This window comes from Escherichia sp. E2661 (assembly GCF_004745185.1).
Classification (GTDB): Bacteria; Pseudomonadota; Gammaproteobacteria; order Enterobacterales; family Enterobacteriaceae; genus Escherichia.
This window is the reverse complement of record NZ_PDIG01000024.1, coordinates 1-57,671: the sequence shown is the minus strand read 5'-3', so window position 1 is coordinate 57,671 and position 57,671 is coordinate 1. Positions and strand designations below refer to the sequence as shown.

49 protein-coding genes, 2 tRNA genes and 7 pseudogenes (1 of these 58 running past the window's edge) are annotated in these 57,671 nt (G+C 52.2%); 27 read left to right on the top strand and 31 right to left on the bottom strand.

The window, feature by feature from the left end; genetic code table 11:
- The 8 genes and pseudogenes from pnp to CRI63_RS12625 all read right to left on the bottom strand — a co-directional run.
- Nucleotides 1–581: the 5' portion of a polyribonucleotide nucleotidyltransferase gene (pnp, locus tag CRI63_RS12665; protein WP_001298330.1), read on the bottom strand. The gene continues 1,555 nt to the left of window position 1, outside the view; only the first 581 of its 2,136 coding nucleotides appear in the window; it begins with the start codon at nt 579–581; the stop codon falls past the left edge of the window.
- A 244-nt stretch (nt 582–825) separates the two neighbouring features.
- Nucleotides 826–1,095, bottom strand: coding sequence for a 30S ribosomal protein S15 (rpsO, locus tag CRI63_RS12655; RefSeq protein WP_000059470.1), 270 nt, complete (start codon nt 1,093–1,095; stop codon nt 826–828).
- Nucleotides 1,096–1,243: 148 nt separating this feature from the next.
- Nucleotides 1,244–2,188, bottom strand: a complete 945-nt coding sequence (gene truB / locus CRI63_RS12650) for a tRNA pseudouridine(55) synthase TruB (protein WP_000089698.1) — start codon at nt 2,186–2,188, stop codon at nt 1,244–1,246.
- Nucleotides 2,188–2,590: pseudogene (gene rbfA / locus CRI63_RS12645) on the bottom strand (30S ribosome-binding factor RbfA). The gene truB and the pseudogene rbfA overlap by 1 nt, the downstream one beginning before the upstream one ends.
- A 164-nt stretch (nt 2,591–2,754) precedes the next feature.
- A complete protein-coding gene (infB, locus tag CRI63_RS12640; RefSeq protein WP_130204600.1) occupies nt 2,755–5,427 on the bottom strand; it encodes a translation initiation factor IF-2 in 2,673 nt (890 codons plus the stop codon).
- Nucleotides 5,428–5,451: 24 nt separating this feature from the next.
- Complete coding sequence (gene nusA, locus CRI63_RS12635; protein WP_130204598.1) at nt 5,452–6,939, bottom strand: transcription termination factor NusA; 1,488 nt, start codon at nt 6,937–6,939, stop codon at nt 5,452–5,454.
- 27 nt (nt 6,940–6,966) lie between these two features.
- The gene (gene rimP / locus CRI63_RS12630; RefSeq protein WP_001300397.1) at nt 6,967–7,419 is read right to left on the bottom strand and encodes a ribosome maturation factor RimP; all 453 of its coding nucleotides are present in this window, start codon (nt 7,417–7,419) and stop codon (nt 6,967–6,969) included.
- A 206-nt stretch (nt 7,420–7,625) separates the two neighbouring features.
- Nucleotides 7,626–7,702: transfer RNA gene (locus CRI63_RS12625), tRNA-Met, on the bottom strand.
- A gap of 347 nt (nt 7,703–8,049) precedes the next feature.
- Here CRI63_RS12625 and argG point away from each other — a divergent pair.
- Both argG and CRI63_RS12615 read left to right on the top strand, forming a co-directional pair.
- On the top strand, nt 8,050–9,393 hold the full coding sequence (gene argG / locus CRI63_RS12620; RefSeq protein WP_135519691.1) for an argininosuccinate synthase: 1,344 nt from the start codon (nt 8,050–8,052) through the stop codon (nt 9,391–9,393).
- Nucleotides 9,394–9,577: 184 nt separating this feature from the next.
- Nucleotides 9,578–10,531 (top strand): helix-turn-helix transcriptional regulator, encoded by a 954-nt coding sequence (locus CRI63_RS12615; protein ID WP_135519689.1) that lies wholly within the window; start codon nt 9,578–9,580, stop codon nt 10,529–10,531.
- Nucleotides 10,532–10,606: 75 nt separating this feature from the next.
- On the opposite strand, the gene CRI63_RS12610 is transcribed toward CRI63_RS12615, so the two are convergent.
- The 6 genes from CRI63_RS12610 to rlmE form a co-directional block, all read right to left on the bottom strand.
- Nucleotides 10,607–10,693 (bottom strand) — tRNA-Leu (locus CRI63_RS12610).
- Nucleotides 10,694–10,707: 14 nt separating this feature from the next.
- Nucleotides 10,708–11,040, bottom strand: a complete 333-nt coding sequence (secG, locus tag CRI63_RS12605) for a preprotein translocase subunit SecG (protein WP_001295556.1) — start codon at nt 11,038–11,040, stop codon at nt 10,708–10,710.
- A gap of 227 nt (nt 11,041–11,267) precedes the next feature.
- Entirely contained in the window at nt 11,268–12,605 is a 1,338-nt protein-coding gene (glmM, locus tag CRI63_RS12600) for a phosphoglucosamine mutase (RefSeq protein WP_000071134.1), read from the bottom strand.
- On the bottom strand, nt 12,598–13,446 hold the full coding sequence (folP, locus tag CRI63_RS12595; RefSeq protein ID WP_115204343.1) for a dihydropteroate synthase: 849 nt from the start codon (nt 13,444–13,446) through the stop codon (nt 12,598–12,600). The genes glmM and folP overlap by 8 nt, the downstream gene beginning before the upstream one ends.
- An 89-nt stretch (nt 13,447–13,535) precedes the next feature.
- Nucleotides 13,536–15,470, bottom strand: a complete 1,935-nt coding sequence (gene ftsH, locus CRI63_RS12590) for an ATP-dependent zinc metalloprotease FtsH (protein WP_064529531.1) — start codon at nt 15,468–15,470, stop codon at nt 13,536–13,538.
- Nucleotides 15,471–15,569: 99 nt separating this feature from the next.
- Nucleotides 15,570–16,199 carry a 23S rRNA (uridine(2552)-2'-O)-methyltransferase RlmE gene (gene rlmE / locus CRI63_RS12585; protein WP_000145975.1) on the bottom strand — a complete coding sequence of 210 codons (630 nt, stop codon included), beginning with the start codon at nt 16,197–16,199 and terminating at the stop codon, nt 15,570–15,572.
- Nucleotides 16,200–16,325: 126 nt separating this feature from the next.
- Between rlmE and yhbY the strand changes: the two genes are divergently transcribed.
- On the top strand, nt 16,326–16,619 hold the full coding sequence (gene yhbY / locus CRI63_RS12580; protein ID WP_001054420.1) for a ribosome assembly RNA-binding protein YhbY: 294 nt from the start codon (nt 16,326–16,328) through the stop codon (nt 16,617–16,619).
- A 155-nt stretch (nt 16,620–16,774) separates the two neighbouring features.
- Here the strand turns inward: yhbY and greA are convergent, their stop codons facing one another.
- Complete coding sequence (gene greA, locus CRI63_RS12575) at nt 16,775–17,251, bottom strand: transcription elongation factor GreA (protein WP_064529530.1); 477 nt, start codon at nt 17,249–17,251, stop codon at nt 16,775–16,777.
- Nucleotides 17,252–17,498: 247 nt separating this feature from the next.
- Between greA and dacB the strand changes: the two genes are divergently transcribed.
- Nucleotides 17,499–18,932 carry a serine-type D-Ala-D-Ala carboxypeptidase gene (gene dacB, locus CRI63_RS12570; RefSeq protein WP_130219205.1) on the top strand — a complete coding sequence of 478 codons (1,434 nt, stop codon included), beginning with the start codon at nt 17,499–17,501 and terminating at the stop codon, nt 18,930–18,932.
- A 190-nt stretch (nt 18,933–19,122) separates the two neighbouring features.
- Here the strand turns inward: dacB and cgtA are convergent, their stop codons facing one another.
- From cgtA to rplU, 4 genes and pseudogenes are all read right to left on the bottom strand, one after another.
- Nucleotides 19,123–20,295 carry an Obg family GTPase CgtA gene (cgtA, locus tag CRI63_RS12565; RefSeq protein ID WP_000673561.1) on the bottom strand — a complete coding sequence of 391 codons (1,173 nt, stop codon included), beginning with the start codon at nt 20,293–20,295 and terminating at the stop codon, nt 19,123–19,125.
- Nucleotides 20,296–20,310: 15 nt separating this feature from the next.
- Nucleotides 20,311–21,275: pseudogene (locus tag CRI63_RS12560) on the bottom strand (DMT family transporter).
- Nucleotides 21,276–21,400: 125 nt separating this feature from the next.
- The gene (rpmA, locus tag CRI63_RS12555) at nt 21,401–21,658 is read right to left on the bottom strand and encodes a 50S ribosomal protein L27 (protein WP_000940595.1); all 258 of its coding nucleotides are present in this window, start codon (nt 21,656–21,658) and stop codon (nt 21,401–21,403) included.
- Nucleotides 21,659–21,678: 20 nt separating this feature from the next.
- Nucleotides 21,679–21,990, bottom strand: coding sequence for a 50S ribosomal protein L21 (rplU, locus tag CRI63_RS12550; RefSeq protein WP_000271401.1), 312 nt, complete (start codon nt 21,988–21,990; stop codon nt 21,679–21,681).
- Nucleotides 21,991–22,249: 259 nt separating this feature from the next.
- On the opposite strand from rplU, the gene ispB reads away from it, so the two are divergent.
- Nucleotides 22,250–23,221, top strand: a complete 972-nt coding sequence (gene ispB, locus CRI63_RS12545; RefSeq protein ID WP_130204586.1) for an octaprenyl diphosphate synthase — start codon at nt 22,250–22,252, stop codon at nt 23,219–23,221.
- Nucleotides 23,222–23,448: 227 nt separating this feature from the next.
- Nucleotides 23,449–23,727, top strand: a complete 279-nt coding sequence (sfsB, locus tag CRI63_RS12540) for a DNA-binding transcriptional regulator SfsB (RefSeq protein ID WP_064529526.1) — start codon at nt 23,449–23,451, stop codon at nt 23,725–23,727.
- 47 nt (nt 23,728–23,774) lie between these two features.
- Here sfsB and murA read toward each other — a convergent pair whose 3' ends face one another.
- The 7 genes from murA to mlaF form a co-directional block, all read right to left on the bottom strand.
- Entirely contained in the window at nt 23,775–25,034 is a 1,260-nt protein-coding gene (gene murA, locus CRI63_RS12535) for a UDP-N-acetylglucosamine 1-carboxyvinyltransferase (protein WP_130259105.1), read from the bottom strand.
- Nucleotides 25,035–25,088: 54 nt separating this feature from the next.
- Nucleotides 25,089–25,343: a BolA family iron metabolism protein IbaG gene (ibaG, locus tag CRI63_RS12530; protein ID WP_010379217.1), complete on the bottom strand. Its 255-nt coding sequence runs from the start codon at nt 25,341–25,343 to the stop codon at nt 25,089–25,091.
- Between the two features lie 159 nt (nt 25,344–25,502).
- Nucleotides 25,503–25,796 carry a lipid asymmetry maintenance protein MlaB gene (gene mlaB / locus CRI63_RS12525; RefSeq protein ID WP_130204582.1) on the bottom strand — a complete coding sequence of 98 codons (294 nt, stop codon included), beginning with the start codon at nt 25,794–25,796 and terminating at the stop codon, nt 25,503–25,505.
- Nucleotides 25,796–26,431 (bottom strand): phospholipid-binding protein MlaC, encoded by a 636-nt coding sequence (mlaC, locus tag CRI63_RS12520; protein WP_130204580.1) that lies wholly within the window; start codon nt 26,429–26,431, stop codon nt 25,796–25,798. The genes mlaB and mlaC overlap by 1 nt, the downstream gene beginning before the upstream one ends.
- Before the next feature lie 18 nt (nt 26,432–26,449).
- The gene (gene mlaD, locus CRI63_RS12515) at nt 26,450–26,980 is read right to left on the bottom strand and encodes an outer membrane lipid asymmetry maintenance protein MlaD (protein ID WP_135519687.1); all 531 of its coding nucleotides are present in this window, start codon (nt 26,978–26,980) and stop codon (nt 26,450–26,452) included.
- Nucleotides 26,981–27,004: 24 nt separating this feature from the next.
- Nucleotides 27,005–27,787, bottom strand: a complete 783-nt coding sequence (gene mlaE, locus CRI63_RS12510) for a lipid asymmetry maintenance ABC transporter permease subunit MlaE (RefSeq protein WP_000925792.1) — start codon at nt 27,785–27,787, stop codon at nt 27,005–27,007.
- 7 nt (nt 27,788–27,794) lie between these two features.
- Nucleotides 27,795–28,604: a phospholipid ABC transporter ATP-binding protein MlaF gene (gene mlaF, locus CRI63_RS12505; protein WP_000438245.1), complete on the bottom strand. Its 810-nt coding sequence runs from the start codon at nt 28,602–28,604 to the stop codon at nt 27,795–27,797.
- A 209-nt stretch (nt 28,605–28,813) separates the two neighbouring features.
- Here mlaF and CRI63_RS12500 point away from each other — a divergent pair.
- The 12 genes and pseudogenes from CRI63_RS12500 to yrbL all read left to right on the top strand — a co-directional run bounded on the left by CRI63_RS12500 (nt 28,814) and on the right by yrbL (nt 37,635).
- Nucleotides 28,814–29,793, top strand: a pseudogene (locus tag CRI63_RS12500) (calcium/sodium antiporter).
- Between the two features lie 13 nt (nt 29,794–29,806).
- Nucleotides 29,807–30,794: pseudogene (gene kdsD, locus CRI63_RS12495) on the top strand (arabinose-5-phosphate isomerase KdsD).
- A gap of 20 nt (nt 30,795–30,814) precedes the next feature.
- Nucleotides 30,815–31,381 carry a 3-deoxy-manno-octulosonate-8-phosphatase KdsC gene (gene kdsC, locus CRI63_RS12490; protein WP_064529519.1) on the top strand — a complete coding sequence of 189 codons (567 nt, stop codon included), beginning with the start codon at nt 30,815–30,817 and terminating at the stop codon, nt 31,379–31,381.
- Complete coding sequence (gene lptC, locus CRI63_RS12485; protein WP_064529518.1) at nt 31,378–31,953, top strand: LPS export ABC transporter periplasmic protein LptC; 576 nt, start codon at nt 31,378–31,380, stop codon at nt 31,951–31,953. The genes kdsC and lptC overlap by 4 nt, the downstream gene beginning before the upstream one ends.
- The gene (gene lptA / locus CRI63_RS12480) at nt 31,922–32,479 is read left to right on the top strand and encodes a lipopolysaccharide ABC transporter substrate-binding protein LptA (RefSeq protein WP_130219197.1); all 558 of its coding nucleotides are present in this window, start codon (nt 31,922–31,924) and stop codon (nt 32,477–32,479) included. Before lptC ends, lptA begins: the two co-directional genes overlap by 32 nt.
- Nucleotides 32,480–32,485: 6 nt before the next feature.
- On the top strand, nt 32,486–33,211 hold the full coding sequence (gene lptB, locus CRI63_RS12475; protein WP_000224099.1) for an LPS export ABC transporter ATP-binding protein: 726 nt from the start codon (nt 32,486–32,488) through the stop codon (nt 33,209–33,211).
- A 47-nt stretch (nt 33,212–33,258) separates the two neighbouring features.
- The gene (gene rpoN, locus CRI63_RS12470) at nt 33,259–34,692 is read left to right on the top strand and encodes an RNA polymerase factor sigma-54 (RefSeq protein WP_105281056.1); all 1,434 of its coding nucleotides are present in this window, start codon (nt 33,259–33,261) and stop codon (nt 34,690–34,692) included.
- Nucleotides 34,693–34,714: 22 nt separating this feature from the next.
- Nucleotides 34,715–35,002 carry a ribosome hibernation promoting factor gene (gene hpf, locus CRI63_RS12465; protein WP_001176602.1) on the top strand — a complete coding sequence of 96 codons (288 nt, stop codon included), beginning with the start codon at nt 34,715–34,717 and terminating at the stop codon, nt 35,000–35,002.
- A gap of 117 nt (nt 35,003–35,119) precedes the next feature.
- On the top strand, nt 35,120–35,611 hold the full coding sequence (ptsN, locus tag CRI63_RS12460) for a PTS IIA-like nitrogen regulatory protein PtsN (RefSeq protein ID WP_000183677.1): 492 nt from the start codon (nt 35,120–35,122) through the stop codon (nt 35,609–35,611).
- A gap of 45 nt (nt 35,612–35,656) precedes the next feature.
- The gene (gene rapZ, locus CRI63_RS12455; protein ID WP_000243741.1) at nt 35,657–36,511 is read left to right on the top strand and encodes an RNase adapter RapZ; all 855 of its coding nucleotides are present in this window, start codon (nt 35,657–35,659) and stop codon (nt 36,509–36,511) included.
- Complete coding sequence (npr, locus tag CRI63_RS12450; protein WP_000216792.1) at nt 36,508–36,780, top strand: PTS phosphocarrier protein NPr; 273 nt, start codon at nt 36,508–36,510, stop codon at nt 36,778–36,780. Before rapZ ends, npr begins: the two co-directional genes overlap by 4 nt.
- Before the next feature lie 222 nt (nt 36,781–37,002).
- Nucleotides 37,003–37,635, top strand: coding sequence for a PhoP regulatory network protein YrbL (gene yrbL / locus CRI63_RS12445; protein WP_135403600.1), 633 nt, complete (start codon nt 37,003–37,005; stop codon nt 37,633–37,635).
- Here the strand turns inward: yrbL and mtgA are convergent.
- The 4 genes from mtgA to CRI63_RS12425 all read right to left on the bottom strand — a co-directional run bounded on the left by mtgA (nt 37,632) and on the right by CRI63_RS12425 (nt 42,601).
- Nucleotides 37,632–38,360 carry a monofunctional biosynthetic peptidoglycan transglycosylase gene (gene mtgA / locus CRI63_RS12440; RefSeq protein WP_135519685.1) on the bottom strand — a complete coding sequence of 243 codons (729 nt, stop codon included), beginning with the start codon at nt 38,358–38,360 and terminating at the stop codon, nt 37,632–37,634. The genes yrbL and mtgA overlap by 4 nt on opposite strands.
- Nucleotides 38,357–39,010: an isoprenoid biosynthesis glyoxalase ElbB gene (gene elbB, locus CRI63_RS12435; RefSeq protein ID WP_135519682.1), complete on the bottom strand. Its 654-nt coding sequence runs from the start codon at nt 39,008–39,010 to the stop codon at nt 38,357–38,359. The genes mtgA and elbB overlap by 4 nt, the downstream gene beginning before the upstream one ends.
- Before the next feature lie 229 nt (nt 39,011–39,239).
- Nucleotides 39,240–41,576, bottom strand: coding sequence for an aerobic respiration two-component sensor histidine kinase ArcB (arcB, locus tag CRI63_RS12430; protein WP_135519680.1), 2,337 nt, complete (start codon nt 41,574–41,576; stop codon nt 39,240–39,242).
- Nucleotides 41,577–41,671: 95 nt separating this feature from the next.
- Nucleotides 41,672–42,601, bottom strand: a complete 930-nt coding sequence (locus CRI63_RS12425) for a TIGR01212 family radical SAM protein (RefSeq protein WP_064529852.1) — start codon at nt 42,599–42,601, stop codon at nt 41,672–41,674.
- Between the two features lie 674 nt (nt 42,602–43,275).
- Here CRI63_RS12425 and gltB point away from each other — a divergent pair.
- The 9 genes and pseudogenes from gltB to CRI63_RS12385 all read left to right on the top strand — a co-directional run.
- Nucleotides 43,276–47,734: pseudogene (gene gltB / locus CRI63_RS12420) on the top strand (glutamate synthase large subunit).
- Between the two features lie 12 nt (nt 47,735–47,746).
- Entirely contained in the window at nt 47,747–49,165 is a 1,419-nt protein-coding gene (gene gltD, locus CRI63_RS12415; protein WP_135519678.1) for a glutamate synthase subunit GltD, read from the top strand.
- A 233-nt stretch (nt 49,166–49,398) separates the two neighbouring features.
- The gene (locus CRI63_RS12410; protein ID WP_135519676.1) at nt 49,399–50,721 is read left to right on the top strand and encodes an SWIM zinc finger family protein; all 1,323 of its coding nucleotides are present in this window, start codon (nt 49,399–49,401) and stop codon (nt 50,719–50,721) included.
- Nucleotides 50,718–52,322 (top strand): DUF5691 domain-containing protein, encoded by a 1,605-nt coding sequence (locus CRI63_RS12405; protein ID WP_135403605.1) that lies wholly within the window; start codon nt 50,718–50,720, stop codon nt 52,320–52,322. Before CRI63_RS12410 ends, CRI63_RS12405 begins: the two co-directional genes overlap by 4 nt.
- Nucleotides 52,319–53,413: an AAA family ATPase gene (locus CRI63_RS12400; protein ID WP_135403606.1), complete on the top strand. Its 1,095-nt coding sequence runs from the start codon at nt 52,319–52,321 to the stop codon at nt 53,411–53,413. The genes CRI63_RS12405 and CRI63_RS12400 overlap by 4 nt, the downstream gene beginning before the upstream one ends.
- A 17-nt stretch (nt 53,414–53,430) precedes the next feature.
- On the top strand, nt 53,431–55,692 hold the full coding sequence (locus CRI63_RS12395; RefSeq protein WP_135519674.1) for a DUF5682 family protein: 2,262 nt from the start codon (nt 53,431–53,433) through the stop codon (nt 55,690–55,692).
- The gene (locus tag CRI63_RS24395) at nt 55,682–55,885 is read left to right on the top strand and encodes a hypothetical protein (RefSeq protein ID WP_240782750.1); all 204 of its coding nucleotides are present in this window, start codon (nt 55,682–55,684) and stop codon (nt 55,883–55,885) included. Before CRI63_RS12395 ends, CRI63_RS24395 begins: the two co-directional genes overlap by 11 nt.
- Nucleotides 55,839–56,852: a VWA domain-containing protein gene (locus CRI63_RS12390; protein WP_240782749.1), complete on the top strand. Its 1,014-nt coding sequence runs from the start codon at nt 55,839–55,841 to the stop codon at nt 56,850–56,852. Before CRI63_RS24395 ends, CRI63_RS12390 begins: the two co-directional genes overlap by 47 nt.
- Before the next feature lie 194 nt (nt 56,853–57,046).
- A pseudogene (locus CRI63_RS12385) lies at nt 57,047–57,310 on the top strand (DUF1016 N-terminal domain-containing protein); the annotation flags it as partial.
- A gap of 15 nt (nt 57,311–57,325) precedes the next feature.
- Here CRI63_RS12385 and CRI63_RS12380 read toward each other — a convergent pair.
- A pseudogene (locus tag CRI63_RS12380) lies at nt 57,326–57,671 on the bottom strand (IS4 family transposase); the annotation flags it as partial.

Genomic DNA, 57,671 nt, shown 5'->3' with positions numbered 1-57,671 from the left:
TCAGCTTCAGATTCAACCATCAGTACAGCGGCTTCAGTACCCGCAACAACCAGATCCAGTTTGCTCTCTTTCAGCTCGTCCTGAGTCGGGTTCAGTACGTACTGGTCATTGATGTAACCTACGCGGGCAGCACCAATCGGGCCATTGAACGGAATACCAGACAGAGACAGTGCTGCGGAAGCACCAATCATCGCGACGATATCCGGGTTAACCTGCGGGTTAACAGAAACCACGGTGGCGATAACCTGAACTTCGTTGACGAAGCCTTCCGGGAACAGCGGGCGAATCGGGCGGTCAATCAGACGCGCGATCAGGGTTTCGCCTTCGCTTGGGCGGCCTTCACGACGGAAGAAGCTACCCGGGATACGACCAGCAGCGTAGGTACGCTCCTGATAGTTAACGGTCAGAGGGAAGAAGTCCTGACCTGGTTTGGCTTTTTTCTGGCCGACAACGGTAACAAATACCGCGGTGTCATCCATGCTAACCATAACAGCGGCAGTGGCTTGACGCGCCATCATGCCGGTTTCCAGAGTCACGGTGTGTTGGCCGTACTGGAATTTACGAACGATCGGATTAAGCAATGTAATACCCTTTTCTTTCTTAGACAGCACCTTACGGTACTGGTGTTAATACCCGATCTTCTGCGCATCCTCGCGACTAATGACAACCCTAACCCAGCCAAATGTGGGTAAAGCCTCTCATTAGCCGCGCGAACCTCTGCAACGGAAGATCATTCATAGCAACAATACATTAGTTTCCAGTGAATTGCTGCCGTCAGTTTGAAAAAAGGGGCCACTCAGGCCCCTTTTCTGAAACTCGCAAGAATTAGCGACGCAGACCCAGGCGCTCGATGAGCTGGGTGTAACGTGCTACGTCTTTACGTTTCAGGTAGTCGAGCAGTTTACGACGCTGAGAAACCATGCGCAGCAGACCACGACGGCTGTGGTGATCTTTTTTGTGCTCTGCAAAGTGACCCTGCAGGTGGTTGATCTGTGCAGTCAGCAGTGCTACCTGAACTTCGGTAGAACCGGTGTCGTTTTCACCACGACCAAACTCAGAAACGATTTTAGCTGTTGCTTCAGTACTTAGAGACATTTTAAAACTCCAAAGTATATAGAATGAAAGGACGCCGATCTCTAATTCAGCGATCCCAGTGTACGTTACGCAAAGTGTTAAACAATTTACGCGACGTTAAGCGGCAGTATTCTACTCGTAGCGACCTGTTATCGCAAGACGGTTAACATTACGCCGGATATTCAACCACCAGGCGACGAGGCGCAACGCGGCCTTCATCGTCAATTTCACCCATACCGATAAACTTGCCATTCTCACCTTCTGTAACACGAACCAGTCCTTCCAGCGGCGCACCAGATGTACGAACTGGGTTACCATTTTTGAAGTAAACAGAAGACGTTAACGGAAGATTCACCACCGGATAGTCCGAAGCTGGACTGTCCATTGGCATCAGTAATGGATCAAGTAACTCCGCAGCCGGAATATCCTGCTGTTCAGCTTGCTCAACAAGTTCACGCAGGTGCTCCAGGGTCACCATCCGTTCAACCGGATATTTACTTACCGCCAGACGGCGCAGGTAAATAACATGCGCGCCACAGCCGAGTTTTTCACCCAGGTCGTCAATGATAGTGCGGATATAAGTACCTTTTGAGCAGTGAATTTCCAGCTCCAGCTCATTGCCTTCATGGCGAATAAACAGCAATTCATAAACGGTAATCGGACGCGCTTCACGCGGAACTTCAATGCCCTGACGCGCGTATTCGTACAGTTTTTTGCCCTGATATTTCAGTGCTGAATACATCGAAGGGATCTGTTCGATATCGCCACGGAAGGTATCCAGCGCCGCCGCCAGTTGCTCTGCACTAAAGGTTACCGGACGTTCTTCAACGATTTGTCCATCGGCGTCGGAAGTATCGGTACGCTGTCCAAGACGCGCAATCACCCGATAGCGTTTGTCGGAGTCCAGCAGATACTGGGAAAACTTCGTCGCTTCCCCGAGGCAAATCGGCAACATGCCAGTTGCCAGCGGGTCCAGCGCGCCGGTGTGTCCGGCACGGTTGGCGTTATATATACGTTTCACTTTTTGCAGCGCATCGTTGCTGGACATACCCTGCGGTTTATCCAGCAACAAAACGCCGTTAATGTCGCGACCGCGACGACGAGGACGACTCATTAGTCCTCCTTGCTGTCGTCCGGGTTAACACGACGCTCTTCGTCATGTTTGACCACGCTGGTCACCAGGTTTGACATACGCATCCCTTCAACCAGTGAGTTGTCGTAGAAGAAGGTCAGTTCCGGCACGAGTACGCAAGCGCATCGCTTTACCCAGCAGGCTGCGGATGAAACCAGAAGCTTCCTGCAACGCTTTGATGCCCGCTTTAACCGCGTCTTCATCTTTGTCGTTGAGGAACGTCACATATACTTTGGCATACGCCAGGTCACGAGACATTTCGACACCGGAAACGGTGGTCATCATGCCCAGACGAGGATCTTTAATTTCACGCTGCAGGATTAGAGCGATCTCTTTTTGCATTTCCTGCGCTACGCGCTGCGGGCGACCAAATTCTTTCGCCATAATAAATTCTCCTGACAAAAAAGGGGCTGTTAGCCCCTTTTTAAAAATTAATTTCAGGTGGAAGGGCTGTTCACGTTGGCCTGATAAGACGCGCTAGCGTCGTATCAGGCAATCCATGCCGGATGCGGCATAAACGCCTTATCCCGCATGGAACCCTAAAAACCTTAAGCGATGGTTCGTTGGATCTCGATGATTTCGAATACTTCGATCACATCGCCAGTGCGGACGTCGTTGTAGTTCTTAACGCCGATACCACATTCCATACCGTTACGGACTTCGTTAACGTCATCTTTGAAGCGGCGCAGGGACTCCAGCTCACCTTCGTAGATAACCACGTTGTCGCGCAGGACGCGGATCGGGTTGTGACGTTTAACCACACCTTCAGTAACCATACAGCCTGCGATGGCACCAAATTTCGGCGATTTGAACACGTCACGAACTTCCGCCAGACCGATAATCTGCTGTTTCAGTTCTGGAGACAGCATACCGCTCATCGCCGCTTTCACTTCGTCGATCAGGTTATAGATGACGGAGTAGTAACGCAGATCCAGGCTTTCCGCTTCAATCACTTTACGTGCAGAGGCATCAGCACGAACGTTAAAGCCAACCAGGATGGCGTTGGACGCCGCAGCCAGGGTGGCGTCGGTTTCGGTGATACCACCTACACCAGAACCGATGATCTTCACTTTAACTTCGTCAGTAGACAGTTTCAGCAAGGAGTCGGAGATCGCTTCCACAGAACCCTGTACGTCTGCCTTCAGGACGATATTCACTTCGTGAACTTCGCCTTCGGTCATGTTGGCGAACATGTTCTCGAGTTTAGATTTCTGCTGACGAGCCAGTTTAACTTCGCGGAATTTGCCCTGACGGTACAGTGCAACTTCACGTGCTTTCTTCTCGTCACGTACAACGGTAACTTCATCACCCGCAGCCGGAACACCGGACAAGCCGAGGATTTCCACCGGAATGGACGGACCCGCTTCCAGCACTTCCTGACCCAGTTCGTTACGCATCGCACGAACACGACCGTATTCGAAGCCACACAGAACGATATCGCCCTTATGCAGAGTACCTTCGCGGACCAGTACAGTAGCAACCGGACCACGACCTTTATCGAGGAAGGATTCGATAACCGCACCGCTCGCCATCCCGTTACGCACGGCTTTCAGTTCAAGGACTTCAGCCTGCAGCAGGATAGCATCCAGCAGTTCATCAATACCGGTACCCGCTTTTGCAGATACGTGTACGAACTGGCTTTCGCCGCCCCACTCTTCTGGCAGGATGCCGTACTGAGAGAGTTCGTTCTTAACGCGATCCGGATCGGCTTCTGGTTTATCGATTTTGTTCACAGCAACCACCACCGGAACACCCGCCGCTTTCGCGTGCTGGATAGCTTCGATGGTCTGCGGCATTACGCCGTCGTCTGCAGCAACAACCAGGACTACGATGTCCGTTGCCTGCGCACCACGTGCACGCATTGAAGTAAACGCGGCGTGCCCCGGGGTGTCCAGGAAGGTGATCATGCCGTTTTCAGTTTCAACGTGGTATGCACCAATGTGCTGGGTAATGCCGCCCGCTTCGCCAGAGGCCACTTTCGTTGAACGAATGTAGTCCAGCAGAGAGGTTTTACCGTGGTCAACGTGACCCATGATGGTCACAACCGGTGCGCGCGGTTCAGCCGCAGCGCCCGTGTCACGGTCGCTCATTACCGCTTCTTCCAGCTCGTTTTCACGACGCAGGATAACTTTGTGGCCCATCTCTTCGGCTACCAGCTGTGCGGTTTCCTGGTCGATAACCTGGTTGATGGTTGCCATTGCGCCCAGTTTCATCATCGCTTTGATGACCTGAGAGCCTTTAACCGCCATCTTGTTAGCCAGTTCGCCAACGGTGATGGTTTCGCCGATCACAACGTCACGGTTAACGGCCTGAGCTGGCTTCTGGAAGCCCTGCTGCAGCGAAGAACCTTTACGTTTTCCGCCTTTACCGCCACGTACCGCTGCACGCGCTTCTTCGCGATCAGCTTTTGATTCAGCGTGTTTGTTGCCTTTCTTCGGACGCGCTGCTTTCGCGTTACGACCACGGCCACGGCCGCCTTCGACTTCACGATCGCTTTCGTCTTCTGCCTGACGGGCATGTTGAGAGGTAGTGACGTGATAATCGCTGGAATCTTCAGTCGGTTCCGCGTTATCAGTCCATTTGTTTTCTTCCGCCATACGACGTGCTTCTTCAGCAACGCGACGTGCTTCTTCTTCGAGTTTACGACGCGCTTCTTCTTCAGCTTTACGCTTGAGCTCTGCAGCTTCCTGCTCACGGCGGGCTTTTTCAGCCTGGGCGGTTTTAGTCATATCGTCTTGTTGATTGCTCACTTTGTCTTTTTCCGCAGCTTCACGTTTCGCTTGTTCAGCGGCTTCACGTTTAGCTTGTTCTGCGGCCTCACGTTCAGCTTTTTGTTGCGCCTCGCGTTTGGCCGATTCTTCTGCCTCACGACGGGCTTGCTCTTCCGCTTCACGCTGCGCTTGCTCTTCCGCCGCAAGGCGCTCGGCCTCTTGCGGGTCACGTTTCACAAAGGTGCGTTTCTTGCGGACTTCGATTTGTACCGATTTGCTTTTTCCACCGGTACCAGGAATGTTAAGGGTGCTGCGTGTCTTACGCTGCAGCGTTAATTTGTCCGGCCCTGAATTTTTCTGATTCAGGTGGTCAATTAAAGCCTGTTTCTCTTGTGCGGACACAGAGTCGTCAGCAGACTTCCGGATACCTGCATCAGCAAATTGCTGTACCAGGCGTTCCACGGAGGTCTGTCGCTCTGCGGCCAGCGTTTTAATCGTTACATCTGTCATGCTGTTCCTTCCTGCTACAGTTTATTACGCTTCGTCACCGAACCAGCAAATATTACGGGCAGCCATAATCAGTGCTCCGGCTTTTTCGTCGGTCAACCCTTCGATATCAGCCAGATCATCAATGCCCTGTTCGGCGAGATCTTCCAGCGTACAAACGCCACGGGCGGCCAGTTTGAATGCCAAATCACGATCTATCCCTTCAAGGTTCAGCAGATCGTCAGCCGGTTTGTTATCACCGAGGCTTTCTTCCTGGGCCTGTGCAATGGTGGCCAGAGCATTTTTAGCACGCTCACGCAGTGCTTCAACGGTCGGCTCATCAAGGCCTTCGATTTCCAACAGCTCTTTCATCGGCACATAGGCCAGTTCTTCCAGCGTCGAGAAACCTTCTTCTACCAGGACAGTCGCGAAGTCTTCGTCAATGTCGAGATAACGGGTGAAGGTGTCAATCGCTGCATGCGCTTCCGCCTGATGCTTAGCCTGCAGGTCGTCAACGGTCATTACGTTGAGTTCCCAACCGCTGAGCTGCGAAGCCAGACGCACGTTCTGACCGTTACGGCCAATCGCCTGCGCCAGGTTACCGGCTTCAACGGCGATATCCATGGTGTGTTTATCTTCATCCACCACGATAGAAGCAACGTCTGCCGGTGCCATCGCATTAATCACGAACTGCGCCGGGTTATCATCCCACAGGACGATATCGATACGCTCGCCGCCCAGTTCAGTAGAAACCGCCTGAACACGCGCGCCACGCATACCTACGCAAGCACCTACCGGATCGATACGTTTATCGTTGGTTTTCACCGCGATTTTCGCACGAGAACCCGGGTCGCGAGCCGCTGCTTTAATTTCAATCACTTCTTCGCCGATTTCTGGCACTTCAATGCGGAACAGTTCGATCAGCATTTCCGGCTTGGAACGGGTAACGAACAGTTGCGCGCCACGCGCTTCCGGGCGAACGGAATAAAGCACGCCACGAACGCGGTCGCCAGGGCGGAAGTTTTCACGCGGCAGCATATCTTCGCGCAGGATCACGGCTTCAGCGTTGTTGCCCAGATCCAGAGAGATGTTGTCGCGGTTTACTTTTTTCACCACGCCGGTGATGATTTCACCTTCGTGTTCACGGAACTGATCAACCACCATCGCACGTTCGGCTTCACGCACTTTCTGCACGATAACCTGTTTTGCCGTCTGGGTGGTGATACGGTCAAAGGTAACAGACTCAATCTGATCTTCAACGTAATCGCCCAGGTTCAGGCTTTCATCTTCATAACGTGCGGCTTCAAGGGTGATTTCCTTGGTCGGCTGGGTGACTTCATCAACAACTAACCAGCGACGGAAGGTGTCAAAATCACCGCTTTTGCGATCGATCTGTACGCGGACGTCGATCTCTTGTTCATATTTTTTCTTTGTTGCTGTCGCCAGCGCGCTTTCCAATGCTTCGAAAATCTTCTCGCGAGGTAGCGCCTTTTCATTGGATACGGCTTCAACTACAGCCAAAATTTCTTTGTTCATCGCGGGCTTTTCACCTCATCCAGACTATTAAAAGTGGGGAACCAGGTTCGCCTTCTGGATATTACTCAGCGCGAACACTTCATCTTTACCTTCGACGGTAACTGTGATCATTTCACCGTCTACCGCTTTGATAACGCCCTGCCATTTACGACGGTTTTGTACCGCCATACGGAGAACCAGAGTCACCTCTTCTCCGACAAAACGGGCGTAGTGTTCAGCCGTGAACAGTGGGCGATCGAGACCCGGTGAGGAGACTTCCAGGTTATAAGCAACGGTGATGGGATCTTCAACATCCAGCACAGCACTTACCTGGTGGCTCACATCAGCACAATCATCAACATTGATGCCATCTTCACTATCAATATAGATGCGCAGTGTGGATGTGCGACCGCGAATAAACTCGATGCCAACCAGCTCAAAACCCAGGGCCTCAACTGGCGCAGTAATCATCTCTGTTAATTTTTGCTCTAATGTGGACAAGCCCACCCCCAAGACATAAAAAAAGGGCCTAAAGCCCAGTTATTCTGTAGTCAGATAACAAAAAACCCCGATAAATCGGGGCTTTATATAACTGAACCCTATAACCGCAACTGCGGTCTGGAGCACTTTCCAGAAGGATTTTTTCAAATCCCACTACGAAGGCCGAAGTCTTCACAGTATATTTGAAAAAGAACTCTAAGGGAAAGTGGTTGCGGGGGCCGGATTTGAACCGACGACCTTCGGGTTATGAGCCCGACGAGCTACCAGGCTGCTCCACCCCGCGCCTGAAACGTGGCAAATTCTACTCGTTTTGGGTAAAAAATGCAAATACTGCTGGGATTTGGTGTACCGAGACGGGACGTAAAATCTGCGGGCATTATAGTGATCCACGCCACATTTTGTCAACATTTATTGCTAATCACGTGAATGAATACCCTGTTCACTTTCATTTGTTGAATACTTTTGCCTTCTCCTGCTCTCCCTTAAGCGCATTATTTTACAAAAAACACACTAAACTCTTCCTGTCTCCGATAAAAGATGATTAAATGAAAACTCATTTATTTTGCATAAAAATTCAGTTAGAGCGGAAATCCAGGCTCATCATCAGTTAATTAAGCAGGGTGTTATTTTATGACGACGATTCTCAAGCATCTCCCGGTAGGTCAACGTATTGGTATCGCTTTCTCTGGCGGTCTGGACACCAGTGCCGCACTGCTGTGGATGCGAAAAAAGGGAGCGGTTCCTTATGCATATACTGCAAACCTGGGCCAGCCAGACGAAGAGGATTACGATGCGATCCCTCGTCGTGCCATGGAATACGGCGCGGAGAACGCACGTCTGATCGACTGCCGCAAACAACTGGTGGCTGAAGGTATTGCCGCTATTCAATGTGGCGCATTTCATAACACCACCGGCGGCCTGACCTATTTCAACACGACGCCGCTGGGCCGCGCCGTGACCGGCACCATGCTGGTTGCTGCCATGAAAGAAGATGGCGTGAATATCTGGGGTGACGGCAGCACCTATAAAGGAAACGATATCGAACGTTTCTATCGTTACGGTCTACTGACCAATGCGGAACTACAAATTTACAAACCGTGGCTCGATAGCGACTTTATCGATGAACTGGGCGGCCGTCATGAAATGTCTGAATTTATGATTGCCTGCGGTTTCGACTACAAAATGTCTGTCGAAAAAGCCTACTCCACAGACTCCAACATGCTTGGTGCAACGCATGAAGCGAAGGATCTGGAATACCTCAACTCCAGCGTCAAAATCGTCAACCCGATTATGGGCGTGAAGTTCTGGGATGAGAGCGTGAAGATCCCGACAGAAGAAGTCACAGTACGCTTTGAGCAAGGTCATCCAGTGGCGCTGAACGGTAAAACCTTTAGCGACGACGTAGAAATGATGCTGGAAGCTAACCGCATCGGCGGTCGTCACGGCCTGGGCATGAGCGACCAGATTGAAAACCGTATCATCGAAGCGAAAAGCCGGGGTATCTACGAAGCTCCGGGGATGGCACTGCTGCACATTGCGTATGAACGTCTGCTGACCGGTATTCACAACGAAGACACCATTGAGCAGTATCATGCGCATGGTCGTCAGTTGGGGCGTCTTTTGTACCAGGGGCGTTGGTTTGATTCCCAGGCGCTGATGCTGCGTGACTCCCTGCAACGCTGGGTTGCCAGCCAGATCACTGGTGAAGTGACGCTGGAACTGCGTCGCGGGAACGACTACTCGATCCTCAATACCGTCTCTGACAACCTGACCTATAAAGCAGAGCGTTTGACCATGGAGAAAGGCGACTCTATGTTTACGGCTGAAGATCGTATTGGTCAACTGACCATGCGTAACCTGGATATTACCGATACCCGCGAGAAGCTGTTCGGTTATGCCAAAACTGGACTACTCTCCTCCTCTGCCTCTTCGGGCGTGCCGCAGGTGGAGAATCTGGAAAATAAAGTTAAGTAATATCATAGCTTTCGTGCTAAAGGCCGCAAATGCGGCCTTTTTTTTACGGCTAAGAGAATGTGACTGCGTTTAGGGGCCACCGTGTCCGAATTCGGAATTAAAGTAAAATTTAAATGAAATAAAGTAAATTTCAGCGCATTCTATGTTTACTTTATGTTTTTATGCTTAGTAAAAGGAATGACCAATGAATGGTGAATATTTTGTACGCCTCGCATTACATACTCTGAAATGCACTCAAAAAGATTTAGCAAGCCACTTAGGTGTTTCCTCAACACAAATTAGTAAGTGGAAAAAAGGGGAACACATGTCTGCTGATATGGAAAAAAAGTTCAGAAATATTACCCAAATAGGAGATTATTCTCCTCAACTAGTTGAATGGACGGGCTCAGTCGAGAATGCTGAGAAATGGGATCGGCTTATCCATTTTCTTGCTCAACGAGCTATGGAGGATGCTGAAACGAGTTATATAACACGACCTCTTACTGACGAAGATGGCTTTTTGGTTGAAGAAACAATTGATGTATTAAAGCGAATAGGTTTTCCTACACCTCTTTCCTTTCCTGAAGGACTTAATATTGACGACGATAATGCTGATGAAGAAGAGGCTTTTTGGGAGATCTTAGAGAGCAATGCTCATTGTTCTGTAATTAATGATATTTATCATGCTCTGAATGATGTTTATGGTTTCTACATAGCATATGTTGATGAGTTGATTCAGGACGACGATTTAGATGTCTATTCAAGCGAAGCCATCAATATTCAGAGTTCATTGCTATCACTTGCTGCATGCAAAATTGAAATTGATACTCCTGTTGCGTCAAACATTAAAGAATTTCGTTATAGAGTTCAAAAAGACTACGAAAATTGGTTGAATCAACTCAAGATGATGGCATTCAGGGCGGGAATCCCGTTAAGAGCCGAACTTCTGGAAATGGTTTATAACACTGCTGACCAACTTAGCGTTGCAGCAGAAGCCGAAAGTTTCGATTTCAATAAATCTCGCATTCATCCAGATATATACATGAACGAGATCCTCACTGGCATGAGAATAATTCACCAAGTGCTTCCGTTAATAATGCAAAAGTTAGAAATTACAGATTTCAAATTAGATGAAACAGATTTACGCTTGGGTAAATAGTTATCAAATTCAGAATATTTAGCCTGGCTTATAAAACGAAAAAAGACGCTTTTCAGCGTCTTTCTTTCGGAATATTGGTACTGAGGATGGGACTCGAACCCACAAGCCCGTTAGGGCACTACCACCTCAAGGTAGCGTGTCTACCAATTCCACCACCTCAGCACAGATACTACTTTTTAGTTCGGGATATCGCTGGTCGGCTTAGCCGGAGCAGCTGGCTGAGTTTGTTCGGTTTTCGCCGGCGCACTCAGGTTTTCCCATTCGCTACCTTTATTGGTTTTGTTGCTATTGATGTTACCCAACACCAGACTGATGATGAAGAATAACGTTGCCAGCAGCGCCGTCATGCGGGTCATGAAGTTACCAGAACCACTTGAACCAAACAGCGTAGCGGAAGCGCCTGCTCCGAAGGAGGCTCCCATATCAGCGCCTTTACCTTGCTGCAGCATGATCAGACCTACAAGGCCAATTGCTACAATAAGGAAAACTACTAAAAGAGCTTCGTACATAATCAACCTGTTCCTTGCGGAGTTGCCGCGTACCAATGCTTCAACCAATAAAGCGGGAGTTTTTAATCTTTCCCACTGAAGCGGGTGTGAATACTAACCAAAGCGAATGACCTTCGCAAGGGCAATTTTATCGCATTGTATCAACTGCGGAAAAAAACAGCAAAACCGATGTGCTTAAGAAGAACAAAGGCGACAAGCGCCGCCTTTTTAGCCAGTTAGCTATCGAATCAAACTGCCTTTACCGCGTCAGCGATGCGATGCGCAAATTCGGTTACCTGCGCTTCGTCTTCACCTTCTACCATCACGCGAATTAACGGCTCGGTGCCAGATTTACGCAGCAACACGCGTCCACGGTTGCCCAGCGCAGCTTCAACCTCTGCGGTCACGGCTTTAACTGACTCATGCTCAAGCGGATCGCCGCTACCTGCGGTGTAACGCACATTAACCAGAATCTGCGGGAACATTTTCATGCCACTGCAAAGGTCGTGCAGGCTCATATGGTTACGCGCCATCGCCGCCAGCACCTGCAAACCAGCAACGATGCCGTCACCGGTAGTGGTTTTATCCAGCAGGATCACATGACCGGAGTTCTCGGCACCGATGCGCCAGCCTTTCTCCTGCATTTTTTCCAGTACGTAGCGGTCGCCCACTTTCGCACGAGCAAATGGAATACCTAACTGTTTCAGCGCCAGTTCCAGCCCCATATTGCTCATCAATGTACCCACAGCGCCACCACGCAGCTGGCCCTGACGAAGACCTTCACGCGCGATGATATACATGATCTGATCGCCATCGACTTTATTGCCTTCATGGTCAACCATAATCACGCGGTCGCCGTCACCGTCAAAGGCGATACCGAGATCTGCTTTTTCAGCCAGTACGCGCGCCTGTAACGCACGAACATCAGTTGCGCCCACTTCGGCATTGATGTTTACGCCGTTCGGCTCACAACCGATAGCGATAACATTCGCTCCCAGCTCGCGCAGCACGTTCGGCGCAATGTGATAAGTCGCACCGTTTGCACAATCCACCACAATCTTCAGTTCACTGAGGCTAAGTTCGTTCGGGAACGTGGCTTTGCAAAACTCGATATAACGACCCGCGGCATCAACGATACGGCTGGCTTTACCCAGTTCTGCCGAATCAACGCAGCTAATCTCTTTTTCCATTTCAGCTTCAATGGCTTCTTCAACTGCATCCGGCAGCTTGGTGCCGTCAATAGAAAAGAATTTGATCCCGTTATCATAAAATGGGTTATGTGATGCAGAAATTACAATCCCAGCTTCGGCGCGGAAGGTACGCGTCAGATAAGCCACGGCCGGTGTTGGCATCGGGCCAGTGAAGAGTGCGGAAAGACCGGCAGCCGCCAGACCCGCCTCCAGCGCCGACTCCAGCATATAGCCAGAAATACGCGTGTCTTTACCAATAATGATCTTACGGGAGCCGTGGCGCGCCAGCACTTTACCCGCAGCCCACCCCAGCTTAAGCACAAAATCAGGCGTGATCGGCGCATCCCCAACACGACCACGAATCCCATCGGTACCGAAATATTTACGATTACTCATAGCGTTTGTTTTCCTTTGCAGACAGAGTGGCTTCCACCACTCGCATCGCTTCTACGGTTTCTTTGACGTCATGAACACGAATAATGTGCGCGCCTTGCATTGCGGCAATGACCGCACAGGCCAGACTACCGCTCAGGCGCTCGGACGGCCCCACGTTCAGCAGCTGCCCAATCATCGATTTTCGTGACATACCCACCAACAGCGGCAGGTTGAAATGATGAAATTCAGCCAGACGCGCCAGTAATGCATAGTTGTGATGGAGATTTTTACCGAAACCGAATCCGGGGTCGAGCAACAATTTCTCTTTTGCGATACCCGCCTGTTCGCAGCGTGCTATTTGCTCAACAAAGTAGCGATTTACCTCGGCAAAGACATCGTCATACTTTGGTGCTTCCTGCATGGTCTTTGGGTTTCCCTGCATATGCATCAGGCAAACTGGCAAACCAGTTTCAGCGGCAGCTTCCAGGGCGCCGGGTTCGGAAAGGGAGCGGATATCATTAATGATGTGAGCGCCTGCTTTCGCTGACTCACGGATGACTTCTGGTTTGGATGTATCTACCGAGATCCAGACTTCGAAGCGTTGAGCAATTGCCTCAACCACAGGAATAACACGTTGCAACTCTTCTTCAACGCTCACTTCCGCAGCCCCTGGACGTGTGGACTCGCCGCCAACGTCAATGATCGTTGCGCCAGCATTGATCATCAGATTCGCATGTTTCACCGCATCAATCAGCGAATTATGCGTGCCGCCATCGGAGAAAGAATCAGGCGTGACGTTGAGGATCCCCATTACGTGAGGATGGCTAAGGTCCAGTGAAGTGCCCTGGGCAAAGAGTTTCATGGTGTTATCCCTGGTATGAATTGATAAGAAAAAACCCCGGAGCACGCCCCGGGGTTTTCGGTACAAATACAGTCATCTGATGCGGGAACTTACTTGTCGCCTAACTGCTCTGACATGGTGTTACCCGGGTTCGGCGTACGCGGTTCATCAACCGGACGCGGAGCCTTTGGACTACCATTGTCGCCAGAATTGTTAGAAGCGCCTGGTTCTTCCCAGCCCGCTGGCGGACGTACATCGCGACGTGCCATCAGGTCGTCAATCTGCGGTGCATCGATGGTTTCATATTTCATGAGCGCATCTTTCATCGCATGCAGAATATCCAGATTGTCGTTCAACAACTGACGCGCACGATTGTAGTTACGCTCAATCAGTAACTTCACTTCCTGGTCGATGATACGCGCAGTTTCATCGGACATATGTTTCGCTTTCGCCACGCTACGACCGAGGAACACTTCACCTTCTTCTTCCGCGTACAGCAGAGGACCAAGTTTTTCGGAGAAGCCCCACTGAGTCACCATGTTACGTGCCAGGTTGGTCGCAACTTTAATATCGTTGGACGCCCCGGTAGAAACATGTTCCGGCCCGTAGATGATCTCTTCTGCCAGACGACCACCGTACAGCGTAGAAATCTGGCTTTCCAGTTTCTGACGGCTGGCACTGATTGCGTCGCCTTCAGGCAGGAAGAAGGTCACACCCAACGCACGTCCGCGCGGGATAATCGTCACTTTGTGCACCGGATCGTGTTCCGGCACCAGGCGACCAATAATCGCATGGCCTGCTTCGTGGTATGCCGTCGATTCTTTCTGCGCTTCCGTCATCACCATGGAGCGACGTTCCGCCCCCATCATGATTTTGTCTTTCGCTTTCTCGAACTCAACCATCGACACAACGCGTTTGTTGCCACGAGCAGCGAACAGTGCCGCTTCGTTCACCAGGTTCGCCAGATCAGCACCGGAGAAACCAGGAGTACCACGGGCAATGATTGCCGCATCGATATCGGGTGCCAATGGTACGCGACGCATGTGAACTTTCAGGATCTGCTCACGACCGCGAACATCTGGCAGACCAACCACAACCTGACGGTCGAAACGGCCAGGACGCAGCAGTGCCGGGTCCAGAACGTCCGGACGGTTAGTCGCGGCGATAACGATGATACCTTCGTTACCTTCGAAGCCATCCATCTCAACCAGCATCTGGTTCAGAGTCTGTTCACGTTCATCGTGACCACCGCCCAGACCTGCGCCACGTTGGCGGCCGACGGCGTCGATTTCATCGATAAAGATGATACACGGTGCCGCTTTCTTCGCCTGTTCGAACATGTCACGAACACGGGATGCACCCACACCGACGAACATTTCTACGAAGTCAGAACCGGAGATAGTAAAGAACGGAACTTTCGCTTCGCCTGCAATCGCTTTCGCCAGCAGCGTTTTACCGGTACCCGGAGGACCGACCATCAGGACGCCTTTCGGGATCTTACCACCGAGTTTCTGGAAGCGGCTTGGCTCGCGCAGATACTCAACCAGTTCAGCAACTTCTTCTTTTGCTTCGTCGCAGCCCGCAACGTCAGCAAAGGTCGTTTTGATCTGATCTTCCGTCAGCATGCGCGCTTTGCTCTTACCGAACGACATGGCACCTTTGCCACCGCCGCCCTGCATTTGACGCATGAAGAAGATCCAGACACCAATCAGCAACAGCATCGGGAACCAGGAGATGAAGATAGAAGCCAGCAGGCTTGGCTCTTCAGGCGGTTCACCGACAACCTTGACGTTCTTGGTCAGCAGGTTATCCAGTAACTTCGGATCCTGAACCGGAATGTAAGTGGTATAACGGTTACTATCTTTCTTGGTAACGTTGATTTCACGTCCGTTGATACGCGCTTCACGAACCTGGTCGTTATTGACCTCTTGTAGGAAGGTAGAGTAATCCACCTTACGTCCATTAGACTCGCTGGGCCCAAAGCTCTGGAATACTGACATCAGCACAACGGCAATGACCAGCCAGAGTATTAGGTTTTTCGCCATGTCACTCAAGGGATTAACCTCTTATTACAACTGTGTTAAAAACAGCGTCAGGATACTCTATATCCAGCATCTTTCAAACTTTCGTCTGAAATCTCCCGGTTAGGGTTTACGCCCGGTCGCTACAATATACACTTCCCGCGAACGTGCACGAGAAGAGTCCGGCTTACGAACTTTGACCTTCGTAAACAGGGAGCGAATTTCCCTTAGATACTCATCGAAACCTTCGCCCTGGAACACCTTCACTACAAAACTGCCACCTGGCGCTAATACATCACGACACATTTCTAGCGCCAGTTCCACCAGATACATGGCACGGGGGATATCCACCGCCGGTGTTCCGCTCATGTTTGGTGCCATATCGGACATGACAACCTGGACTTTGCTGTCGCCTACGCGCTCCAGCAGTGCTTTCATCACCAGTTCATCACGAAAATCGCCCTGAAGAAAGTCCACACCAACGATAGGATCCATAGGTAAAAGATCGCAAGCGATGATACGGCCTTTGCCGCCAATTTGGGTGACCACATATTGTGACCAACCACCTGGCGCAGCACCAAGGTCGACAACCGTCATTCCCGGTTTAAAGAGTTTGTCACTTTGCTGTATTTCATCAAGTTTAAACCAGGCACGGGAACGTAACCCCTTTTTCTGTGCCTGTTGAACATATTTATCGCTAAAGTGTTCCTGAAGCCAGCGACTGGAGCTGGCAGAACGCTTCTTACCTGTCATTTAACTTTCCCATTGGGATAACTCATCGTAACCAATTGCGTAAATTTTTACGCGCCTATTTGGCGATATATGGGAGATGGCGGTAGAATGACCCGTTTTCAATCCCAACGTAAGCAAAAAAATACGATGAATCTGAGTACTAAACAAAAACAGCACCTGAAAGGTCTGGCACATCCGCTCAAGCCAGTTGTTCTGCTTGGCAGTAATGGTTTGACCGAAGGGGTGCTGGCCGAGATTGAACAAGCGTTAGAGCACCATGAACTCATCAAGGTGAAAATCGCCACTGAAGATCGCGAAACTAAAACCTTGATCGTGGAAGCTATCGTGCGCGAAACCGGCGCCTGTAATGTACAGGTCATCGGTAAAACGCTGGTGCTTTATCGTCCAACTAAAGAACGTAAAATCTCGCTGCCACGCTAAGATTATCCTAAAGTTACACACATTTGCTGTGTAAAACGAGGGATTTTCCGCAAGCAGGAGAGCAAAATGCCACGCTCTGTTCGTTGATAAAAGGCCGCATAGCGGCCTTTTTCCTTTCTTTACAATACATCAACATTTTGAGTATTGGGTAATTCTTACAGGTATTCCACCTTAATTACTTCAAATTCTACATCGCCGCCCGGCGTTTTGATGACCACGACATCATCTTCTTCTTTGCCAATCAGGCCACGAGCAATAGGCGAGTTTACAGAAATCAGGTTTTGTTTAAAGTCAGCTTCGTCATCGCCAACGATGCGATAAGTCTGTTCTTCGTCAGAATCCAGATTCAGCACCGTTACGGTAGCACCAAAAATAACGCGCCCATTGTTGGGCATTTTGGTGACATCAATTACCTGCGCGTTCGACAGCTTGGCTTCGATATCTTTGATACGGCCTTCGCAAAAACCCTGCTGCTCACGCGCAGCGTGGTATTCGGCGTTTTCTTTCAGGTCGCCATGCTCACGCGCTTCCGCGATAGCAGCAATGATTTCAGGACGGCGCACAGATTTCAGAAAATCCAGCTCTTCGCGTAATTTTTCAGCGCCGCGTAAGGTCATCGGAATAGCTTGCATTTGTTATACCTCTTGAATATTCCTGATGGGGAGAGTCTCCACTCGCCCCGGCTGTTCGGCATGCCCGGCACAACTCCTCGTCGGGGCCAGAAGCAAAAAAATACCGACCCGGGAACAGGTCCCAGGCCAGCAATAATTCACATTTTGATAGTCATTTTACCCTGAAGTTCCCGAAGGGTCATCGTTTACTTTATAGGGCGTTGCGCCGTAGTATGACGGCTCGATTCCAGGTTGTTAGCGCGAGATTATGCGATTTTCCAGATTTATCATCGGATTGACCAGCTGTATAGCGTTCAGTGTTCAGGCCGCGAATGTAGATGAGTACATTACTCAACTCCCCGCTGGCGCCAACCTTGCCCTGATGGTGCAAAAAGTCGGCGCGTCTGCCCCCGCTATTGATTACCATAGTCAGCAAATGGCGCTGCCCGCCAGTACGCAGAAGGTGATCACTGCGCTGGCGGCGTTGATTCAACTTGGCCCCGATTTTCGTTTTACCACGACGCTTGAAACCAAAGGCAATGTGGAAAACGGCGTACTCAAGGGTGACTTAGTGGCGCGATTTGGTGCCGATCCGACGCTAAAACGTCAGGATATTCGTAATATGGTGGCGACCCTGAAAAAATCAGGCGTCTCCCAAATCGAGGGCAATGTGTTCATAGACACGTCCATTTTTGCCAGTCACGATAAAGCCCCCGGCTGGCCCTGGAACGACATGACACAATGCTTTAGCGCCCCGCCTGCCGCCGCCATTGTTGACCGCAATTGCTTTTCCGTCTCGCTCTACAGTGCCCAAAAACCCGGTGATATGGCCTTTGTTCGCGTGGCCTCTTATTACCCTGTGACTATGTTCAGCCAGGTACGCACTCTCCCCCGTGGTTCAGCCGAAGCGCAATATTGCGAGCTGGATGTGGTGCCAGGCGACCTTAACCGCTTTACGTTAACCGGATGCCTACCACAACGTTCTGAGCCGCTCCCGTTGGCTTTTGCCGTACAGGATGGCGCCAGCTACGCCGGAGCGATTCTGAAAGATGAGTTAAAACAGGCAGGCATTACTTATTCCGGCACGCTACTGCGACAAACGCAGGTTAACGACCCAGGAACGGTGGTTGCCAGTAAACAGTCGGCCCCTTTGCACGATCTGCTTAAGATTATGCTGAAAAAGTCCGACAACATGATCGCCGATACCGTCTTTCGCATGATTGGTCATGCGCGCTTTAATGTCCCTGGGACATGGCGGGCCGGGTCGGACGCCGTGCGTCAGATCCTGCGTAAGCAGGCGGGTGTGGATATTGGCAACACGATTATTGCAGATGGTTCAGGGCTTTCACGGCATAACCTGATTGCACCAGCCACCATGATGCAGGTGCTGCAATACATTGCCCAACACGACAATGAGCTTAACTTTATCTCAATGCTACCTTTGGCAGGCTACGATGGTTCGTTGCAGTACCGTGCAGGTCTGCATCAAGCGGGAGTAGATGGTAAAGTTTCAGCGAAAACAGGTTCGTTGCAGGGCGTGTATAACCTGGCAGGATTCATCACCACAGCAAGTGGGCAACGAATGGCGTTCGTACAATATCTTTCTGGTTACGCAGTAGAACCCGCGGATCAGCGTAATCGCCGTATTCCGTTGGTACGTTTTGAAAGCCGTTTGTATAAAGATATTTACCAGAACAATTAGTCAAAAAGAAACCCCGGCACATGGCCGGGGTTTCAGATTATTGACAAAGCGCGCTTTGTTTATGCCGGATGCGGCGTGAATGCCTTATCCGGCCTACAAAATCGTGCAAATTCAATATATTGCAATCATCTTGTAGGCCTGACCTGATAAGTGTAGCGCATCAGGCTTATTTGGCGTTTGTCATCAGTGATTAACGCTTGTAAATGAACTCAACGCCTTCTTCGTCGTCTTCGTCCCAGTCGTCATCCCAGTCTTCATCATCCTCTTCAGCAATCTCTTCAAGCTGCTGACGGTGATAATCATCCCACATGAATTCGACTTTCTCAGGCTGTTTCGCTTCTTCTGCCTGCACGACCGGGTTTTCAATGATAAAGGTCATCACATCCCAGCAGAGATCTTTCACGCCCAGTCCGCTCGCCGCAGAGATCAGATAATATTTATCTTCCCAGCCCAGCGCCTCAGCGATCGCTTTCGCTTTCTCTTCAGCTTCTGCTTTATCCAGCAGGTCGATCTTGTTGAAGACTAACCAGCGTGGTTTCGCCGCCAGATCCTGGCTGTATTTTTCCAGCTCGCTGATAATAATACGCGCATTTTCAACCGGATCGGTGCCGTCAATCGGATCGATATCGATGAGGTGCAACAGGACGCGGCAACGTTCCAGGTGTTTCAGGAAGCGAATGCCCAGACCTGCGCCTTCCGCAGCGCCTTCAATCAACCCCGGGATATCAGCAACAACGAAGCTCTTCTCGTTGTCCATACGTACCACACCAAGGCTTGGTACGAGCGTAGTAAACGGATAGTCCGCTACTTTCGGTTTAGCCGCCGAGACAGCGCGGATAAATGTCGATTTACCGGCATTTGGCATCCCCAGCATACCGACATCAGCCAGCAGCATCAGCTCCAGCAGCAGCTCGCGCTTATCGCCCGGCGTACCGTTGGTTTTCTGCCGTGGTGTACGGTTAACGGACGATTTGAAACGGGTATTGCCCAGACCGTGCCAGCCGCCCTTGGCAACCAGCAGACGCTGACCGTGTTTGGTCATATCGCCCATGGTTTCACCGGTACCCTGGTCGATTACACGCGTACCTACCGGCACTTTAATCGTCACGTCTTTACCGCGCTTACCGGTACAATCGCGGCTTGCGCCGTTTTGACCGCGCTCTGCACGGAAAGATTTTTCAAAACGATAATCGATAAGCGTGTTCAGGTTCTCGTCGGCTTCCATCCATACGTCACCACCGTCACCGCCGTCGCCGCCATCCGGGCCGCCTTTCGGAATATATTTTTCGCGGCGGAAGCTCACGCAACCATTACCGCCATCACCTGCAACGACCAGAATCGATGCTTCATCAACAAACTTCATTTTATTCTCCGTAAATCATTCGCCTGCGCGGGGTTGCGATACCACCGTTGTATGCTTACGTAATCCGCCCCAAATACGATGACCAATGGCGGAATACATCGCGCCCGCAACCACGACAAACGCACCGAGATAACCTAAAAGGTTTAACATCGGTCTGGCGAAGAAATCGGGCCAGGCCAGTGATAAAAGATCTGAAAAAAACAGCGTAAACAGTGGGGTGAGCGTGATGATCGCACTCACCTGCGCTGCCTGCCAGCGAGCCATCGCTTCCGCCAGGGCGCCATATCCTACCAAGGTATTCAGTCCGCAAAAAATTAAACATGCGAGCTGCCAGTGGCTAAGCTGCGCTATCACTCCTGGCTTTGCCAGAGGGAAGAGCGCAATTGTACATAAAGTGTACAGTAAAAACAGGATCTGCGGTGAGGCCAGCCGACGCAATAAAACCTTTTGCGCCACGCCATAACTCACCCAGACCGTCGCCGCACCGACCCCAAAGATAACTCCCCAGGTGTAATCGGTGAGCTTTGTAAATATCTCGACCAGACTGGTGTTAAAAAACATCACCAGGCCGCTCAGGAGCATCAATGCCCCTACAACCTGAGTGCTGCGCATTTTCTCTTTCAGGATAAATACGCTGGCAACCATCATGCCAACTGGCGAGAGTTGCCCAATCACCTGCGAAGCGGTCGGACTCAGGTATTGCAAGGATGAGCTGAACAGGATGAAGTTCCCAAACAGCCCGGCGGTCGCCACTGCCAACAAAATCAACCAGCGTGGCTTACGAAACACGCGTAATGGCGGCAACCTCTTCTTCATCGCAAGAATGGCACCAAGACCAATACTCGCCATCAAGAAACGGTAAAACACGATTGTCGGAGGTCCATCACCTCCAGCACCTGCTTCATTGCGATTGGCAACGCCCCCCAGCAAATTGCTGTGGTGAGCGCCAAAAGAATGCCAATGCCTGCCTGCTGCTTCATACCGTATTCCCTGCAAAGCGCATTTGCGGATTAACGCCGCACCATGCGCATTTTACCGGTTATCGAATGTAAAAAGCCCCGCAACGTGTTGCGGGGCTTTCATCCGTTACCGGGACGCGAAAAACTTATTCAGCTTCGATGCTGATAAATTTACGGTTTTTCGGGCCTTTAACTTCGAATTTCACTTTACCGTCTGCTTTAGCAAACAGAGTGTGGTCACGACCGCAACCTACGTTAGCGCCAGCGTGGAATTTGGTACCACGTTGACGAACGATGATGCTACCCGCCAGAACGGATTCGCCACCGAAACGCTTAACGCCCAGGCGTTTAGCTTCTGAATCGCGACCGTTACGTGTGGAGCCGCCAGCCTTTTTATGTGCCATTTGAAATCTCTCCTCAGGTCTTAGGCGCTGATGCCAGTAATTTTCACATCAGTGAACCACTGACGATGGCCCTGCTGCTTACGATAGTGTTTACGACGGCGAAACTTAACGATTTTAACTTTCTCGCCACGACCGTGAGCAACAACTTCAGCTTTGATTACGCCGCCATCAACGAAAGGAACGCCGATTTTGACTTCTTCACCGTTTGCGATCATCAGCACTTCAGCGAACTCAACAGTTTCGCCAGTTGCGATGTCCAGCTTTTCCAGGCGAACGGTCTGACCTTCGCTTACTCGGTGTTGTTTACCACCACTTTGGAAAACCGCGTACATATAAAACTCCGCTTCCGCGCACACCTTTTCAATGATTCAGAGTGCGCTATAAATATTCACAATAGGGCGCGAATATTACGCAAAACGCACGCCTTTGACAAGTGCTACAGTCAATACACGAAAGAAAAAAAACACAACTTGTACGGTAACGTTTATCTGTGCCATTTTTTCAGTACAATCACTCTATATTCCTAACCATAAACCCTAAGTTGCCTCTGTTCACAGTAAGGTAATCGGGGCGAAAAGCCCGGCTTTTGCGATGAATTTAGAAAAAATCAATGAGTTAACCGCGCAAGATATGGCGGGTGTTAATGCAGCAATTCTCGAGCAGCTTAATTCCGACGTCCAACTGATCAATCAGTTAGGCTATTACATCGTCAGCGGCGGCGGTAAACGTATTCGTCCGATGATTGCTGTACTGGCTGCACGAGCTGTTGGCTATGAGGGGAATGCACATGTCACCATTGCTGCCCTAATTGAGTTTATCCACACGGCGACCCTGCTACACGACGACGTTGTGGATGAATCAGATATGCGCCGAGGTAAAGCTACCGCCAACGCCGCTTTTGGTAACGCTGCCAGCGTGCTGGTAGGCGATTTTATTTATACCCGTGCGTTCCAGATGATGACCAGCCTCGGCTCGCTCAAAGTGCTGGAAGTGATGTCAGAGGCTGTAAACGTCATCGCGGAAGGTGAAGTTTTGCAACTGATGAACGTTAATGATCCGGACATCACCGAAGAGAACTACATGCGTGTTATTTACAGCAAAACCGCACGTCTGTTCGAGGCTGCTGCTCAGTGTTCCGGTATTCTGGCAGGCTGTACGCCGGAAGAGGAAAAAGGCCTGCAAGATTATGGTCGTTACCTCGGCACTGCTTTCCAGCTGATCGACGATTTGCTCGATTACAATGCCGATGGCGAACAGTTGGGCAAAAATGTCGGTGATGATCTGAACGAAGGTAAACCGACGCTGCCGCTGCTGCATGCGATGCATCATGGCACACCAGAACAGGCACAGATGATCCGTTCCGCCATCGAACAAGGGAACGGTCGACATCTTCTGGAACCGGTTCTGGAAGCAATGAACGCTTGCGGCTCTCTGGAATGGACACGTCAGCGTGCGGAAGAAGAAGCAGACAAAGCTATTGCTGCGTTGCAAGTGTTGCCGGATACCCCGTGGCGAGAGGCGTTAATTGGCCTCGCACACATCGCTGTTCAACGCGATCGTTAATCCCTTCCTGTTATCCCGCGCACTGCGCGGGATAATTCCAGTAAACTCCCAAAAATCCTCAATCAATCGCAAAACCGTCTGAAATACAGATGACTCATCTTGATATATTCTGAATATTCACACTCTTTACAGGAACTTTTTTAGAGCAATACGTCATCAGGAGTATAGTGATTCCTGGCAGAACGCATGTTCTGAATGAAAGCGACCAACTTAAGGAGTGAGGAAAGATGGAGAATAATTTCATTGACTGGCATCCCGCCGATATCATTGCGGGTTTGCGGAAAAGAGGAACGTCAATGGCGGCGGAATCTCGCAGAAATGGTTTGAGTTCCTCGACACTGGCGAATGCATTATCGCGTCCCTGGCCAAAAGGAGAGATGATTATTGCAAAAGCATTAGGAACTGATCCCTGGGTTATCTGGCCATCACGCTATCATGACCCGCTGACCCATGAGTTTATCGACAGATCGCAGTTGATGCGCAGCTACACCAAACCGCAAAAATGAGTAGCCTGGCGGTAGCCCCGCGAACGGGGCTGCCAGCTATCGGACGATTACTCGCCTTTCACACGCTCAATGTTAGCACCAAGCGCGCGAAGTTTGTCTTCAATGCGCTCGTAGCCACGATCGATGTGATAAATACGATCAACAACCGTAGTACCTTCTGCAATGCAGCCAGCCAGCACCAGACTTGCTGAAGCACGCAGATCGGTTGCCATTACCTGTGCGCCGGAAAGTTTTTCAACACCGTGACAAATAACGGTATTGCTTTCAATTTCAGCATGCGCCCCCATACGACTCAGCTCAGGTACGTGCATAAAGCGGTTTTCAAAGACCGTTTCGGTGATGAATCCCGTTCCTTCTGCCACCAGGTTCAGCAGCGTGAACTGGGCCTGCATATCGGTCGGGAACGCCGGATGTGGCGCGGTACGCACGTTAACAGCCTTCGGACGTTTGCCATGCATATCCAGGCTAATCCAGTCTTCGCCGACTTCGATGTCCGCCCCAGCGTCACGCAGTTTCGCCAGCACAGCGTCAAGGGTATCTGGCTGGGCGTTACGGCAGATGATTTTGCCGCGAGAGATCGCCGCCGCCACCAGGAAGGTGCCAGTTTCGATGCGGTCAGGAAGCACACGATAGACACCGCCCCCCAAGCGCTCCACACCTTCGATAACAATACGATCGGTACCCTGGCCGCTAATTTTCGCGCCCAGCGTAACCAGGAAGTTCGCGGTATCGACGATTTCCGGTTCACGTGCCGCGTTTTCAATAATCGTGGTGCCTTCTGCCAGGGTTGCAGCACACATAATGGTCACGGTTGCACCAACACTGACTTTATCCATCACGATATGCGCGCCTTTCAGACGGCCATCGACGGAAGCTTTAACGTAACCTTCTTCCAGTTTGATGGTCGCGCCTAATTGCTCAAGGCCGGAAATATGTAAATCAACCGGACGAGCACCAATCGTACAACCACCAGGCAAAGAAACCTGCCCCTGACCAAAACGAGCCACCAGCGGCCCAAGCGCCCAGATAGAGGCACGCATGGTTTTAACCAGATCGTAAGGCGCGCAGAAGACATTAACGTCACGGGCATCGATATGCACAGAACCATTACGTTCTACTTTGGCGCCAAGCTGGCTAAGCAGCTTCATTGATGTATCGACGTCTTTCAGTTTCGGGACGTTCTGGATCTCCACCGGGTCTTCCGCCAGCAGTGCAGCGAAAAGGATAGGCAGAGCAGCATTTTTAGCGCCGGAAATTGTGACTTCGCCCTGGAGCTTCGTTGGCCCCTGAACACGAAATTTATCCATTTAGTATGTTCTCAGTTAACAATTCATATCCGCTACCGGCGTATCGCCCATAGCTCAAAAGCCGTTCAGTTTGCGATCACGCGCCCACTCCGCAGGGGTATACGCTTTGATCGACACAGCATGAATGCGGTTATCCGCAATATATTCCATCAGCGGACCGTAAACCGTCTGCTGTTTTTTAACCCGGCTCATGCCATCAAACATCTCACCCACGGCAATAACCTGAAAGTGGCTGCCATCGCCGGAAACGTGGACTTCCTGGAGGGAAAGAGCGTTCATCAGCACGCTCTGAATTTCATTATTTTCCATGGGATCTTCATTCATCAGTTAATAAACCAGCGAAACATCTTAGAGCAAAGTTGCGCTGTCATAAATAAGCAAAAAGCCTTGCTGATTAATCAGACAAGGCTCGACTTACTGGTAGGTTTGCCGGACTGGCGGGTAACGCCTTATCCAGCCTGAAAAAAATTAACGAGGCAGGACATCAGACGGCAAATTATACAATTTTGCCAGGGTATACACCTTGTCGTTTACCCCCTGAAGCGTCACGCTGTTGCCTTGCTTTTTCGCCAGATCGATCAGATGGAGCAGCAACGCCAATCCACCCGTATCAACGCGGGACACTCGACTAAGATCGATGCGGGTAATCCCCCTCACCGCTTCGTCACGCATTTCCCACAGCGGCAGCAGAACGTCCTGATCCAGCTCTCCGGTCAATACCAGGGTGTCACCCGTCTGCATCCAGCTCAGTGACTCGCTCATTATTTTTTCTCTTCCAGGGTGATTTTCTGTTGAGAAATAGACTTCAGTTGTGCGGTCAGACCATCGATGCCTTTCGTGCGCAGTAAAGTCCCCCACTCATTTTGTTTCGTGGTGATCATGCTGACGCCTTCGGCAATCATGTCATAAGCCTGCCACTTGCCAGTCTGAGAGTTTTTACGCCACTGGAAATCGAGACGTACCGGTGGACGGCCATTCGGGTCAATAATGGTGACACGGATAGGCACAATGGTTTTATCACCCAACGGCTGTTCTGGCGCAATCTGATAGGTCTGACCGTGATACATCGCCAGCGCCTGACCGTAAGCCTGCTTCAGATACTCATGGAAAGCGGCAAAGTAGGCTTCACGCTGGGCTGGGGTCGCGCTTTTGTAGTACTGACCCAGTACCAGCGCACCGGCGTATTTTATCTGTACGTACGGAAGCAGTTCCTGATCGACGATGGTACGCAGGTAATCCGGATTAGCCCGAATTTGCGATTGTTCATTCTTCAGGCGATCGAACGTTTTCTGTGCCGCCTCGTCCATCAGCTTATAGGGATTGGTCTGATCTGCCGCGGTTGCCGCACTCAGCGGTGCAATCATTAGCAAAGCGACCATCATTAAACGTTTAAACATGCGTCGGTTCTCCTGAAATTATTTCGTTGTACCCACAGGTTCAGTGGTTTCATTATTACCTGGCGCAGCGGCTGGCGCATCGCCACTATTCTTATTGTCATCACCTTTACTGCCGTAAAGGAACTGACCAATGAGATCTTCCAGAACCATCGCAGATTTGGTGTCCTGAATCGTATCCCCCTCTTTCAGAATAGCAGTCCCTAGTTCCGGGTCTTCAAAACCGACGTTTAATGCCAGATATTGTTCCCCAAGCAAACCGGAAGTACGAATGCTCAACGAACTGGTATCAGGAATGTGGTTATAACGTTGTTCAATTTCCAGCGTCACGCGCGGTAGATAGGTTTTTGGGTCCAGCGTAATATCTGCAACCCGGCCGACGACAACACCACCAATACTAACCGGAGAGCGCGCTTTCAGGCCGCCGATATTATCGAACGTCGCATAAAGCGTGTAGGTCGGTTCAGTTCGCATTGACGTCACGTTTGCCGCTTTCAGGCAAACAAACAGCGCCGCCAGCAGTGCTGCTAATAAAAAGATACCCACCCAAATTTCATTTTTTTCGTTTGCATGAACTCAATTCCCAAACATCAATGCGGTCAGCACAAAATCCAGCCCCAGAACGGCCAGAGACGAGTGGACAACGGTACGAGTGGTTGCCCGGCTAATCCCGGCAGAGGTCGGGATGGCGTCATAACCGTTAAACAGCGAAATCCACGTCACCGTAATAGCGAACACCACGCTCTTAATCAGACAGTTGACCAGATCCATACGCCAGTCGACGGCGTTTTGCATTGCCGACCAGAAGAATCCACTATCAATACCTTTCCAACTGACGCCGACCAGCGATCCGCCCCAGATCCCCACGGCGACGAAAATTATCGTCAGCAGCGGTAGTGAAATTACCCCAGCCCAGAAACGTGGAGAAATGACGCGGCGCAGTGGGTCCACGGCCATCATCTCCATGCTGGAGAGCTGCTCTGTGGCGCGCATCAAACCGATTTCCGCAGTTAACGCCGAACCGGCACGTCCGGCAAACAGCAGTGCTGCGACCACCGGCCCCAGTTCGCGCAGCAGCGATAAGGCCACCAGCATCCCCAGACTGGTTTCCGCACTATAAGTGGTCAGTACCAGATAACCTTGCAGACCCAGCACCATTCCGATGAACACGCCAGAAACCACAATAATCAGCATCGACAGGACGCCGACATTATAGAGCTGACGCACCAACAGCGGCGCATGTTTGCGAAATTCCGGTTTGCCGACCAGCGCATTGAATAACATTAACCCGGCTCGCCCGAACGTTCTCAGGGTTTTAATCCCTTTATGTCCGAGCGACGCCAGCGCATTTAACAGCATGAGTGGCTTAACTCCCTGGTAAAAGATCAGCGTGATAATCGCCGGCAGGATAGCGGAACGGAACTGGTCCGTCAGCAATCCCGTCCAGAAACTGACGTACGCGAGGATCAGGATTCGCCTGCAACGCCTGGGCGCTACCGTGAGCGACAATCTTTTTGTCTGCCAGGATCCAGGCGTGATCCGCAATACTTAAGACTTCCGGCACATCGTGAGAAACCACCACACAGGTTACGCCCAGCGCGCTGTTCAGCTCGGAAATCAGCTTCACCAGGACGCCCATAGTGATGGGATCTTGCCCAACAAACGGCTCATCAAACATGATGAGATCCGGCTCCAGCGCAATTGCACGCGCCAGCGCCGCACGACGCGCCATCCCGCCTGAAAGCTCCGATGGCATAAGTTTAGCCGCTCCGCGCAGCCCCACGGCTTCCAGCTTCATCATCACCGTACTATGCAACAATGGCGCGGGAAGTTGGGTATGTTCACGCAGTGGATAGGCGACGTTGTCAAAAACGTTCATATCGGTGAACAGCGCGCCGGACTGAAACAACATGCTCATCCGTTTACGCACGGTATACAGGCGCGAACGAGACATCGCCGGAATATTTTCGCCATCAAAAAGGATCTCGCCGTGATCTGGCGCGATTTGCCCACCAATCAGACGGAGTAGCGTCGTTTTACCGATGCCTGATGGCCCCATAATCGCCGTGATCTTCCCTCGCGGCACGGTCAGGGAAATATTATCGAAGATGCAGCGATTGCCACGCGTAAAACTGACATCGCGCATATCGACTAAATTCGCCACAGACTGCTCCATAATTCACCCTTTGTCTTGCGTTGATTTTCTAAGCATGGCGCTCAATTTAACCTTGAACCCAACATATTTACAGAATATTACCCGCCGCGGTTAGCGAAAGCTGGCATTTGTTTTACTTTTTAGCCGCATAAAGTCAAAATTAAGAATTCATTACGGCTTTCTGAAAATCTTCAGCGGACCGGCGAGTATACCTGAAGAAAGGACGTTAGATGCTTTTAGCTACGGCACTGTTAATTGTTGGTTTACTTTTGGTCGTTTACAGTGCCGACCGTCTGGTATTTGCCGCCTCTATTCTTTGCCGCACTTTTGGCATCCCACCGCTGATCATCGGCATGACGGTGGTCAGTATTGGTACGTCACTTCCAGAAATAATCGTTTCGCTTGCCGCGTCGCTGCATGAACAACGAGATTTAGCCGTCGGCACAGCACTCGGCTCAAACATAATCAATATTTTACTGATCCTCGGTCTGGCAGCGCTGGTGCGCCCTTTTACCGTACATTCCGATGTTCTGCGCCGTGAATTACCATTAATGTTATTAGTCAGTGTGGTGGCCGGTTCCGTACTCTATGACGGACAACTTGGTCGCAGCGATGGTATCTTTCTCCTCTTTCTGGCTGTGCTATGGCTGCTGTTCATTGTTAAACTTGCACGTCAGGCAGAACGTCAGGGGACTGACAGCCTGACCAGAGAACAGCTTGCAGAGCTACCGCGCGAAGGCGGTTTACCTGTCGCGTTTTTTATGGCTCGGCATTGCATTGATTATCATGCCGGTAGCAACGCGGATGGTGATTGACAACGCCACCGTACTGGCGAATTACTTTGCCATCAGCGAGTTGACGATTGGTCTGACGGCAATCGCTATCGGCACTAGTCTGCCGGAACTGGCAACCGCGATAGCAGGTTTTCGCAAAGGTGAAAACGACATTGCTGTCGGTAATATCATTGGCGCAAACATTTTTTAATATTGTCATCGTGCTGGGTTTACCCGCGCTGATAACGCCCGGGGAGGTTAACCCACTGGCGTACAGCCGTGACTGCAGCGTGATGCTGTTGGTCAGTATTATTTTTGCGTTGCTATGCTGGCGACGCTCCCGGCAATCTGGCCGTGGTGTTGGGGTATTATTAACAGGCGGATTTGTCGTATGGCTGGCGATGTTGTACTGGTTATCGCCAATACTCGTTGAATAACTGGAAACGCATTATGTCGCACGTAGAGTTGCAACCGGGTTTTGACTTTCAGCAAGCAGGTAAAGAAGTCCTGGCGATTGAACGTGAATGCCTGGCAGAGCTTGATCAATACATCAATCAGAATTTCACGCTCGCCTGTGAAAAGATGTTCTGGTGTAAAGGTAAAGTCGTGGTCATGGGAATGGGTAAATCGGGACACATTGGGCGCAAAATGGCAGCAACCTTTGCCAGCACCGGTACTCCGTCATTTTTCGTCCATCCCGGTGAGGCCGCACATGGCGATTTAGGCATGGTCACCCCGCAGGACGTGGTCATTGCGATTTCTAACTCAGGTGAATCCAGCGAAATCACGGCCTTAATCCCGGTACTCAAACGCCTGCATGTACCGTTAATTTGCATCACCGGTCGTCCGGAGAGCAGCATGGCACGCGCAGCAGACGTGCATCTGTGTGTTAAAGTAGCAAAAGAAGCTTGTCCGTTAGGGCTGGCGCCAACCAGCAGTACTACCGCGACGCTGGTCATGGGAGATGCGCTCGCCGTCGCCTTGTTGAAAGCGCGCGGCTTTACCGCCGAAGATTTTGCACTTTCGCATCCAGGCGGCGCACTTGGTCGTAAACTTCTGCTTCGCGTCAGCGATATTATGCATACGGGCGACGAGATCCCGCATGTCAAGAAAACGGCCAGCCTGCGCGATGCGCTGCTGGAAGTCACCCGCAAAAATCTTGGTATGACCGTCATTTGCGATGACAATATGATGATTGAAGGCATCTTTACCGACGGTGATTTACGCCGTGTCTTCGATATGGGCGTGGATGTCCGTCAGTTAGGTATTGCCGATGTGATGACGCCGGGGGGGAATTCGTGTACGTCCTGGCATTCTGGCCGTTGAGGCGCTGAACTTAATGCAGTCCCGCCATATCACTTCCGTAATGGTTGCCGATGGCGACCATTTACTCGGTGTGTTACATATGCACGATTTATTGCGTGCTGGCGTAGTGTAAAGATTCAAGGATAAACAACAATGAGTAAAGCAGGTGCGTCGCTTGCGACCTGTTACGGCCCTGTTAGCGCCGATGTGATGGCAAAAGCAGAGAACATTCGTCTGCTGATCCTCGACGTTGATGGCGTATTGTCAGATGGTCTGATTTATATGGGTAACAATGGCGAAGAGCTGAAAGCGTTCAATGTTCGTGACGGTTACGGTATCCGCTGTGCGCTCACCTCTGATATTGAAGTCGCCATCATTACTGGACGAAAGGCTAAACTGGTAGAAGATCGGTGTGCAACGTTAGGGATCACCCATCTGTATCAGGGGCAATCAAACAAGCTTATCGCCTTTGGCGATCTGCTGGAAAAACTGGCGATTGCGCCAGAAAACGTGGCTTACGTTGGTGATGATCTTATCGACTGGCCAGTGATGGAAAAAGTGGGCTTAAGCGTGGCCGTAGCCGATGCGCATCCGCTATTGATTCCGCGTGCTGATTACGTGACGCGCATTGCTGGCGGTCGTGGCGCGGTTCGTGAAGTTTGCGACTTATTACTTCTGGCGCAGGGCAAACTGGATGAAGCCAAAGGGCAATCGATATGAGTAAAGCCAGACGTTGGGTTATCATTGTGCTATCACTGGCGGTTCTGGTGATGATCGGCGTTAACATGACCGAGAAAGACGATACCGCCCAGGTGGTCGTCAACAACAATGATCCCACCTATAAAAGCGAGCATACGGACACGCTCGTCTATAACCCAGAAGGAGCCCTAAGCTATCGATTGATTGCTCAACACGTTGAATATTATTCCGATCAGGCCGTTTCGTGGTTTACGCAACCCGTACTTACCACGTTTGATAAGGATAAAATCCCGACATGGTCGGTTAAAGCAGATAAAGCCAAGCTAACCAATGACCGGATGCTTTATTTATATGGACACGTTGAAGTCAACGCACTCGTGCCGGACTCTCAACTTCGCAGAATCACGACGGATAACGCGCAGATCAATCTGGTGACGCAGGATGTTACCTCTGAAGACCTCGTCACGTTATACGGAACAACATTTAACTCCAGCGGTCTGAAAATGCGCGGCAACTTACGCAGCAAGAATGCCGAGCTGATTGAAAAGGTTAGAACATCCTATGAAATTCAAAACAAACAAACTCAGCCTTAATCTTGTGCTTGCCAGCTCACTTCTGGCCGCCAGCATTCCGGCATTTGCCGTTACCGGAGATACTGACCAACCGATCCACATTGAGTCGGACCAGCAATCTCTTGATATGCAAGGCAACGTGGTTACCTTTACCGGTAATGTCGTCGTGACTCAAGGCACCATTAAAATTAATGCCGATAAAGTGGTCGTTACCCGTCCGGGCGGCGAACAAGGTAAAGAGGTGATTGACGGCTACGGTAAACCGGCAACGTTCTACCAGATGCAGGACAACGGTAAACCCGTTGAAGGTCACGCTTCCCAGATGCATTACGAACTGGCAAAAGATTTTGTCGTTCTGACGGGTAATGCTTATCTGCAGCAGGTCGATAGCAACATTAAGGGCGATAAGATCACTTACCTGGTGAAAGAGCAGAAAATGCAGGCTTTCAGTGACAAAGGTAAGCGTGTGACCACCGTTCTGGTGCCGTCACAGTTGCAGGACAAAAACAACAAAGGCCAGACCCCGGCGCAGAAGAAGGGTAATTAATTCGTTATGGCAACTTTAACTGCAAAGAACCTTGCAAAAGCCTATAAAGGCCGCCGCGTGGTGGAAGACGTCAGCCTGACCGTCAACTCCGGGGAGATTGTCGGTCTGCTGGGGCCAAACGGTGCCGGTAAGACGACCACTTTCTATATGGTCGTTGGCATTGTGCCGCGCGATGCGGGCAACATTATTATTGATGACGACGATATCAGCCTGCTGCCGCTGCATGCGCGTGCGCGTCGCGGTATCGGCTATTTGCCGCAGGAAGCCTCTATTTTCCGTCGCCTCAGCGTTTACGATAACCTGATGGCGGTACTGCAAATTCGTGACGACTTATCCGCTGAACAGCGTGAAGATCGCGCGAACGAGCTGATGGAAGAGTTCCACATTGAGCATTTACGCGACAGCATGGGGCAATCGCTCTCCGGTGGTGAACGCCGTCGTGTAGAAATTGCGCGCGCACTGGCTGCGAATCCGAAATTTATCCTCCTCGATGAACCATTTGCCGGGGTTGACCCGATCTCGGTTATCGACATCAAACGTATCATTGAACACCTGCGCGACAGCGGTCTGGGCGTGCTTATCACCGACCATAACGTGCGTGAAACGCTGGCTGTTTGTGAACGCGCTTATATCGTCAGTCAGGGGCATTTAATCGCTCATGGCACGCCGACAGAAATCTTACAAGATGAACATGTTAAGCGTGTATACCTTGGGGAAGACTTCAGACTCTGATAGGGTAGAAGTTTGCGACGTTTTAGCAGGAGAGTACGATTCTGAACATGAAGCAAGGTTTGCAACTCAGGCTTAGCCAACAACTGGCAATGACGCCTCAGCTACAACAGGCGATTCGTCTGTTGCAGTTGTCCACGCTGGAACTTCAGCAGGAGCTACAGCAGGCGCTGGAAAGTAATCCATTGCTTGAGCAAATCGACACTCATGATGAAATCGACACTCACGAAACGCCAGACAGCGAAACGCTGGATACCGCTGACGCGCTCGAACAAAAAGAGATGCCGGAAGAGCTGCCGCTCGATGCCAGTTGGGATACCATCTACACCGCCGGTACACCATCAGGCACCAGCGGTGACTACATCGACGATGAGCTGCCGGTCTATCAGGGCGAAACGACGCAGACCTTGCAGGATTATCTGATGTGGCAGGTCGAGCTGACACCGTTTTCCGACACTGACCGCGCTATCGCCACCTCCATAGTCGATGCCGTTGATGACACCGGTTATCTGACCGTCCCGCTGGAAGATATTCTCGAAAGTATGGGCGATGAAGAGATCGACATCGATGAAGTTGAAGCAGTTCTGAAACGCATCCAGCGTTTTGATCCGGTCGGTGTGGCAGCGAAAGATCTGCGTGACTGTCTGCTGATCCAACTTTCCCAATTCGATAAAACCACGCCGTGGCTGGAAGAAGCTCGACTGATCATTAGCGATCATCTCGATCTGCTGGCCAATCACGACTTTCGCTCATTAATGCGCGTCACGCGTCTGAAAGAAGATGTGCTGAAAGAAGCCGTCAATCTGATCCAGTCACTCGATCCACGTCCTGGCCAGTCGATCCAGACCGGTGAACCGGAATATGTCATCCCTGATGTGCTGGTGCGTAAGCATAACGGCCAGTGGACGGTTGAACTGAACAGCGACAGTATTCCACGTCTGCAAATCAACCAGCATTACGCCTCAATGTGCAATAACGCACGTAACGATGGCGACAGTCAGTTTATCCGCAGCAATCTGCAGGATGCTAAATGGTTGATTAAGAGCCTGGAAAGCCGTAACGATACGCTGCTGCGCGTCAGTCGCTGTATTGTTGAACAACAGCAAGCCTTCTTTGAGCAAGGCGAAGAATATATGAAACCGATGGTGCTGGCTGATATCGCCCAGGCCGTCGAGATGCATGAATCGACGATATCTCGCGTGACCACGCAAAAGTACCTGCATAGTCCACGAGGCATTTTTGAACTGAAGTATTTCTTTTCCAGTCACGTCAATACCGAAGGGGGTGGCGAAGCCTCTTCCACGGCGATTCGTGCACTGGTGAAGAAATTAATCGCGGCGGAAAACCCAGCGAAACCGTTGAGCGACAGCAAGTTAACCTCTTTGTTGTCAGAACAAGGTATCATGGTGGCACGCCGCACTGTTGCGAAGTACCGAGAGTCTTTATCCATTCCGCCGTCAAACCAGCGTAAACAGCTCGTTTGACCCAACCGATAAGGAAGACACTATGCAGCTCAACATTACCGGAAATAACGTCGAGATCACCGAGGCCCTGCGCGAATTTGTCACCTCAAAGTTTGCCAAACTTGAGCAATATTTTGACCGAATCAACCAGGTTTATGTTGTTCTGAAAGTGGAGAAAGTCACCCACACCTCAGATGCAACACTGCATGTTAACGGTGGCGAAATTCATGCCAGCGCGGAAGGTCAGGACATGTACGCCGCCATTGATGGCTTAATTGATAAGTTGGCACGTCAGCTAACCAAGCATAAAGATAAATTGAAACAACACTAATTGTCCGGGCAATTAGCAAGTGCATGGCGGCCTGTTGTATGGCACAACAGGCCATTTGTACGGTTAATGCTCCGAATCTGCCCCACTGTTTGAGTGGGTAGATTCTTAGGTGAAATTATGACAAATAATGATACAACTCTACAGCTTAGCAGTGTTCTTAACAGGGAATGTACGCGAAGCCGCGTCCACTGTCAGAGCAAAAAACGCGCCCTGGAAATCATCAGCGAACTGGCGGCAAAACAACTTAGCCTGCCGCCGCAGGTGGTTTTTGAAGCTATTCTGACGCGGGAAAAAATGGGCAGTACCGGTATTGGTAATGGCATTGCCATTCCGCACGGCAAACTGGAAGAAGATACCCTACGCGCGGTTGGCGTTTTCGTTCAGCTAGAAACACCTATTGCTTTTGATGCCATCGATAACCAGCCGGTAGACTTACTTTTTGCCCTGTTGGTACCCGCAGACCAAACCAAAACGCACCTGCACACTCTTTCGCTGGTCGCGAAACGTCTGGCGGACAAAACTATCTGCCGCCGTTTACGTGCAGCCCAGAGCGATGAAGAGCTGTATCAAATCATTACGGATACCGAAGGTACTCCGGATGAAACGTAGTTATTCTGTAATGTCTCTTTTAGACGTTGTGAGGAGAAACAGTACATGGTACTGATGATCGTCAGCGGACGTTCAGGGTCAGGCAAATCTGTCGCCCTGCGGGCGCTGGAAGATATGGGTTTTTACTGCGTGGATAACCTTCCCGTAGTGCTGTTACCCGATCTGGCTCGGACTCTGGCCGATCGCGAGATTTCTGCCGCCGTCAGCATTGATGTCCGCAATATGCCAGAGTCGCCAGAAATATTCGAACAGGCGATGAGCAATCTGCCTGATGCTTTCTCACCGCAACTCCTGTTTCTCGATGCCGATCGTAACACGCTGATTCGTCGTTACAGCGATACGCGCCGCCTGCATCCGCTTTCCAGCAAAAACCTGTCGCTGGAAAGTGCTATCGACAAAGAAAGCGATCTGCTGGAACCGCTGCGTTCACGGGCGGATCTGATTGTCGATACATCTGAAATGTCCGTTCATGAACTGGCAGAAATGCTGCGTACCCGCCTGCTGGGTAAACGCGAGCGTGAACTGACAATGGTCTTTGAATCCTTCGGCTTCAAGCACGGTATTCCTATCGACGCGGATTACGTCTTTGACGTACGTTTCCTGCCGAACCCACACTGGGATCCGAAACTGCGTCCGATGACGGGCCTTGATAAACCTGTCGCCGCATTCCTCGATAGGCACACAGAAGTACACAATTTTATCTACCAGACGCGTAGCTATCTTGAGCTATGGTTACCTATGCTGGAAACCAACAACCGTAGCTACCTGACGGTCGCCATTGGTTGTACTGGCGGGAAACACCGTTCGGTGTATATTGCAGAACAGTTGGCTGACTACTTCCGCTCACGCGGTAAAAACGTCCAGTCACGCCATCGCACGCTGGAAAAACGTAAACCATGACCGTCAAACAAACTGTCGAAATCACTAACAAGCTGGGCATGCATGCCCGGCCTGCTATGAAACTGTTTGAATTAATGCAGGGTTTTGACGCCGAAGTGCTTTTACGTAATGACGAAGGCACCGAGGCTGAAGCCAACAGCGTTATTGCGCTGTTGATGCTGGATTCTGCCAAAGGACGACAGATTGAAGTCGAAGCGACCGGTCCGCAGGAAGTTGAGGCGCTGGCCGCCGTCATCGCCCTCTTTAACTCAGGTTTTGACGAAGATTAATCTTCGTCATTCCGACAATTAATTCCCCCAGACACGCCCCTTCCGCCCTAACGTACGAAAAAAGCACAACCCCCAAATATCCCCATTTCTCGCAAATTGTACATTTCGTGCGCTTTTCTGTAAGTATAAAACCTTAAGAAAACCTTAAAAAAGCTTGTTTAGGTTTTGTTTAAGTTAAGCCCTCATACTGGAGACAGTCAGAAAATACCTCCAGGAGATGGCATGATTCGCTTATCTGAACAAAGTCCCCTGGGCACCGGAAGACATCGAAAATGTTATGCGCATCCGGAAGATGCCCAACGCTGTATTAAAATTGTCTACCACCGTGGCGACGGTGGTGATAAAGAGATCCGCCGTGAGTTAAAGTACTATGCGCATCTTGGTCGTCGTTTGAAAGACTGGAGCGGTATTCCGCGCTATCACGGTACGGTTGAGACTGATTGCGGAACCGGTTATGTCTACGATGTCATTGCCGATTTTGATGGCAAACCGTCTATTACACTGAGCGAATTTGCTAAACAATGCCATTACGAAGAAGATATCGCGCAACTGCGTCAGTTATTGAAACAGTTAAAGCGTTATTTGCAGAATAACCACATCGTGACGATGTCGCTGAAGCCGCAGAATATCCTCTGCCACCGCATCAGTGAGTCAGAAATTATCCCTGTCGTCTGTGACAACATTGGTGAAAGCACGTTGATTCCACTGGCGACCTGGTCGAAGTGGTGTTGTCTGCGTAAGCAAGAGCGGTTGTGGCGACGTTTTATCACTCAACCAGCGCTAGCTGTTGCTCTGCAAAAAGAGGCGCAACCGCGTGACAGCAAAAAGCTCGCCCTCTCCTCGCGCGAAGCCTAATACAGCTGGTGTTGTTGCATAAACGACTCACCGCCTAACTGATGCATTTGCTGCAAAATCCACGCCTGACGGCTACGCACGTAGCCCGAAGGTGCAGTAACTTTGAAACGAAGTGGATTGGGTAATACAGCCGCCAGTAACGCTGCTTCCGAACGGGTAAGTTTGCTGGCGGATTTATGGAAATAACGCTGTGCCGCAGCCTCGACGCCAAACACACCGTCGCCAAATTCGGCGACATTCAGGTAAACCGCCAGGATGCGCTTTTTGCTCCAGACCGTTTCTATCCCCAGTGTTAATCCGGCTTCCAGCCCTTTTCTTACCCAGCTTCGCCCATCCCACAAAAAGAGATTTTTGGCTGTCTGCTGCGAAATTGTTGATGCGCCGCGAATGCGGTTTTCATTGCGCTCGTTGTGCGCCAGGGCTTTCTCAATGGAAGCGACATCAAAACCCCAGTGCTCGGGAAATTTCTGATCTTCTGCGGCAATCACCGCCAGCCCCATCCACGGCGAGATTTGATCCATACTGACCCAGTCAGAATGCGCCATGTAACGAAAGTTACCGTGCAGCCAGGCACTTAGCTGACGCTCGGCCATCACCGCAGAGAACGGGACTGGCGCTATACTAAACAGCGCTATACCCCCGCCCCAAAGCACAACGAGGACAATCAGTAACCGCAGAATGAAACGGCGAACGAAACCGAACGCCGTTATGCGGCGTTTGCTCATTCCGCCAGAACCAGTACGCGGGAAACCAGCTTATCAATGCCACTTGCTGCTTCCGCAATGTTCTGTGCCAACATATACGCAGGCGTGGTAACAATCTTATTGTCTTCATCAACGACAATATCATCTACCGGACATGGCACATGCTCCGCGCCCATCTCTTCCAGCACTTCTGCGGTATCGATATCTGTACCGATAGTCAAACGCAGCGGGAAATTGAAGATTTTCGGCAACATTGCCGGTGCAATACACATAAAACCAAGCGGTTTTCCGGCCTGATGCATTGCCAGCGCCAGCGCCTTTAACTCACGGTCTACGCTGCATTCACTGCCAAGACTGGCAAAATCACTCAAATTCTTTGCCGCGCCAAATCCACCCGGCACAATTAACGCATCCAGTTCGGCGGCATCAGCCTGTGCCAGAGGGCGGATCTCACCACGCGTAATACGCGCCGCTTCAATCAACACATTGCGCGTTTCCACCATTGCTTCACCGGTTAAATGGTTGATGACATCAACCTGCTGCTTATCTGGAGCAAAACAAACTGCCTGCGCGCCGCTGCGAGATATCGCTAATAACGTCAATACCGCTTCATGAATTTCAGAACCGTCATAGACGCCGCATCCGCTCAGAACTACGCCAATTTTCTTCATTGTGATCATCCTTTCGCAATTGACTGAAACACATTAATTTTTTTAATAAAAACGCTACGCATCACACATTTAACTGATTCATGTAACAAATCATTTAAGATTTGCTATCTTAACTGCATGCGGCCTGAAAAACAGTGCTGTGCCTTTGTTACTTATCATAAAAAATTACGGCGCAGCCAAGATTTCCCTGGTGTTGGCGCAGTATTCGCGCACCCCGGTTTAGCCGGGGTCATTTTTTAGCGGCTTTCGCCACCCACGCTTTCAGCACTTCTACGTCGTGACGCCACTCTTCTTTCATCTCTTCAATCCATTCACCAACATTATCTTCCCACGCAGGAAGATCGGGAGACTGAATTTGCTGCCCCAGCTGTTGTAGATGGCGTAACCCCACTGAACCCGCTGCGCCTTTAATTTTATGTCCTTCCTCAACGATGCCTTTTTTGTCCTGTGCCGTCAGGTTCGACTCCAGTACGCTGACATAGCCCGGCATCATCTTCTCAAACACGGCCAACCCGTCGGTAATCAGCTTCGGTCCTACAAGTTCGAGATACTGTTCCAGCATGGGAATATCGAGCAATGCTTCTGATTTATCACTCTCTTCTGTCGTCACCGTGCTCTCCTCATCATCCTGGGTATCCCAGAATTTCTTGATCATCGCGGTTAGCGCCGGAACAGAAAGCGGCTTACTCAGCACATCATCCATTCCAGCATTGAGGTACTCTTGTTTGTCTTTCAGCACGTTGGCGGTTAAGGCCACCAGCGGTGGTAAATCTTCACGCGGATAACGCTTCGTCAGTTCGCGAGATATATCCAGCCCGGTCATATCTGGTAACTGAATATCCAGCAATACAAGGTCGTATTCGCCCGGCTTAAACATCTCCAGTGCTGCCTTACCAGACATCGCCACATCAACGCTGTTGCCCAGTTTTTCCAGCACCGAACGGGCAACGATGACGTTCAGCTCAATGTCTTCTACCAACAGCACATTCAGCGCCGGTAAAGGCATATCATCTTCATCAAACGCGTCATCCACTTCTTCCGCCACCGACGGCGCGTGGATCGTCAGGGTAAAGGTCGAGCCTTTACCTTGTTCGCTGGTGACTGTGATATCACCACCCATATTTTTCGCCAGTCGACGAGAAACCGCCAGGCCAATACCCGTACCGGTTGCAGGTTTGCCACCGTGGCTGTCTTTCACCTGGTAATACATGGCGAAAATTTTATCCAGTTCATTCTGTGGAATACCGATGCCGGAGTCTTCCACTTCAAAATGCAGCATGTCGCCTTCGTCATAACGTACGCGAACAGTCACCTGGCCCTTCTGGGTAAATTTCACAGCGTTACTGATTAAGTTCCACAGGATCTGGCGTAAGCGAGTCCCGTCGGTAATCACCTGATGCGGCAACGGCAGTGTTGGTTCAAGAACAAAGCGCAAGCCTTTTTGTTGCGCCTGCAGTGCGGAGAGGTTTTCCAGATCGGCCAGGAAGCTGGTGAAATCAACCGGCTGGTTATCGAGCTGAACTTTACGTCGCTCCATTTTATCCATATCAATAATATCGTTGAAGATATTCCCCAGAGTGATGGCGGAAACATGGATAGTTTTGAGATATTTTTCCTGCTCGGCGGTGAGCTCTGTATCCAGCAGAATTCGGCTTAAGCCGACGATACCGTTCAGCGGCGTACGCAACTCATGACTGATGGTGGAGATAAAGGTTGTTTTGTCGCGGCTGGCGCGTTCTAGCGCATCCTGATAACGCTTACGCTCGGTAATGTCGCGGCCGAACCCCATCAAGCCGTGGCGTTTACCCACGCGGTCGTAGTACGGCACTTTACGGATTTCAAAGCAGGCTTTGCGTCCATCCGGATAATCCAGCCACTGTTCATAGGTCAGTGACACATTATGACGGAACACCTTCTCGTCGGTTTCAATGACTTTCGCTGCGGCTTCCGGCGAGTAAACGTCCGCAGGTTTCAAATGCACCAACTGTTTTTCGCTTTTCCCTGTCAGCAGTTCCATCGCACGGTTACAGCCGGAAAACTCTTTATCTTCGTTACGGTAAAAAACCAGATCGGGTGAAGCATCAAGGAAGGAACGTAAGAACGAAGATTGTTGTTCGAGTTGAATTTGCGTCTCTTCGCGCTCTTTGATTTCAATTTTCAGCTGACCAAAGGTTTCCTGCAGTTCTGCTTCTGCTTTTTCACGAACGGCGATTTCCTGATTTAGCTGGGCAATATTGTCTTTTAACTGAACGTTGAGGCTCAAATCGCGCTCGCGCATCTCCTCCAGTTTTTGCACCAGCCGTGACAGGCGTTGCCGTGACTCCTCGAGTTGCTCAACGACTACCGAAAGAAAGTAGACCGCCCATGGCGTAATCAACAAACCAAAGAAAATAGAGCGGATAACATCAATGCTTTCGACCTGACCATGCAGCACCATGGTTACCGCCATTTGTACCACAATGGCAAGAACGACGAGGGCCAGCGCCAGCAACATTGAGAAGCGCACCAGACCTAACTTCATCATCAGGTCAACATAGTACTGCGCCAGCAGACGAATTTGCTTCATTAGGGGATTCCTTCACGACAACCTGCCCCAATAATACCCAATTCTGGCAGTTACGTTATAAATTGTGTGAGAAATGCGGAATTCCCCTCAATGGCCTACGCCGTTGGAGGTAGCCACGGACGTCCCAGCGCCGATCCCTGTACGCCATGTTCAGTAAGATAGCGATCCAACTCAACCATACCCGTCCAGCGATTTTCACACCATAGCGGTGCAAGTAGCGTCGGGCGACGGGCGCTGGCGGAAATGCGGTGGTAGATTACTTCCGGCGGCGTATGGCGAATCATTTCTCCGGCAGTGAGCGTGTAATCTTCCAGTTCAATACCGTTCAAACGCCCCGCTTCCCAGGCTTTCGCCATAATGCTGCCTTTCACAATATGCAGCGGATGCAGTTTTATGCCGTCTACGCCGGTTTCAACCACTCGCTCCAGCGTTTGCAAACATTCAGCCTGCCCTTCGCCAGGCAGTCCGACAATTAAGTGAGAACACACCTTCAGACCGCGCTGACGTGCCAGCTGGGTTGTACGCTGATAACAGGCAAAATCATGGCCGCGATTGATGCGATGCAGCGTTTTGTCGTGTGCGGTTTGCAGCCCCAGTTCCAGCCACACTTCATAGCCCTGGTCTTTATATTCACAAAGCAAATCCAGCACCGCATCTGGCACGCAGTCCGGGCGGGTACCAACACACAAACCAACGATATTGGCCTGGCTCACCGCCTGTTGATACATAGAACGCAGCACCTGAACTTCCGCAAAGGTGCTGGTATAGGCCTGAAAGTAAGCCAGATAGCGTTTCGCGCGGTTAACTAAATTCGCCTGGTGCGCCAGTTGTTCGGCAATGGAACGATGCTGCTGCGCTTCGTCGGCAAACGAGGCAACATTACAGAACGTGCAGCCACCACGCCCGATGGTACCGTCACGGTTAGGACAGCTAAAACCGCCGTGCAGCGTCAGCTTATGCACCTTTTGCCCATAACGACGGGTAAGATCACCACCAAACATATTGACTAATTTCTGTAACTGCATAATCTGATAGACCGCGCCTTGAAAAGAGGCCAAAGCCTGCCATTTTTAGCTCAATTCGGCGATGACCTGGATCAATCGCCCTGCCCTGCTTTTATTAACTGCATAATCAATCACAATTAATGAAATTCCATGCAGAACAACATGAATTACTTTTGCTTATCTGGCATCGGATTTTTTTATCTCCTTATAGATTTTAGGTAAAAACAGTAGCATGAAATGCCATTGCCGATTAAAGCAGTATAAAATACTGGCTTCTCTGCCTGTTCAAGGCAGGATAAGGGCTATCACGCCCCTAAGGCAGTCAGGAACTGAATGTTTCCCTTGTGAGCATCGCATTAAGCTCAAAGAACACATATTCTTTAATTTCAATTAATTAGCAAAGAATTTTGCGCCAAAGCACATTTCCAGACCAATAAGCTTGCCATTTGACCTGTATCAGCTTTCCCGATAAGTTGGAAATCCGCTGGAAGCTTTCTGGATGAGCAGCCTGCTCATCATATTTATGCAGTAATTGAGATCCCCTCTTCACCGTATTAACCGATGCGAAAAGGACAAAAAAGGGGCGAATGCGAGGTAAGCGTATGAAACGCAAACCCCGTCGCCACGCTCTTTCTGTGCCCGTGCGCAGCGGTTCGGAAGTGGGGTTCCCGCAGAGCCTGGGGAGGTTCACTGATATGTTGTACGATAAATCCCTTGAGAAGGATAACTGTGGTTTCGGCCTGATCGCCCACATAGAAGGCGAACCTAGCCACAAGGTAGTGCGTACTGCAATACACGCACTGGCCCGCATGCAGCACCGTGGCGCGATTCTCGCCGATGGTAAAACCGGTGACGGTTGTGGCCTGCTATTACAAAAACCGGATCGCTTTTTTCGCATCGTTGCGCAGGAGCGCGGCTGGCGTTTAGCAAAAACTACGCCGTCGGGATGCTCTTCCTGAATAAAGATCCTGAACTCGCCGCTGCCGCACGCCGCATCGTTGAAGAAGAGCTGCAACGCGAAACGTTGTCGATTGTGGGCTGGCGTGATGTCCCCACCAACGAAGGCGTGCTGGGCGAAATCGCCCTCTCTTCTCTGCCACGCATTGAGCAAATTTTCGTTAACGCTCCGGCTGGCTGGCGTCCGCGTGATATGGAGCGCCGTCTGTTTATCGCCCGCCGCCGCATTGAAAAGCGTCTCGAAGCCGACAAAGACTTCTACGTCTGTAGCCTGTCGAATCTGGTGAACATCTATAAAGGTCTGTGTATGCCGGCGGATCTGCCGCGCTTCTACCTGGATCTTGCGGACCTGCGTCTGGAATCGGCCATTTGCCTGTTCCACCAGCGCTTCTCCACTAACACCGTACCGCGCTGGCCGCTGGCGCAGCCGTTCCGCTACCTGGCGCATAACGGTGAAATCAACACCATCACCGGTAACCGCCAATGGGCGCGTGCGCGTACCTATAAATTCCAGACGCCACTGATCCCTGACCTGCACGACGCCGCGCCGTTCGTCAACGAAACCGGCTCTGACTCCAGTTCCATGGATAACATGCTGGAACTCCTGCTGGCAGGCGGGATGGATATCATCCGCGCTATGCGTCTGTTAGTACCACCCGCCTGGCAGAACAACCCGGATATGGACCCGGAACTGCGTGCCTTCTTTGACTTTAACTCCATGCATATGGAGCCGTGGGATGGCCCGGCGGGCATCGTGATGTCTGACGGTCGTTTTGCCGCCTGTAACCTCGACCGTAACGGTCTGCGTCCGGCACGCTATGTCATCACCAAAGACAAGCTCATCACCTGCGCCTCTGAAGTCGGTATCTGGGATTACCAGCCTGACGAAGTGGTCGAAAAAGGCCGCGTCGGGCCAGGCGAACTGATGGTGATCGACACCCGCAGTGGGCGCATTCTGCACTCGGCAGAAACCGATGACGATCTGAAAAGCCGCCATCCATATAAAGAGTGGATGGAGAAAACGTCCGCCGTCTGGTACCGTTTGAAGATCTGCCCGATGAAGAAGTGGGTAGCCGCGAACTGGACGACGACACGCTTGCCAGCTACCAGAAACAGTTTAACTACAGCGCGGAAGAGCTGGACTCTGTAATCCGTGTGCTGGGCGAAAACGGTCAGGAAGCCGTCGGTTCGATGGGCGACGACACTCCATTCGCCGTGCTCTCCAGTCAGCCGCGCATTATTTACGACTACTTCCGTCAGCAGTTTGCCCAGGTAACCAACCCGCCAATCGACCCGTTGCGCGAAGCGCATGTTATGTCACTCGCCACCAGTATCGGTCGTGAAATGAACGTCTTTTGCGAAGCAGAGGGCCAGGCGCACCGTTTAAGCTTTAAATCGCCGATTCTGCTCTACTCGGATTTCAAACAGCTCACGACGATGAAAGAGGAGCACTACCGCGCAGATACGCTGGATATCACCTTTGACGTCACTAAAACCACGCTCGAAGCGACGGTCAAAGAGCTGTGCGACAAAGCCGAAAAAATGGTACGTAGCGGCACTGTGCTGCTGGTGCTCTCCGACCGGAATATCGCTAAAGATCGCCTGCCGGTTCCGGCCCCGATGGCGGTTGGCGCGATCCAAACTCGTCTGGTCGATCAAAGCCTGCGTTGCGATGCCAACATCATCGTCGAAACCGCCAGCGCCCGCGATCCGCACCACTTCGCCGTGTTGCTGGGCTTCGGCGCGACGGCTATTTATCCGTACCTTGCCTATGAAACGCTGGGCCGCCTGGTAGACACTCAGGCGATTGCCAAAAATTATCGTACCGTGATGCTGAACTACCGTAACGGCATCAACAAAGGCTTGTACAAAATCATGTCCAAAATGGGCATCTCCACCATCGCCTCTTATCGCTGCTCGAAACTGTTTGAAGCGGTCGGTCTGCACGATGATGTAGTGGGCCTGTGCTTCCAGGGGGCGGTCAGCCGCATTGGCGGAGCAAGCTTTGAAGACTTCCAGCAGGATCTACTGAATCTCTCGAAACGTGCCTGGCTGGCGCGTAAGCCCATCAGCCAGGGCGGCCTGCTGAAATACGTGCACGGTGGCGAATACCACGCCTACAACCCGGACGTGGTGCGCACGCTGCAACAGGCGGTCCAGAGCGGCGAGTACAGCGACTATCAGGAATACGCCAAGCTGGTTAATGAGCGTCCGGCAACCACGCTGCGCGATCTGCTGGCGATTACGCCGGGTGAAAATGCGGTCAACATCGCTGATGTTGAACCGGCAAGCGAACTGTTTAAACGCTTTGATACCGCAGCGATGTCTATCGGCGCGTTAAGCCCGGAAGCCCACGAGGCGCTGGCGGAAGCGATGAACAGCATCGGCGGTAACTCGAACTCCGGTGAAGGCGGCGAAGACCCTGCCCGCTACGGCACCAACAAAGTGTCGCGCATCAAGCAGGTGGCTTCCGGTCGCTTTGGGGTTACTCCGGCGTATCTGGTCAATGCCGACGTCATTCAGATTAAAGTCGCTCAGGGCGCGAAGCCGGGCGAAGGCGGTCAGTTACCGGGCGATAAAGTCACGCCTTACATTGCCAAACTGCGCTATTCGGTGCCCGGAGTGACGCTGATCTCCCCGCCGCCGCACCACGATATCTACTCCATCGAGGACTTAGCGCAGCTCATTTTCGACCTCAAGCAGGTCAACCCGAAAGCGATGATCTCCGTGAAGCTGGTTTCCGAACCGGGCGTTGGCACCATCGCCACCGGTGTGGCGAAAGCTTATGCCGATTTAATCACCATCGCAGGCTATGACGGCGGCACCGGCGCAAGTCCGCTTTCATCGGTGAAATACGCAGGCTGTCCGTGGGAGCTGGGACTTGTTGAAACACAACAGGCACTGGTTGCCAACGGCTTGCGTCATAAAATCCGTTTGCAGGTCGATGGCGGCCTGAAAACCGGCGTTGATATAATCAAAGCGGCGATTCTCGGCGCAGAAAGCTTCGGCTTCGGCACTGGCCCAATGGTGGCGCTCGGCTGTAAATATCTGCGTATTTGCCACCTGAACAACTGCGCCACCGGCGTGGCAACTCAGGATGACAAACTGCGTAAGAATCACTATCACGGCCTGCCGTTCAAAGTGACGAATTACTTTGAATTTATCGCCCGTGAAACCCGCGAGCTGATGGCACAGCTGGGCGTAACGCGCCTGGTGGATCTGATTGGTCGCACCGACCTGCTGAAAGAGCTGGACGGTTTCACCGCCAAACAGCAGAAACTGGCGCTGTCGAAGCTGCTGGAGACTGCCGAGCCGCATCCAGGTAAGGCGCTCTACTGCACCGAAAACAACCCGCCGTTTGATAACGGCTTGCTGAACGCGCAGTTGCTGCAACAGGCGAAACCGTTTGTCGATGAGCGCCAGAGCAAAACCTTCTGGTTCGATATTCGCAACACCAACCGTTCTGTCGGCGCGTCGCTTTCAGGCTATATCGCCCAGACGCACGGCGATCAGGGGCTGGCTGCCGATCCTATCAAAGCGTACTTCAACGGCACCGCAGGCCAGAGCTTCGGTGTGTGGAACGCGGGCGGCGTGGAACTGTACCTGACCGGTGATGCCAACGACTATGTCGGTAAAGGCATGGCGGGCGGCTTAATCGCCATTCGTCCTCCGGTTGGCTCGGCCTTCCGTAGCCATGAGGCGAGCATTATCGGCAACACTTGCCTGTATGGCGCGACCGGCGGTCGTCTGTATGCCGCAGGCCGCGCGGGTGAACGTTTCGGCGTGCGTAACTCCGGTGCTATCACCGTGGTAGAAGGCATTGGCGACAACGGCTGTGAATATATGACGGGCGGTATTGTCTGTATTCTGGGTAAAACCGGCGTTAACTTCGGCGCGGGCATGACCGGCGGCTTCGCTTACGTTCTCGATGAAAGCGGCGATTTCCGCAAACGCGTTAACCCAGAACTGGTCGAGGTCTTAAGCGTTGACGATCTGGCGATCCATGAAGAGCATCTGCGTGGTCTTATCACCGAGCATGTGCAGCATACCGGTTCTCAGCGCGGTGAAGAGATTCTGGCGAACTGGTCAACCTTCGCCACTAAATTTGCGCTAGTTAAACCGAAGTCCAGTGATGTAAAAGCACTGCTGGGTCACCGTAGTCGTAGCGCAGCAGAGTTGCGCGTGCAGGCGCAGTAAGGGGTAGCAACAATGAGTCAGAATGTTTATCAATTTATCGACCTGCAGCGCGTTGATCCGCCAAAGAAACCGCTGAAGATCCGCAAAATTGAGTTTGTTGAAATTTACGAGCCGTTTTCCGAAGGCCAGGCCAAAGCGCAGGCTGACCGCTGCCTGTCGTGCGGCAACCCATACTGCGAGTGGAAATGTCCGGTACACAACTACATCCCGAACTGGCTGAAGCTCGCCAATGAGGGGCGTATTTTTGAAGCGGCGGAACTGTCGCATCAGACCAATACCCTGCCGGAAGTTTGCGGACGTGTCTGCCCGCAAGACCGTCTGTGCGAAGGTTCCTGCACTCTGAACGATGAGTTTGGCGCAGTGACCATCGGCAACATTGAGCGCTATATCAACGATAAAGCGTTCGAAATGGGCTGGCGTCCGGATATGTCCGGCGTGAAACAGACTGGTAAAAAAGTGGCGATTATCGGTGCAGGCCCGGCCGGTCTGGCGTGTGCGGATGTCCTGACGCGCAACGGCGTAAAAGCGGTCGTCTTCGACCGTCACCCGGAAATTGGCGGCTTGCTGACCTTCGGTATTCCGGCCTTCAAGTTAGAAAAAGAGGTAATGACGCGCCGCCGTGAAATCTTCACCGGCATGGGTATTGAATTTAAACTCAATACCGAAGTGGGCCGTGACGTGCAACTGGACGATCTGCTGAGTGATTACGATGCCGTGTTCCTTGGCGTCGGGACTTATCAGTCAATGCGCGGCGGGCTGGAAAACGAAGACGCCGATGGCGTGTACGCAGCGCTGCCGTTCCTTATCGCCAACACCAAACAGTTAATGGGCTTTGGTGAAACCAATGACGAACCGTTCGTCAGCATGGAAGGTAAACGCGTGGTAGTACTTGGCGGTGGCGACACTGCGATGGACTGCGTGCGCACGTCTGTACGCCAGGGAGCGAAGCACGTAACCTGTGCCTATCGTCGTGATGAAGAGAACATGCCGGGTTCCCGCCGCGAAGTGAAAAACGCGCGGGAAGAAGGTGTTGAGTTCAAATTCAACGTCCAACCGCTGGGGATTGAAGTGAATGGCAACGGCAAAGTCAGCGGCGTGAAAATGGTGCGTACCGAAATGGGCGAACCGGATGCCAAAGGCCGTCGCCGCGCGGAGATCGTGGCAGGTTCCGAACATATCGTTCCAGCAGATGCAGTGATCATGGCGTTTGGTTTTCGCCCACACAGTATGGAATGGCTGGCAAAACACAGCGTCGAGCTGGATTCCCAAGGCCGCATCATCGCCCCGGCAGGCAACGATAACGCCTTCCAGACCAGCAACCCGAAAATCTTTGCCGGCGGCGATATCGTCCGTGGTTCCGATCTGGTGGTAACCGCCATTGCCGAAGGCCGTAAGGCGGCAGACGGTATTATGAACTGGCTGGAAGTTTAAGTAGCCACAACTCTGCGAAGCCCGGATACATCGGGCTTCGCAGCGTTAAAAAATTATAATTTTCTGAAAAACCCCGAATAGTCACGCTGGTGATTGTTTCCTGAATTTCTCCCTCTATACTCAATCCATATTTGCGATGGACGCGCAATACGCTGTTACGGAAAACAGTCTCCTTCTGCTTTGCTTAACGCCTCTTTGACTCCATCACTTCTCCACGCCAACAGAGAATGACAATGGAACTGACCGTTGAATCAGTGCAAGCCCTGGCGCCCGATGACGCCTCGGTGAAAGCGGCTCGTGGGCTGGTTGCTCCCGCAAAATGGCCGACGCTCGGATATAGCGAGACCGCCTTCTGGGGAGAGTGTAAAGGTAGCGGCTCCCGCCCTTATCAGGTACGGATCGACAGACTGGATCTGACCTGTAAATGTTCCTGCCCCAGCCGTAAATTCCCCTGCAAACATAGTCTTGCGCTGCTCTTGCTCCAGGTGCAACAAACCACAAGCTTCACCGCTGGCGAACCACCTGAATGGGTGAGCGAGTGGCTAACCTCGCGCCAGCAGCGGGCGGTTCGCCAAGAAGAGAAGAAAGAACAGGCTGAGGCAAAAGCTGCCGACCCGCAGGCTGCCGCCAAACGGGAAGCGGCGCGTAACCAAAAAATGACGGCGGGGCTGGATTTCCTCGAACAGTGGATGCACGACCTTATTCGCCACGGCCTGGCGCAGCTGTCTGCACAACAGTTGCCTTTTGCCGGGATCGCCGCCCGCATGGTCGACGCCCAGTTGCCGGGAATTGCCGCCCGCCTGAACAACCTGACAACTCTTTTTACTACCGCCGAGGCATGGCCACCGAGCCTGTGCAGAGAACTGGGGCAGCTACAGCTCATTACTGACGCCTGGCGCCAGCAACAAGCGTTATCTCCAGCACAACTCAGCGATCTCCATGCGGCATTGGGAATAACTGCGGATAAAAATGACGTCGCTGTCGGAGAAACCTGCCAGGATAACTGGCTGGTCTTAGGGCAAAGCGCGCAAGAAGAGAACAATTTATGGCGACGCCGGGTCTGGCTGTATGGAGAAAAGAGTCACTGTACCGCGCTGCTGCTGGACTATTCACACGGTGGGAAAAACTTTCCTCAGCACTTTATCACCGGGCAAGTCTGTCACGGCGCACTCGCCTTTTTCCCCGGCGCATCACCGTTACGGGCGCGGGTTGTGGAGCCATTTACCAGCGGTGAAAAATTCCCGCTTGCAGAATTACCCCTCCCAAACGCGCTGCATGAAATGGCGCAGCGGCTTAGTGCCAATCCCTGGCAATGGCCTCTGCCGCTACGCGTGAGCGAAATGTTGATTTACCCGCACGAGAGCGGCTGGCGGTTTGTCTCGACACAGGGCCAGCACTTACCGGCGCGCCTGTCTTCGGACGAGGGCTGGCGGTTACTTGCTGCCAGCGGCGGCGCGCCGTTTATGCTAATGGGGGAATGGGACGGTCAGCAACTGACGCCCTGTAGCGCCTGGCTTGCTGGTAGCGTGATTTGGGCAACCGGAGGCGCACAATGAACGAATGGCAAAATTTAACCCGCACGGCACTGCTCGGCACAGACCAAAAAGCGTTTACATCGTCGGCGTCACAAAGCGAGATCGGGCAACTCCTGTCTGAACTGACGAATAACACCTCCGCAGAACAACAGTTGCTGCGCTCGGCGGGCGTTCTGGCACTCTGCCAACTTGCAGGCTGGGAGCCGCAGGCAATTGTTCCCACACCGCTGCCGGAAATGGGCGAAGAAAATGCTCAGACAATAAACAACCCAGCTTTTGCAGGCCTGCTGCATCTGCTGCTGGCAGAAGGGCCGCCGCGTTTGCTGTGGTCGGCGCTTGATCACCTGGTTCAGCGTCAGCTTCTTCCTCCGCCCCTGCTGTTACCGGCATTGCTGAATTATGGCGCGCAAAAGCCATCGCTACGCGGCATCCTGCCCGATGTTCTGGGCGCTCGCGGGCGCTGGCTGGCGCAGATTAACGCCGACTGGGGCTACTTTCTCGCCTCCGGTGACGCTCCGCTGGATGAAGAAATGTGGCTGCACGGCACGCCCGAACAGCGACTGCAATATCTGACGCAACTGCGCACGTGCGCCCCGGAGCAGGCCCGCGATCGGCTGGCGCAGGAGATGAGCACGCTGGATGCCCGCGAACGCGCGCAGTTATTGGCAGTGCTGGAAGTGGAAATCTCACTGCATGACGAAGCTTTTCTGGAACAGACCTTATCCGATCGCAGTAAAGAGGTGCGGCAAACTGCGGCACGGTTACTGCGTTGTCTGCCGGAAAGCGCCTGGATCTCGCGCATGAAGTCCCGGTTAGCGCCGTTGCTCAATTCATCCCCCGATCCTGAGACCTTACTTGCAAGGCTAAAAGGCTTAATCGGCAAAGAAAAAACGTTGCTCGTCACTCTTGATACCCCGGCGGCGTTCTCGCCAGAGTGGAAGGCCGATGCGCTGGAAGAAACTAAGCCCAAAGGCGAAAAGCTGGGCCAGCGCGCATGGTGGCTGTATCAGATAGTTTCTGCACTGCCGCTCGACTGGTGGCAAACACAAATGCAGGCCACACCAAATGAATTGCTGCGCTGGGCTGGGCAAACCGACTGGCAGGAGGCGCTACTGCGCGCCTGGTATAACGCCGTCCTGCGCGAAAAAAATCCACAGTGGGCGCAGGCATTCCTCGCCCTACTCCCCGTCGGAATAAGCATTCATCACCCCGCTGGCGTGAAGATTAACGCCTTTGAGCTTTTGCAATGCCTGCCCGTAGAAGAACACGAGCCAGTGTTGACGTCACTGTTTTCGGTGATGGGCGGCGAACATTTACAACGCTACATCGCTCTTTTACCGCAAGATGCTTCCCTCTTTAGCAGCTGCCTGAGCAAGCAAATGGTCATGAAACTGCACAGTTGGGTACAACAGGATGCTGCACGTTACGACTACACCTTGCGACATGTGATGAGTGATTTCGCCTGTTTGCTGGCCCCCGAAGTCCTCAATGATGTCATTGAAAAGTGGCCGCACGACGCACAACAAACGCCTTACTGCGAGGCTGCCTTCACTGCCCTGAGCGCCACGCTGGCGCACCGAATTCAACTTCATTCGCTTTTTGTCGGAGAAACTACCTTATGAATGCCACCGCTACTGCCGCCGTTTTACGCCGACATGCCGAACAACAATTTGCTGAAGAACTGGCTGAGCTGCAAAAAAACGATTCTCATCCACGCCCGGAAAACTGGACTATTTCTCCGTGGTCCGTTGCTACTTATCTGTTAGGCGGGCAACTGGAAAATGGCTTTGAGGTCACGCCGAAATATATCGGCAACCGGCGGATTATCGAAACAGCCGTTGCCACGCTGGCAACCGATCGCGCACTGCTATTGTATGGCGTACCCGGCACCGCAAAATCCTGGGTGTCTGAACATCTGGCGGCGGCCATCAGCGGCGACTCAACGTTGATTATTCAGGGCACTGCTGGCACCGGTGAAGAACAGATGCGTTATGGCTGGAACTACGCGGAGCTGCTCTCTAAAGGCCCGTCACGTTCGGCGCTGGTAGAAAGCCCATTGATGCGGGCGATGGCGCGCGGGCAGATTGCACGCGTAGAAGAGCTGACGCGTATTCCTGCCGATGTTCAGGACACCCTGATCACGATTCTGTCGGAAAAAACGCTGCCTATCCCCGAACTGAATGAAGAGGTCCAGGCGACGCGCGGCTTTAACGTTATCGCCACTGCCAACAACCGCGATAAAGGCGTTAACGAGCTTTCTTCCGCGCTCAAACGTCGTTTTAACACGGTGATTTTGCCAGTGCCCGCCAGCGAAGAAGAAGAGATTAACATTGTCACTCGCCGCGTCGCCGAACTGGGTCAGGCGCTGGCGCTTCCCGCTGAACCACCCGCGCTTAAAGAGATTCAGCGAGTCGTGCAAATCTTCCGCGAACTGCGTAACGGTCTGACGGTTGACGGCAAAACGAAAATTAAGTCTCCGACCAGCACCCTCAGCACCGCAGAAGCGATCTCCGTTATCAACAACGGTATGGCGCTGGCAGGCCATTTTGGCGACGGCGTGCTGCATCCGCGGGATATCGCAGCAAGCCTTATCGGCGCAGTGGTAAAAGATCCCGTGCAGGACGACGTGGTCTGGCGTGAATATCTGGAAACCATCGTCAAAGAGCGCAGCGACTGGAACGATCTCTATCGCGCCTGTCGCGAAATTGTGTAATCAGCAAGGCAACCACTATGACTGAACAAACCGTTCATCTGTTTGGCATCCGTCACCATGGCCCTGGCTGCGCGCGCAGTCTGCGAAAGGCGCTGGAGGCGCTACAGCCCGACTGCCTGCTGGTGGAAGGGCCGCCCGATGGCGAATCTATTCTGCCTTTCATCCAGCATGAACAGATGCAACCGCCGGTCGCGCTGCTGATTTATGCCCCGGACGACTCGCATCATGCGGCGTTTTATCCCTTTGCGGCGTTCTCCCCGGAATGGCAGGCGCTGCGCTATGGTCTTGAGCAAAATATCGCCGTGCGCTTTATGGACTTGCCCATTAGCCACCAGTTCGCGCTTGATGACGAAAAAGAGAGTAGTGACGATGATGCCGTGGAAGCCAGTCCCGATAGCGATCCGCTGGACTGGCTGGGTCGCGCCGCCGGTTACGCCGACGGAGAAAGCTGGTGGAGCCACAGAGTAGAAGAGCGTGAAGATGATTTGTCTCTGTTTGAAGCGATTCGCGAAGCGATGATTGCCTTACGCCAGGCAGAACCCGATGTCAGATACTCCACCCGCGAGCAACGGCGGGAAGCGCTGCGTGAAGCGTATATGCGCAAGACGCTACGCCAGGCGAAAAAAGAGGGCTTCTCGCGCATAGCAGTGGTCTGCGGTGCGTGGCACGTTCCGGCGCTGGAAAACCTGCCGCCCGCAAAGAATGATAACGAACTGCTGAAAAATTTGCCGAAGTGTAAGGTTGCCGCCGCCTGGACGCCCTGGAGCTACGAGGCCCTAAGCCGCGCCAGCGGTTATGGCGCAGGGGTAGTGTCACCGGAGTGGTACGATCATCTGTGGCGTTATCAGGGCGCATCTCACCGCGATATTGGCTGGCTGTCACGGGCGGCAAGGCTATTTCGCGCAGCCGATCTCGACTGTTCCAGCGCCCACATTATCGAAGCGGCGCGGCTGGCGCAGACGCTGGCGATTATGCGCCATCACCCGCAACCGGGGCTTGACGAGCTTTGCGAAGCGCTGCAAACCGTAGTGTGTATGGGCGAAAGCGCGCCAATGCAGATGATTCGCCAGAAGTTAATTGTCGGCGATGCGCTGGGGAGCGTACCGGATGACACGCCCGTCGTGCCGCTCCAACGCGACATTACGCAACAGCAAAAAACGCTGCGCCTGAAGGCAGAAGCCAGTGAAAAAGTGCTGGATCTCGATCTGCGCAAACCCGGCGATCTGGCGCGTAGCCATTTACTGCATCGCCTGACCTTACTCGACATTCCCTGGGGCCATCTGGCTGGACAAGGAAATAACAGCAAAGGGACGTTCCACGAAGTCTGGTCGCTGCGCTGGGAACCGGCACTGGCAATGAACATCATTACCGCCAGCCGTTGGGGAAACAGCATTGAGCAGGCCAGCGCCCGCTACGCCATTGAGAGGGCGCAACACGCCAGCACGCTGCCGGAACTGGCAAAGCTTATCCAACAGGTGCTCCTGGCCGATTTACAGACCGCGATTGCCCCCATCGCCAATGCGCTGGAATCACTGGCTGCCACTCAGGGCAATATCGAACAGTTGCTGGAAGCCCTGGCACCGCTGGTAGCGATTGTCCGCTACGGCAACGTGCGCCAGACCGACTCCAGAATGGTAATGCAGGTACTGATGAGCCTCGCCCCGCGCGCTGCCATCGCCCTACCCGGAGCCTGTTCGGCGCTCAACGACGACAGCGCCGCCAGTATGAGAGAAAAAGTCATCGACGCCCACGCCGCGCTGCGGTTGCTGGATAACGAAGATCTGTTGGCTGGCTGGTTGCAGGCGTTGATGGTGTTGGCAGAGGGCAGTACCGCGCACGCGCTGCTTCGCGGAACGGCAACGCGCCTGTTGTTTGATCTGCAAACGTTAACGACAGAACGGATCACCACGCTGATGAACCTGGCGCTATCGGCAGCCAATCCCCCGGCGGAAAGTGCTGCATGGGCGGAAGGTTTCCTCAACGACAGCGCGATGGTGCTGCTGCACAATAGCGAATTATGGCAGTTGATCGATGCCTGGCAAAGCGGCCTGACCGACGATCACTTCACCCGGATCCTGCCGATGCTACGGCGGACATTCGCCCGTTTCTCCAGCCCGGAACGCCGCCAGTTAGGCGAACGCGCCGCGCAGGGCGAGCGTGTCGCACAACAAGAAGAAACCAGCGGTATATGGGATGAACAGCGTGCCGCGTTAATGCTGCCGCTACTGCGCCGCATTCTGGCTTTGCCACCACACGAAAGGGAAAATCATGTCGAGTAACGAAATGGAACGGCTGCGCCGCTGGCGTCTGATCCTTGGAGAAGATGCCGACAATGCCTGTAACGTGGCGCTGGATGCCAGAGAATCCGCGATTGATGCCGCGCTGGCGGCGCTGTATCAGCCAGAGGGTAAACATGGATTACGCGGTGGCACGGGGTGGATCGTCACCCAAAGTCGCTCGCTGGCTGGGTGATATCCGCCAGTATTTCCCCTCTTCTGTGGTTCAGGTGATGCAAAAAGACGCCTTTGAACGTCTTAATTTGCACAGTATGTTGCTGGAGCCGGAGATGCTGGCAAACGTCCAACCTGATGTGCATCTGGTCTCCACGCTGATGTCGCTGAATGGCGTAATTCCGGCCAAAACCAAAGAAACCGCCAGGCTTGTGGTACGTAAAGTTGTCGAGCAATTGATGAAACAACTTGAAGAGCCAATGCGTAGTGCGGTGAGCGGCGCTCTTAATCGTGCGGTACGTAATCGTCGCCCACGCCATGCGGAGATTGACTGGCAGCGCACCATTCGCGCCAACCTGCGCCACTGGCAGGAAGAGTACAAAAGTATTGTTCCTGAAACGCTCATCGGCTACGGGCGCAAGTCACAGCGCACGCAAAAGGAGATCATTTTATGTATCGACCAGAGTGGGTCGATGGCCTCTTCGGTAGTCTATTCCAGTATTTTTGGCGCAGTAATGGCATCACTTCCGGCGGTAAAAACGCATCTGGTAGTTTTCGACACCGCAGTCGTTGATATGACAGAGAAGCTCGACGATCCGGTAGAGCTGCTGTTTGGTGTGCAGCTGGGCGGCGGCACCGACATCAACCGCGCGGTGGGCTACTGCCAGTCTTTGATTCGCGATCCGCGCAATACCATTCTGGTGTTGATTTCCGACCTCTACGAAGGCGGTGTGGAACGTAACCTGTTGCAACGCGCCAGTGAGTTGATTCAGTCCGGCGTGCAGGTAGTTACGCTGCTGGCCTTAAGCGACGAAGGCGCACCGTTTTACGACCGGGCGCTGGCAGGAAAACTCGCCGCTATGGGCATTCCCTCCTTTGCCTGTACCCCTGATTTATTCCCCGGCATGATGGCCGCCGCCATTCGCAAAGAAGACGTGAGTCTGTGGGCGGCACAACACGGCGTAGTGACAGCAAGAGAAACCGCCTGAGAATTCTGGCCGGATGCCCCGCTCCGGCCTTTTTTGATTCATCTTCATCACAACGTTACAGCACAATTGCTGGAAAGCGCCTCGCATAACGTGAAGAAATCCCATGTAACAAGCCCACCTGGATTGTTACCGGCAGATGCCCGGCGTATAGCTGATTCCATTATTCAACACTGCGCCATATGAAGGGACAGATAATGGAATCGCTCTCAGAGAGAACCTCAACAGGCTACCAGCAAATCCACGACGGTATTATTCATCTGGTCGATAGCGCCCGGACGGAAACGGTACGTAGCGTTAACGCGCTGATGACCGCGACGTACTGGGAAATTGGCCGACGAATTGTCGAATTTGAACAAGGTGGCGAGGCCAGGGCTGCGTATGGTGCGCAGCTAATCAAGCGACTATCAAAGGATTTAAGTCTAAGGTATAAGCGTGGGTTCTCTGCAAAAAACTTACGCTAAATGCAATGCCGTTCACTTAAGCGGAGCGGTGCTGCGTTTCACCGGATAACGGGTTTTTGATATCTTAACTGCCCTCGGCCTTGATGGTCGGGGGCGTTTTGTTATGAACACCGCTTCCACGAGCCCCCCGCAGATGCTCCAGTCGTTTCGGGATGGTCCCCGGTGATGCCGTATTTCCCAGCACTATCATTTCTGTCGCGATAAACTGGAACGCGAACTTAAAGCTGATTTCTGACGCCGCTTTTTTGTGTTTCTCAGCCGCTTTTGTTGCCTCACGCCGTATCAGGTTGTAAGCCAGCAAGATGCCCCACACCTCCTGTTCCAGCAGCTCAACCTTACGGCTTCTCAGCACCAGGGC

Excerpts from the sequence above, each read along its gene's own strand:
- rpsO (WP_000059470.1), bottom strand. The coding sequence starts at position 1,095 with ATGTCTCTAAGTACTGAAGCAACAGCTAAAATCGTTTCTGAGTTTGGT.
- truB (WP_000089698.1), bottom strand. The coding sequence starts at position 2,188 with ATGAGTCGTCCTCGTCGTCGCGGTCGCGACATTAACGGCGTTTTGTTG.
- infB (WP_130204600.1), bottom strand. The coding sequence starts at position 5,427 with ATGACAGATGTAACGATTAAAACGCTGGCCGCAGAGCGACAGACCTCC.
- nusA (WP_130204598.1), bottom strand. The coding sequence starts at position 6,939 with ATGAACAAAGAAATTTTGGCTGTAGTTGAAGCCGTATCCAATGAAAAG.
- argG (WP_135519691.1), top strand. The coding sequence starts at position 8,050 with ATGACGACGATTCTCAAGCATCTCCCGGTAGGTCAACGTATTGGTATC.
- CRI63_RS12615 (WP_135519689.1), top strand. The coding sequence starts at position 9,578 with ATGAATGGTGAATATTTTGTACGCCTCGCATTACATACTCTGAAATGC.
- secG (WP_001295556.1), bottom strand. The coding sequence starts at position 11,040 with ATGTACGAAGCTCTTTTAGTAGTTTTCCTTATTGTAGCAATTGGCCTT.
- glmM (WP_000071134.1), bottom strand. The coding sequence starts at position 12,605 with ATGAGTAATCGTAAATATTTCGGTACCGATGGGATTCGTGGTCGTGTT.
- folP (WP_115204343.1), bottom strand. The coding sequence starts at position 13,446 with ATGAAACTCTTTGCCCAGGGCACTTCACTGGACCTTAGCCATCCTCAC.
- ftsH (WP_064529531.1), bottom strand. The coding sequence starts at position 15,470 with ATGGCGAAAAACCTAATACTCTGGCTGGTCATTGCCGTTGTGCTGATG.
- rlmE (WP_000145975.1), bottom strand. The coding sequence starts at position 16,199 with ATGACAGGTAAGAAGCGTTCTGCCAGCTCCAGTCGCTGGCTTCAGGAA.
- yhbY (WP_001054420.1), top strand. The coding sequence starts at position 16,326 with ATGAATCTGAGTACTAAACAAAAACAGCACCTGAAAGGTCTGGCACAT.
- greA (WP_064529530.1), bottom strand. The coding sequence starts at position 17,251 with ATGCAAGCTATTCCGATGACCTTACGCGGCGCTGAAAAATTACGCGAA.
- dacB (WP_130219205.1), top strand. The coding sequence starts at position 17,499 with ATGCGATTTTCCAGATTTATCATCGGATTGACCAGCTGTATAGCGTTC.
- cgtA (WP_000673561.1), bottom strand. The coding sequence starts at position 20,295 with ATGAAGTTTGTTGATGAAGCATCGATTCTGGTCGTTGCAGGTGATGGC.
- rpmA (WP_000940595.1), bottom strand. The coding sequence starts at position 21,658 with ATGGCACATAAAAAGGCTGGCGGCTCCACACGTAACGGTCGCGATTCA.
- rplU (WP_000271401.1), bottom strand. The coding sequence starts at position 21,990 with ATGTACGCGGTTTTCCAAAGTGGTGGTAAACAACACCGAGTAAGCGAA.
- ispB (WP_130204586.1), top strand. The coding sequence starts at position 22,250 with ATGAATTTAGAAAAAATCAATGAGTTAACCGCGCAAGATATGGCGGGT.
- sfsB (WP_064529526.1), top strand. The coding sequence starts at position 23,449 with ATGGAGAATAATTTCATTGACTGGCATCCCGCCGATATCATTGCGGGT.
- murA (WP_130259105.1), bottom strand. The coding sequence starts at position 25,034 with ATGGATAAATTTCGTGTTCAGGGGCCAACGAAGCTCCAGGGCGAAGTC.
- ibaG (WP_010379217.1), bottom strand. The coding sequence starts at position 25,343 with ATGGAAAATAATGAAATTCAGAGCGTGCTGATGAACGCTCTTTCCCTC.
- mlaB (WP_130204582.1), bottom strand. The coding sequence starts at position 25,796 with ATGAGCGAGTCACTGAGCTGGATGCAGACGGGTGACACCCTGGTATTG.
- mlaC (WP_130204580.1), bottom strand. The coding sequence starts at position 26,431 with ATGTTTAAACGTTTAATGATGGTCGCTTTGCTAATGATTGCACCGCTG.
- mlaE (WP_000925792.1), bottom strand. The coding sequence starts at position 27,787 with ATGCTGTTAAATGCGCTGGCGTCGCTCGGACATAAAGGGATTAAAACC.
- mlaF (WP_000438245.1), bottom strand. The coding sequence starts at position 28,604 with ATGGAGCAGTCTGTGGCGAATTTAGTCGATATGCGCGATGTCAGTTTT.
- kdsC (WP_064529519.1), top strand. The coding sequence starts at position 30,815 with ATGAGTAAAGCAGGTGCGTCGCTTGCGACCTGTTACGGCCCTGTTAGC.
- lptC (WP_064529518.1), top strand. The coding sequence starts at position 31,378 with ATGAGTAAAGCCAGACGTTGGGTTATCATTGTGCTATCACTGGCGGTT.
- lptA (WP_130219197.1), top strand. The coding sequence starts at position 31,922 with ATGAAATTCAAAACAAACAAACTCAGCCTTAATCTTGTGCTTGCCAGC.
- lptB (WP_000224099.1), top strand. The coding sequence starts at position 32,486 with ATGGCAACTTTAACTGCAAAGAACCTTGCAAAAGCCTATAAAGGCCGC.
- rpoN (WP_105281056.1), top strand. The coding sequence starts at position 33,259 with ATGAAGCAAGGTTTGCAACTCAGGCTTAGCCAACAACTGGCAATGACG.
- hpf (WP_001176602.1), top strand. The coding sequence starts at position 34,715 with ATGCAGCTCAACATTACCGGAAATAACGTCGAGATCACCGAGGCCCTG.
- ptsN (WP_000183677.1), top strand. The coding sequence starts at position 35,120 with ATGACAAATAATGATACAACTCTACAGCTTAGCAGTGTTCTTAACAGG.
- rapZ (WP_000243741.1), top strand. The coding sequence starts at position 35,657 with ATGGTACTGATGATCGTCAGCGGACGTTCAGGGTCAGGCAAATCTGTC.
- npr (WP_000216792.1), top strand. The coding sequence starts at position 36,508 with ATGACCGTCAAACAAACTGTCGAAATCACTAACAAGCTGGGCATGCAT.
- yrbL (WP_135403600.1), top strand. The coding sequence starts at position 37,003 with ATGATTCGCTTATCTGAACAAAGTCCCCTGGGCACCGGAAGACATCGA.
- mtgA (WP_135519685.1), bottom strand. The coding sequence starts at position 38,360 with ATGAGCAAACGCCGCATAACGGCGTTCGGTTTCGTTCGCCGTTTCATT.
- elbB (WP_135519682.1), bottom strand. The coding sequence starts at position 39,010 with ATGAAGAAAATTGGCGTAGTTCTGAGCGGATGCGGCGTCTATGACGGT.
- arcB (WP_135519680.1), bottom strand. The coding sequence starts at position 41,576 with ATGAAGCAAATTCGTCTGCTGGCGCAGTACTATGTTGACCTGATGATG.
- CRI63_RS12425 (WP_064529852.1), bottom strand. The coding sequence starts at position 42,601 with ATGCAGTTACAGAAATTAGTCAATATGTTTGGTGGTGATCTTACCCGT.
- gltD (WP_135519678.1), top strand. The coding sequence starts at position 47,747 with ATGAGTCAGAATGTTTATCAATTTATCGACCTGCAGCGCGTTGATCCG.
- CRI63_RS12410 (WP_135519676.1), top strand. The coding sequence starts at position 49,399 with ATGGAACTGACCGTTGAATCAGTGCAAGCCCTGGCGCCCGATGACGCC.
- CRI63_RS12405 (WP_135403605.1), top strand. The coding sequence starts at position 50,718 with ATGAACGAATGGCAAAATTTAACCCGCACGGCACTGCTCGGCACAGAC.
- CRI63_RS12400 (WP_135403606.1), top strand. The coding sequence starts at position 52,319 with ATGAATGCCACCGCTACTGCCGCCGTTTTACGCCGACATGCCGAACAA.
- CRI63_RS12395 (WP_135519674.1), top strand. The coding sequence starts at position 53,431 with ATGACTGAACAAACCGTTCATCTGTTTGGCATCCGTCACCATGGCCCT.
- CRI63_RS24395 (WP_240782750.1), top strand. The coding sequence starts at position 55,682 with ATGTCGAGTAACGAAATGGAACGGCTGCGCCGCTGGCGTCTGATCCTT.